This is a genomic window from Cronobacter muytjensii ATCC 51329 (genome assembly GCF_001277195.1).
Lineage (GTDB): Bacteria > Pseudomonadota > Gammaproteobacteria > Enterobacterales > Enterobacteriaceae > Cronobacter > Cronobacter muytjensii.
This window is the reverse complement of the sequence record NZ_CP012268.1, coordinates 1599787-1656650: the sequence shown is the minus strand read 5'-3', so window position 1 is coordinate 1656650 and position 56864 is coordinate 1599787. Positions and strand designations below refer to the sequence as shown.

Here is a 56864-nt window from a genome sequence, read left to right as displayed (position 1 = left end):
GAAGTGAAATCGGTGACCGGCTTCGCGCTCATTGACGCCTGGCTCTCCGATTCGCCCTGGCGTCATGAGATGATTTTAAGCGCGCTACGCCATATGGTGCTGCCGGTGCTGACGCTCGCGGTCGCGCCGACCACCGAGGTGATTCGCCTGGTGCGCGTCAGCACGGTGGAGATTCTGGAGCGCAACTACATCAAAGCGGCGGCCACGCGCGGGCTGTCACGCCTGACAATCCTGCGCCGCCATGTGCTGCACAATGCCCTGCCGCCGGTTATCCCGCGCCTCGGTCTGCAATTCTCCACCATGCTGACGCTTGCGATGATCACCGAAATGGTGTTCAGCTGGCCTGGGCTTGGCCGCTGGCTGATTAACGCGATTCGCCAACAGGATTACGCCGCCATTTCGGCGGGTGTGATGGTGATAGGCTCGCTGGTTATTCTGGTGAATGTGCTGTCCGATATTGTGGGCGCGCTGGCGAACCCGTTGAAACATAAGGAATGGTATGCCTTACGATAGCGTCTATCGCGAGAAACGCCCGCCGGGCGCGCTGCGCACCGTCTGGCGCAAGTTTTACGGCGACACCGTCGCGATGGTGGGCCTGTACGGCTGCGCGGGTCTGGTGCTGCTGTGCGTGTTTGGCCGGGTATTCGCGCCCTATGGCATCGACCAGCAATTTCTCGGTTATCAGCTGCTGCCGCCGTCCTGGTCGCGCTATGGTGAGGTCTCGTTCTTCCTCGGCACCGACGATTTAGGGCGCGACCTGCTAAGCCGCCTGCTGAGCGGCGCGGCGCCCACCATCGGCGGCGCGTTTGTGGTGACGCTCGCGGCCACCGTCTGCGGGCTGCTGCTGGGCGTCCTGGCGGGCGCGACTCACGGGCTGCGCTCGGCGGTGCTTAACCATGTGCTGGACACGCTGCTCTCAATTCCCTCCCTGTTGCTGGCGATTATCGTGGTGGCCTTCGCCGGGCCGCAGCTGAGCCACGCGATGCTGGCCGTCTGGCTGGCGCTGGTGCCGCGTATGGTGCGGTCGGTCTACAGCATGGTGCATGACGAGCTGGAAAAAGAGTACGTTATCGCCGCGCGTCTTGATGGCGCCACCACGTTTAATATTCTGCTGTTCGCGGTGCTGCCGAACACCGCGTCGCTGCTGGTGGGCGAAATCACCCGCGCGCTGTCGATTGCGATTCTGGATATCGCGGCGCTCGGTTTTCTGGATCTCGGCGCGCAACTGCCCTCCCCCGAATGGGGCGCGATGCTGGGCGACGCGCTGGAGCTGATTTATGTCGCGCCCTGGACGGTGATGCTGCCGGGGGCTGCGATTATGATAAGCGTATTGCTGGTGAATCTGCTGGGCGACGGTATTCGTCGCGCCATTGACGCGGGGGTGGAGTGATGCCGCTGCTTGATATCCGCAATCTGACGATTGAGTTTAAGACCAGCGAAGGCTGGGTCAAAGCCGTTGATCGCGTGAGCCTGAGCCTGCCGGAGGGCGAAATTCGCGGCCTGGTAGGCGAATCGGGTTCCGGTAAAAGCCTTATCGCTAAAGCGATATGCGGCGTAACCAAAGACAACTGGCGGATCACCGCCGACCGTATGCGTTTTGACGATATCGACCTGCTGCGTCTCTCGCCCCGCGAGCGCCGCCGGCTGGTGGGCCATAACGTGTCGATGATTTTTCAGGAGCCGCAATCCTGTCTCGATCCGTCTGAAAAAATAGGCCGCCAGCTGATGCAGAATATCCCCGGCTGGACTTATAAAGGCCGGTGGTGGCAGCGTTTTGGCTGGCGCAAGCGCCGGGCCATTGAACTGCTGCACCGCGTCGGCATTAAAGACCATAAAGACGCCATGCGCAGTTTCCCTTACGAGCTGACCGAAGGCGAGTGCCAGAAGGTCATGATCGCCATCGCGCTCGCCAATCAGCCGCGTCTGTTGATCGCCGATGAGCCGACCAACGCGATGGAGCCGACCACCCAGGCGCAGATTTTCCGCCTGCTCTCCCGGCTCAATCAGAATAATAACACGACGATTTTGCTGATTAGCCACGACCTGCAGATGCTGAGCCAGTGGGCCGACCGCATCGATGTGCTCTACTGCGGGCAAACGGTGGAGACCGCGCCGAGCGATGAGCTTATCTCCACGCCGCATCATCCCTATACTCAGGCGCTGATCCGCGCTATCCCGGACTTCGGCAGCGCGATGCCGCATAAAAGCCGCCTCAATACGCTGCCGGGCGCTATTCCGCTGCTGGAACATCTACCGATCGGCTGCCGCCTTGGGCCGCGCTGCCCGTATGCCCAGCGTAAATGTATCGAAACCCCGCGTCTCGACGGGCCGAAAAATCATCTTTTCGCCTGCCATTTCCCGCTAAACATGGAGAGAGAGTGAAATGGTGGAAACGCTGTTGCAGGTTCGCAACCTGAGCAAAACCTATCGCTACCGTACCGGCTGGTTTCGCCGCCAGACCGTCGAGGCGGTGAAGCCGCTGAGCTTCACGCTGCGCGAGCGCCAGACGCTGGCGATTATCGGCGAGAACGGCTCCGGCAAATCGACGCTCGCCAAAATGCTGGCGGGCATGGTGGAGCCGACCACCGGCGAGCTGGTGATTGACGACCATCCGCTGACCTTTGGCGACTACTCATTTCGCAGCCAGCGGATCCGCATGATTTTTCAGGATCCGTCGACGTCGCTGAACCCGCGTCAGCGCATTTCGCAGATTCTGGACTTTCCGCTGCGTCTGAACACCGATCTGGAGCCGGAAGCCCGCGCGAAGCGCATTAAAGAGACGCTGCGCATGGTCGGCCTGCTGCCTGACCACGTCAGCTATTATCCGCATATGCTGGCGCCAGGGCAGAAACAGCGCCTGGGCCTTGCGCGGGCGCTGATCCTGCGCCCGAAAGTCATCGTCGCCGACGAGGCGCTGGCGTCGCTCGATATGTCGATGCGTTCGCAGTTAATCAACCTGATGCTGGAATTACAGGAAAAACAGGGTATCTCTTATATTTATGTCACCCAGCATATCGGCATGATGAAACACATCAGCGATCAGGTGATGGTGATGCATCAGGGCGAGGTGGTGGAGCGCGGCAGCACCGCCGACGTGCTCGCCTCCCCGCTGCACGATTTAACTAAACGGCTTATCGCCAGCCATTTCGGCGAAGCGTTAACCGCCGACGCCTGGCGAAAAGACCGTTAATCCGCCATCTGTAGTGGTCGGATTAACTCATCCGGCGAGACATGTTAGAATCGCCGCGTTTTAACGACGGCTGGCGCTTTCGGCCTGCCGCCATAACAATGACGATAAGGATTAAAAGCTATGGGTTTTCTTACCGGTAAGCGCATTCTGGTGACTGGCGTTGCCAGCAAACTTTCCATCGCGTACGGTATCGCACAGGCTATGCACCGTGAAGGGGCTGAACTGGCGTTCACCTACCAGAACGACAAGCTGAAAGGCCGCGTGGAAGAGTTTGCCGCTCAACTGGACTCCAGCATCGTGCTGCCGTGTGACGTTGCGGAAGATGAAAGCATCGACGCGCTGTTCACCGAGCTTGCCAAAGTCTGGCCGAAATTCGACGGTTTCGTGCACTCCATCGGTTTCGCCCCGGCTGACCAGCTGGATGGCGACTACGTTAACGCCGTGACCCGTGAAGGCTTCAAAATCGCGCATGACATCAGCGCCTACAGCTTTGTAGCGATGGCGAAAGCCTGCCGCTCCATGCTGAACCCGAACGCGGCCCTGCTGACGCTCTCCTACCTGGGCGCCGAGCGCGCTATCCCGAACTACAACGTGATGGGTCTGGCGAAAGCATCTCTGGAAGCGAACGTGCGTTATATGGCTAACGCGATGGGTCCGGAAGGCGTGCGCGTTAACGCCATCTCCGCAGGCCCGATCCGCACCCTGGCGGCGTCCGGCATTAAAGATTTCCGTAAGATGCTGGCGCACTGCGAAGCGGTCACCCCGATCCGCCGCACCGTCACCATCGAAGACGTGGGTAACTCCGCCGCGTTCCTGTGCTCCGACCTTTCCGGCGGCATCACGGGTGAAGTGGTCCACGTTGACGGCGGCTTTAGCATCGCCGCGATGAACGAGCTGGAACTGAAATAATCTTCCGCTTTCGCGCTAAAGGGCAGGTTTTCAACCTGCCCTTTTTATTTATGCCTTTCTGATATTTGTTATCACCGAACAATCTTTTATCGCCGTTAAGTGTTACGCCAGGATAGTCGTGCGTGACCTGACCCGGCGTCTTGGCAGTTCGAGTCGTTCCGGGCGCTCATTTTCAGACAAGGAACGACCATGGAACAACGCCGCCTTACCGGCAAAAGCCACTGGTATCATGAAACCCAGTCCAGCCTCTGTCCGGCAGATCCGCTGCCGTTAGTTCCCGAAGCCGCAAAGGTAGAGGACCGTTTTCTGCTCGACCTGCCGCTGGACGACGAACAACGCGCGGCCCACGCGCCGTGGTGCGACGCCGCCCGCGCGCTAATCCCGTCGCTGCTGCCTGCAAAGCGCGATGTCACTCGCCTGCATACGCTTAGCGTGTATGACCGCCTCAGCACCGCGCTCACGGTGGCGCAGGTTTATGGCGTACAGCGACTGTGCAATCACTATGCCGCCCGCCTGGCGCCGGAGCCGGGGCCTGACTCTTCGCGCGAAAGTAATCGTCGCCTGACTCTGCTCACCCAGACCGCCCGCCAGCTGGCGAGCTTACCGACGCTTATCGACAGCGCTGCTCGCGCGCAGCTGGAAGAGGCGGGCCTGTCGGTGCACGACATCGTCACCTTCACCCAGATTATCGGCTTTGTGGGCTTTCAGGCCCGCGCGGTGGCGCTGTTGCAGGCGCAGCCCGGCCAGCCCGCGCGCTGGCTGCCGGGTATCGACATGCAACAGGACGCCCCTGCGGCGCGCTTTAGCGCGCCTGAACCGCGCTGGCTGCCGGATCTCCCGGCGCTTGAAATGGGCTGGGCGAGCGCCGATCAACAGGCGGCGTATAACGCAGCGCTCGACGAGCCGCTACTGCAACCGATGCTGTCGCTGCTGGCGCACGACGCCGCAGCGCTTCATGGACTCGCCTCGCTGCTGGACGCGCTGCGCGCTCAGGCAGTCGACCAGGACGCCGCGCTGGTCGCCATGCTCAGCGCACGCATTAACGGCAGCAGCAGCTGTTTTGCCGAGGCCGCCCGCCGCTGGCGCGGCGAGCCGAACCTTCCGGACGCGGTGCGCAACGGCGAACGGGCACTGCTCGCCTGGAGCCATAATCACCCGCGCGAACGCGCCATTATTCAGGCGATGCAGACGTTAATCCGCGCGCCGGCACGTTTCAGCCACACGCAATTGCAGCCGCTCGTGGAGGCAGGCGTCGACGAAAGCGCGGCATTGCGTCTGCTCGCCTTTGGCAGCGCCTGCGGCTGGGTGAACCGGCTGCGCCTCGGTCTTGGCGTGACGGTGTAGCGCCGCCCCGGCCTAAAGAGCGCTTGCCGGGAGGCGCGCAATCGCGTAAAACTGTCAGCCGCTCTTTTGGCCACGAAAATTCGACACTATGTTTCAGGATAACCCGCTGCTTGCGCAGCTTAAACAGCAACTGCATTCCCAGACGCCGCGCGCTGAAGGGGTAGTAAAAGCCACGGAAAAAGGTTTTGGTTTCCTTGAGGTTGACGCGCAGAAAAGCTACTTCATTCCGCCTCCGCAAATGAAGAAAGTGATGCACGGCGATCGCGTTATTGCCGTTATCCATACGGAGAAGGAAAAAGAATCCGCTGAGCCCGAAGAGCTTATCGAACCCTTCCTGACCCGCTTTGTGGGCCGGGTGCAAAAGAAAGACGATCGTCTGTCTATCGTTCCCGATCATCCCCTGCTGAAAGATGCCATTCCTTGCCGCGCCGAACGCGGCGTCAGCCACGATTTCCAGAGCGGCGACTGGGCGGTGGCTGAAATGCGTCGTCACCCGCTGAAAGGCGATCGCGGCTTTTACGCCGAGCTGACCCAGTTCATTACCTTCGGCGACGACCATTTCGTCCCGTGGTGGGTGACGCTGGCTCGCCACAATCTGGAGCGCGAAGCGCCGGACGGTGTGGCGACGGAGATGCTGGATGAAAACCTGACGCGTGAAGATCTGACCGCGCTCGATTTCGTCACCATTGACAGCGCCAGCACTGAAGATATGGACGATGCGCTGTATGTGGAAACGCTGGATGGCGATCGCCTGCAACTGACCGTCGCGATTGCCGACCCAACCGCGTGGATAGCCGAAGGCAGCAAGCTCGATAACATCGCCAAAGTGCGCGCGTTCACCAACTACCTGCCGGGCTTTAACATCCCGATGCTGCCGCGCGAACTTTCAGACGATCTCTGTTCGCTGCGCGAAGGCGTGGCGCGTCCGGCGCTGGTCTGCCGCATGATTATCGACGCGCAGGGCGCTATCAGCGACGAGATTCAGTTCTTCGCCGCGACCATCGAATCCAAAGCCAAGCTGGCGTATGACGACGTTTCCAACTGGCTGGAAGAAAAAGGCGACTGGCAGCCGGCGAGCGAAGCGATTGCCGCGCAGATCCGTCTGTTACAGCAGGTTTGCCAGCGCCGCAGCGCCTGGCGTGTGGAGCACGCGCTGGTCTTTAAAGACCGTCCGGATTACCGCTTCGTGCTGGGTGAAAAAGGTGAAGTGCTGGATATCGTCGCCGAGCCGCGCCGCATCGCCAACCGCATCGTGGAAGAATCCATGATCGCGGCGAACATCTGCGCCGCGCGTGTTCTGCGCGATAAGCTGGGCTTCGGCGTGTATAACGTCCATGCGGGCTTCGACCCGGCCAGCACAGAACAGCTGGCGACGCTGCTGCAAAGCCACGGCATGCATGTGGACGCGAACGACGTTCTTACCCTGCCAGGCTTCTGCAAACTGCGTCGCGAGCTGGACGCGCAGCCGTCCGGCTTCCTCGACAGCCGCATCCGCCGTTTCCAGTCGTTTGCCGAAATCAGCACCGAACCGGGCCCGCACTTTGGTCTGGGACTGGAGGCATACGCCACCTGGACCTCGCCTATCCGTAAGTATGGCGATATGGTCAACCATCGTCTGCTGAAGGCGATTATCAAAGGCGAAAGCGCGCAGCGTCCGCAGGAAGAGTCGACCGTGCAGATGGCGGAACGTCGTCGTCTGAACCGCATGGCGGAGCGCGATGTGGGCGACTGGCTGTATGCCCGTTTCCTGAAAGACAAAGCCGGTACCGATACCCGCTTCGCAGCGGAGATCATTGACGTCAGTCGCGGCGGTATGCGCGTGCGTCTGGTGGATAACGGCGCAGTCGCGTTTATTCCGGCCCCCTTCCTGCACGCGGTGCGCGATGAACTGGCGTGCAGCCAGGAAAACGGCACCGTGCAGATCAAAGGCGAAACCGTCTATAAAGTCACCGACGTTATCGACGTAACCATCGCTGAAGTGCGTATGGAAACCCGCAGCGTGATTGCACGCCCGGTTGCCTGACCCTCCACTCCCCGGCCCCGCCGGGGAGTTTTTCACCCCTCCCGCCTCGTCTGTTTCACTGTGTGAGCGCGCACATTTTTCCTGTCTCACTTGGGCATTTTTTCAAAAAACGATCACACTAACAGAGTGCGTCGTAATTTAACGCTTTGAGATTTAAGCGAAATGGCCATGTCGGCGGCGGATTATCCGCTTTCGCTGACAATATATTCCCGTAAAAACAACCGTTTTGCCTGTGATTGCCGGCTGAGTCCGGCTGTGCCGTTGCGCCGGGGCGTTTGCATCGCGCCTGGAGTGGGTTCGGGAGAGAGCATGAAAGACGACCTGGAGAATAATCTGCTGTACCGCTATTCCGGCGCCGCCAGCCCTTTCTGGCGCCTGCCGCTGGACAGCAACGCGCTACAGCTTGCCGCCAGCGAAGCGGCGGCCACCAGCCACGTGGTGCCGCTGACGCCGGAACAGGCTGCGCAGATCCGTACCATGGGGGTTATCACCTCAAGCGTTACCCTGTCGCTGTCGCTCTTTGGCGAACTGGTGCCGGTGCACCTGGTAGGCCGTAAGGTCTCCCGCAAGGAATGGGCTGGCACCGCCTCGGCCTGGAACGACACCACGTCCGTAGCGCGCGATCTGGTACAGGGGCTGTCGTTTGCCGAACAGGTGGTTTCCGAAGCCAATTCAGTGATTGTGATACTCGATCGCCACGGCAATATTCAGCGTTTTAATCGCCTGAGCGAAGAGTATACCGGCCTGAAAGAGCAGGAGGTCATCGGGCAGAACGTCTTTAAACTGTTTATGACGCCTGCGGAGGCGGCGGCGTCGCGCCGGAATATCACCGGTTTTTTTCGTAACGGCAGCTCTTACGAAGTCGAGCGCTGGGTCAAAACCCGTAAAGGCCAGCGCCTGTTTCTGTTTCGCAATAAATTTGTACACAGCGGCAGCGGACGCAATGAAATTTTCCTGATCTGCTCCGGCACCGATATCACCGAAGAGCGCCGGGCCCAGGAGCGGCTGCGCACGCTCGCCAACACCGACGCCATCACCGGGCTGCCCAACCGCAACGCTATCCATGAGATGATAAGTAACGCCATCGCCAGCCGTGGCGAAAGCCAGGTCGGTGTGGTCTATCTCGATCTCGATAATTTCAAAAAAGTGAACGACGCCTACGGGCATATGTTCGGCGATCAGCTACTCCAGGCGGTGTCGCTCGCGATTTTAAGCTGCCTTGAAAAAGATCAGGTGCTGGCGCGTCTGGGCGGCGATGAGTTTATCGTTCTGGCGACCGACACTTCACAGGCCGCGCTGGAGGCGATGTCCTCGCGGATAATCACCCGGCTGAAACATCCCTTTCGCATCGGTCTTATCGAAGTTTATACCGGCTGTTCGCTCGGCATCGCGCTGGCACCGCAGCACGGCGACGACCGCGAAAGCGTCATCCGCAACGCCGACACGGCGATGTACACCGCCAAAGAGAACGGGCGCGGGAAGTTCTGCGTATTTTGCCCTGAGATGAACCAGCGCGTCTTTGAATACCTCTGGCTTGATACCAATCTGCGCAAAGCGCTGGAGAAAAACCAGCTGGTTATTCACTACCAGCCGAAAATCACCGCCCAGGGCGAGGTACAGAGCCTGGAGGCGCTGGTGCGCTGGCAGTCGCCGGAGCGCGGTCTTATCCCCCCGCTGGATTTTATCTCTTATGCTGAAGAATCAGGGCTTATTGTACCGCTCGGGCGCTGGGTCATGCTGGATGTGGTGCGCCAGGTGGCGCAGTGGCGCGATGCGGGCATTGACCTGAGGGTCGCGGTGAATGTGTCGGCCCGCCAGCTGGCCGACCAGACGCTGATAAGCGATTTGCGTCAGGCGCTTGCCGACCTCAACTTCACGCAAAGCCCCATTGATGTGGAAATTACCGAAAGCTGCCTGATTGAAAATGCCGACCTGGCGCTGTCGGTGATTAACGAATTCAGCGCGCTGGGCGCCGAGGTGCATCTGGATGATTTCGGCACCGGTTATTCGTCGCTCTCACAGCTCGCGCGGTTTCCGCTTGACGCGATTAAGCTCGACCAGAGCTTTGTGCGCGATATTCATAAGCAAAAGGTGTCGCAGTCGCTGGTGCGCGCCATTGTCGCCGTAGCGCAGGCGCTTGATTTGCAGGTGATCGCCGAAGGCGTGGAGAGCAAAGAGGAAGACGCGTTTCTGACCCAAAACGGCGTCGACCAGCGACAGGGGTTTCTGTTCGCCAAACCGATGACCGCCGCCGCGCTGGAACGCTGGTATCAGCATTACCGCGCCGGGAAACAGACGCCGTAACCGGCGTCTGAGGGTAATGCCGTTAGCCTGCTTTACGCATGGCCGCGGCGGTATGGCGGTTTTGCAGCTGGATCAGGCGTTCCATATAACCCACGTCCTTGGGCTCCAGGCTGAACGCGGCGTCCACCCAGTCCTCGGTAATTTCCATCAGCTCATTACGCGAGAGCCGCAGCACGCGCTGGCGGGCGCGGAGCATCGCCCTCACGCCGTTGAGCCGCGGTTGCAGGGTATCGATAAACGTACGCGTCGCCACAAACCCCTGGCCGGGCTCAAACAGCAGGTCCACCAGCCCCTGCGGGTGATACCATTCCGCGGTGTGCGATTCGCCCTGATAAATCAGCTCCTCAGCAAGCCGCATCCCGGCGCGGCGCGTCACCAGCGAATATCCCCCCATGCCGGGGAAGAGATTAAAGGCGATTTCCGGGAACCCCATCCGCGCGTCGCGCTGGGCCAGCACAAAATGGTGCGCCAGCGCCGCCTCGAAGCCGCCGCCGAGCGCACTGCCCTCTACCATCGCAAGGCTGATAGCGCCACAGTCAAAACCGCGGGAGGCGGCGTGCACGCAATCCACGCAGGCGCGCGCATAGGCGCGGAGCGCTTCGCGTTTGCCGTTGCGAATGCAGTCGACAAAAAACTGCAAATCGCCGCCGGTGTTGTACATTCCGGGAACCAGCGAGCCGGTTACCCAGAAATTCACCTTCAGTCCGGCGTCCTGCACCAGATAGCTGAGGTTCATTATCTCTTCGATAAGGACATGGTTAAAACAGGGACGCGGCTGGGCCCGCAGCATCATCCAGATAATGCGGCGTTCTTCCTCATAAAACCCGGAAAGCTGAGTAAAACGCGCGGCATCGGTAAAGAGTTTGCAGGTCGATTGGTTGAAAACTGTCATAGTCTTTCCTCATGTAAGTTAACGCGTTATGCGCAGGATCAGACTAATTCACAGCGGCTTTTAGCACGGGACGACCGCCTGTTTTATAACCAATATTTATCTGTTAAAGCGAAATGATTGATTACTTAGGGGGAATAAGGCGGCGGGCAGCTTCTCTTTAGCGCTGCTTTTCTGCATCATGAGCCCTGTACCGACCGTAAAAAGGAAGCATTATGCCAACAGTAAATCCGCAGCAGCTGGCTGACCGTATCGATACCGTTCTGGATATTCTGGTGGCGGGCGATTACCACTCCGCCATCCATAATCTGGAAATTCTGAAGGCTGAACTGCTGGCGCAAAGCCAGCAGGGAGATGAGCCGGGGGATCAAAAAGAAAAGGCGCCCTGGGAGATCTGAGGCCTGGCGCGTCGGTTACAGGCTGAGCGTCCCGAAAGCCTGTTGCCACTCGCGCCCGAAGCCGTCCACCGCCGCCGCGACGGCAGGCGTGTTCAACAGCTGCCCGGCGACATCCAGCGGCAGCGTTATCGACTTGCACCCGGCGAGCAGACAGCCAAGCGCCTGCTGCGGCGTGCGAAAGCTTGCCGCGAGGACTTTTGACTGCGGGGCATGCAGCGTTAACAGTTGCTGCAGCGCGCGTACCGTGGCCACGCCGTCGCCGCCCTGCGCATCGAGACGATTTACGTAAGGCGCGACATATTCCGCCCCGGCAAGCGCCGCCATCAGCCCCTGCGCTGCGCCGTAAACGGCTGTGCCGAGCAGCGGAATGCCGGACGGTTTAAGGATTTTCATCGCGGCGAGTCCCTCTTCCGTGACCGGAATTTTCACCACGATGCCCGGCACACGCTGCGCCAGCATTTCCGCTTCACGTACCATGTCGGGCGCATTTACCGCGACAACCTGCGCGAACAGTTTACCTTCGCCATTCATCGCCTCCTGCAAAGCGGGCAGCAGATCCCAGAGTTTCACGCCAGCGCGCGCCACGATGGACGGATTGGTGGTGACGCCCTGCAGCGGCAGAATGCGGGCCAGGCGTTTTACGGCCGCGACGTCCGCGGTGTCGAGATACAGTTCCATAACGACTCCTGAATTGAGCAAGTTAACAGTGCCGCCATTTTAAATCAGCCGGTGCAGATAAAGCTGATCGCCATCAATAAAACTTTCATTCGAAAGTAACATTATTTTCGTAAGAAAGTTAAAGGGCGCGACCATTATGATCTTCAATCTGCAACGCTACTCCACCCATGATGGCCCCGGCATTCGTACCGTGGTCTTTTTGAAAGGCTGCTCGCTCGGGTGTCGCTGGTGTCAGAACCCTGAAAGCCGACGCCGGGAGCGCGACGTGCTGTTTGATGAGCGCCTGTGCCTGAGCGGCTGCGATCTCTGCAAACAGGCATGCCCGCAGGCTGTTCGCCGTGAGGCCGACGCGCTGATTATTGACCGCGCGGCGCTCAATGACGCGGCGCTGGATGCGCTGACCGACTGCTGCCCTACCCAGGCGCTGAGCGTCTGCGGCGAAACGCGCAGCCTTGAGGCCATCATGGAACAGGTGCTGCGCGACCGGGCTTTTTATGCGCGCAGCGGCGGCGGCATCACGCTCTCCGGCGGCGAGCCGTTTATGCAGCCCGCAATGACGCAGGCGCTATTAGAGCGCAGTCGCGAGGCGGGCATTCACACCGCCGTCGAATCCTGTCTGCATGTGCCGTGGAAATATATCGCTCCGTCGCTGCCGTATCTCGATCTGCTGCTGGCCGATTTAAAACATGTCGACCCGCAACGCTTTCACGACTGGACGGACGGCAGCGCCGAACGGGTACTGGATAATTTTCGCCGGCTCGCCGCGGCGGGCGTAGAAATGATTATCCGCGTGCCGCTGATCCCTGGTTTTAACGCCGATAAGGCGTCCATTCGCGCCATTACCGATTTCGCCGCCGATGAGGCTGGCGTTCACCATATCCATTTTCTGCCCTACCACACCCTGGGCATCAATAAGTACCGCCTGCTGGACTGGCCCTATCTGGCACCCGCGACGCCGCTCGACGAACCGGCGCTGCTGGCGTTTGCTGAAGATTACGCCCGCCAGAAAGGACTCACCGCCTGGATAAGAGGATAACCATCATGACTGAACTCAATCTCGATTTTCTTCCCGAGCGCATCAAAGCCCATAAAGCGGCGCTGGTGCAAATCGTCCGCCCGCCGGTCTGTACTGAGCGCGCGCAGCACTACACCCATATCTACCAGACGCATCAGGATAAACCGCTGCCGGTACGTCGCGCCCTGGCGCTGGCGCACCATCTGGCGAACCGCACTATCTGGATCAAGCATGACGAGCTGATTATCGGTAACCAGGCAAGCCAGGTGCGCGCCGCGCCGTTTTTCCCGGAATATACCGTCAGCTGGATTGAGAAGGAGATTGACGATCTGGCCGACCGCCCCGGCGCCGGGTTCTCGGTGAGTGCCGAGGATAAAGCGGTAATGCATGAAATCTGCCCGTGGTGGCGCGGCCAGACCGTGCAGGACCGCTGCTATGGCATGTTTACCGATGAGCAAAAAGCGCTGCTGGCGTCCGGCATCATCAAAGCGGAAGGCAATATGACCTCCGGTGATGCCCATCTGGCGGTGAATTTCCCGCTGCTGCTGGAAAAAGGCCTCGATGGTCTGCGTGCTAAAGTCGCGGAACGGCGCGCGCGCCTGGCGTTAACCGATCAGGGCGATCTGCATAAAGATCAGTTTTTAAAAGCCATCGACATCACGTTCAGTGCGCTGAGCGAGCATATCCTGCGCTACGCCGCGCTGGCGGCCCGTATGGCGCAGGCGGAGAGCCGTCCGGCACGGCGCGATGAACTGCTGGCTATCGCCGCTAACTGCGAGCATATCGCGCACCAGCCGCCCGCCTCCTTCTGGCAGGCGCTGCAGCTCTGCTATTTCGTGCAATTAGTATTGCAGATTGAGTCCAACGGACACTCTGTTTCCTTTGGGCGTCTCGATCAATATCTTTACCCCTGGTATCGCCGCGATGTGGAGCTTGAGCAGACGCTTGAACGTGAACGCGCCATCGAACTGCTGCAGAGCTGCTGGCTGAAGCTGCTGGAGGTCAACAAAATTCGCTCCGGCTCGCATTCGAAAGCCTCAGCGGGCAGCCCGCTCTACCAGAACGTGACCATTGGCGGCCAGCGCCTGCAAAACGGCGAACCAGTGGATGCCGTCAACCCGCTCTCCTGGGCCGTGCTGGAGTCGTGCGGCCGCCTGCGCTCCACGCAACCGAACCTGAGCGTGCGCTACCACGCCGGGATGAGCAATGATTTCCTCGACGCCTGCGTGCAGGTGATCCGCTGCGGTTTCGGGATGCCGGCGTTTAATAACGATGAGATTGTCATCGACGAGTTTATAAAGCTTGGCGTCAGCCGCGAAGACGCGTATGACTATGCGGCGATTGGCTGCATCGAAACGGCGGTCGGCGGCAAATGGGGCTATCGCTGCACCGGCATGAGCTTTATTAACTTCGCCCGCGTGATGCTGGCGGCGCTGGAAGGCGGTCGCGACGCCACCACCGGCAAAACCTTTCTGGCGCAGGAAAATGCGCTCTCCGCCGGCAACTTCAGCGGCTTTGATGACGTGATGGCCGCCTGGGATAACCAGATCCGTTACTACACCCGCAAATCAATTGAAATCGAGTGCGTGGTGGATACGGTGCTGGAGGAGAACGCGCACGACATTCTCTGTTCGGCGCTGGTCGATGATTGCATCGAGCGCGGCAAGAGTATTAAACAGGGCGGCGCGAAATATGACTGGGTTTCCGGCTTGCAGGTGGGGATCGCGAATCTCGGCAATAGCCTCGCGGCGGTGCGAAAAATGGTGTTCGAGCAGGGCGTGGTGACACAGCAGCAACTGGCGCAGGGGCTGAACGACGATTTCGCCGGGCTCACTGGCGAACAACTGCGCCAGCGACTGATTAACAGCGCGCCGAAATATGGCAATGACGATGACGATGTCGATTTGCTGCTGGCGCGCGCGTATCAGACCTATATCGACGAGCTGAAACAGTACCATAACACGCGCTTCGGACGCGGCCCGATTGGCGGTACCTATTACGCCGGCACGTCGTCTATCTCCGCCAACGTGCCGTTCGGCGCAGCGACCATGGCGACGCCGGACGGGCGCAAGGCCAGAACGCCGCTGGCGGAAGGCGCGAGCCCGGCATCCGGCACGGACCGTCTGGGGCCAACAGCCGTGATTAACTCGGTCGGGAAACTGCCCGTGGCGAAAATTCTTGGCGGCGTGCTGTTGAATCAGAAGCTTAACCCGTCCACACTGGATAACTTACGCGATCGCCAGAAACTGATGCAGATGCTGCGCACTTTCTTTGAGGTGCATAAAGGATGGCATGTTCAGTACAACATCGTGTCGCGTGAAACCCTGCTGGATGCCAAAGCGCACCCGGATAACTACCGGGATCTGGTCGTGCGCGTGGCCGGTTACTCCGCGTTCTTTACGGCCTTATCCCCTGACGCACAGGATGATATTATCGCCCGTACCGAACATACGCTTTAAATGAAACCGCGGTGGCGTTACGCCACCGCGCATAACGATGCAGATATGAACTCCCGACAACAAATCATTTTACAGATGGTGATTGACCACGGTCGCATGAGCGTGGCGGATCTCGCGAAAACGACCGGCGTTTCTGAAGTCACCATTCGTCAGGATCTGAACCTTCTCGAAAAGCAGAGCTATCTGCGCCGCACCCATGGATTCGCCGTACCGCTCGACAGCGATGACGTTGAAACCCGCATGATGAACAATTTCGCGCTCAAGCGTCGTCTCGCCGATTTCGCCTGTTCGCTTGTGAATGACGGCGAAACGGTCTTTATCGAAAACGGCAGCACCAACGCCCTGCTGGCGCGCGCGCTGGCGGAGCAAAAGAGGATAACGCTGATTACCGTGAGCAGCTTTATTGCGCATCTGCTGAAAGAAACCTCGTGTGAAATTATCCTCCTCGGCGGCATCTATCAGAAGAAAAGCGAAACCATGGTCGGCCCGCTGACGCGCCAGTACATTCAGCAGGTGCATTTCAGCAAAGCGTTTATCGGCATTGACGGCTGGTCGCCCGACACAGGCTTTACCGGGCGCGATATGATGCGCGCGGATGTGGTCAACGCGGTGCTGGAGAAAGGCAGCGAGGCGATTATTCTTACCGACAGCAGTAAGTTCGGCGCGGTGCATCCATACACGCTTGGCCCGACGTCGCGCTTCAGCCGCGTTATTACCGATGACGGTCTTAAAGAGACCGCGCGCGACGCGCTTAGCGCGGCCGGCCTGGCGCTGGATATTCTTTCGCCCTTTCCTGCCTGAATTTTACCGCCTGAATCTTTTGTGTTTAAAAACCGACCGGCGCGCCGTTTCAGGTGCGCCTTCGCTTGAGACTATTCTCAGCATCAATTAAGACTTTTTACCTGTCTGAATTCGCTTAAGAAATTAAAATTACCTTAGCGATATTACTGGATGTTGATTGTCACCTGCGTGATTCTTATTCCGTATCGCTGTACCGTTTCATGGTCAGGAACTTTAAGCTGCGATTTAGCCACTATACTTAAAGTGAGAAGCCTTTCCGTGAATCAATTATTCAGGAGAAAGTATTATGTCATTAAATTACAAAAAAGTGGCCGCGGCAGTGCTGGCCGTTACTCTGGCAACCTCTCTGAGCGCATGCTCTCACTGGTCCAAACGTGACCGCAACACCGCTATCGGCGCGGGTGCAGGTGCAATCGGCGGCTCCGTGCTGACCGACGGCAGCGCGCTTGGCACCCTCGGCGGCGCAGCAGTCGGCGGTATTATCGGTCACCAGGTTGATTAATCTGCGGCCCGCAAAAGCGTAACGCTTTGACGTATTACTCGCACCATCGAATAATTACAGGTCTGGCTATACCGCAGTAAACATAACAAAATAGCCACGGCGTCTTTGCCGTGGCTAACTATTAGCCGCCCGCCAGTTTAACTTTCATTCCTTTCGCCTCAAGCAGGCTTTTAATTAATTCCCGTTTGTCGCCCTGGATTTCGATTACGCCATCTTTGACTGAGCCGCCACAGCCGCATTTTTTCTTCAGTTCGGCAGCGAGCGTATTGAGCGCAGCGTCGTCAGCGTCAATGCCCGTGATAAGGCACACGCCCTTCCCTTTGCGTCCGCTGGTCTGGCGCTGGATACGCACCACACCGTCCCCTTTTGGGCGCGCAGGCGCGGCTTTCGGCTCCTCGATGCGCCCCGTTTCGGTGGAGTATACCAGGCGGCTATTATTATCGTTCATTATCCCTCCTGCTTCAGAGACGCCAGAATATCGCGCAGCGCCTGCGACGGGTTAGCCGCGCGAGTGATGGGACGTCCGATAACCATATAGTCGACGCCCGCCTGCTGCGCTTCGGCAGGGGTCATGATGCGACGCTGATCGCCCGCGTCGCTGCCCGCCGGGCGAATACCGGGCGTCACCAGCTTAAAATCCTGGCCAAACGCGGCTTTAAAACGCACCGCCTCATGTGCGGAACAGACCACGCCGTCGAGACCGCACTGCTGCGTAAGGCGGGCCAGTCGCTCCGCCTGCTCTGCCGGACTAAGCGTAATGCCAAGCCCCTGCAAATCGTCGGCTTCCATGCTGGTTAAGACGGTGACGGCAATCAGCAGCGGCGCGTCCTGACCGAACGAGGCCAGCGCCTCTTTCGCCGCCGTCATCATGCGCGCGCCGCCGCCCGCGTGGACGTTCACCATCCAGACGCCGAGCTCCGCCGCCGCCGCAACGGCACGCGCGGTGGTGTTTGGGATATCGTGAAATTTCAGATCAAGAAAGACATCAAAGCCGCGCGCAATAAGATCGCGTACCAGCTGCGGCCCGAACAGCGTAAACATCTCTTTGCCAACTTTCAGGCGGCAGTCACGCGGATCGATGCCATCCACAAAGGCCAGCGCACTGTCGCGGTTGTCATAATCGAGCGCAACAACCACGGGGGAATGGGTAACAGAATGAGAGGAGGATGCAATTAACGTCATGACCAGACCTTCTGACAGGCGCACCGGCGCGGCGCGGAGTTGATAAACGGCAAGCATTCTACCCGCCGACTGCCCAAATTTACAGGCAAGATCGCCCTGACTGACTTAGCAGCATAGTATCAGTGCACTGCCGTCAGCGCAGACGCCCTGAGATCATTTAGCATGTTGTAACTAAAAAGTCATTAAACCTCGCTGCCGCGAACGAGGCGCGGCAGGGGTGACAGAAGAAAAGGATTACTGGCCGTCGAGACCGCGGATAGGCTTAATTGTAGACCAGGCACGGCACGACGGGCAGTGCCAGTAGAGGGTGAAGGCTGTGAAGCCGCACTTCTGGCAGCGATAGCGCGGCTTAGTGCGCACCTGCTCGCCCACCATGTCGCGCAGCACCATCAGGCTCTCTTTCGCGCGCCCTTCTTCCGCCTCGTGGAGATGGTAATCCATCAACCTGTGGAATACGCGCATCGTCGGGTGGCGTTGCAGTTGCCGCGTGATATAAACCTGCGCGTTGTCTGCGCCTTCGCGCTGCTCCAGCACCTGCGCCAGCATCAGTTCGGCTTCCGCGCCGGTGTTTTCCTCCACGCAACGTTTGAGGAATTCCGCCCACTCGTCCGGTTTATCCAACTGCTGATAGCAAACCTGAAGCATTTCCAGCGTTTCGCTCACCAGCTCGCGGTCCTGTCCGATGACCTTTTCAAGCATCTCCACCGCGCGGGCGTAATCGCCGCGGGCCATAAAAATACGCCCCATCATAATCGAGACGCGGGCGCTGTTGCGGTCCGCCGCCGCGCCCTTTTTCAGCAGCGACATGGCGCGATCCATGTCTTCGTTGCTCATTGCCTGCAGCGCCAGCTCGCAGTAAAAGTGCGCTATTTCGACGCGCTGCTGCTCTTTACCGAGTTTCACCAGCCGTTCGGCGACATCAATGGCTTTCTGCCAGTCACTGGTAGCCTGATAGATTTGCAGTAGTTGCTGGAGCGCGCCGATGCGAAAATCGGTTTCGTCTACAAGCTGATTGAACATGTCTTCGGCGCGATCGTAGAGACCGGCGGCCATGTAGTCGCGGCCAAGCTGCTGCACCGCCAGCAGGCGCTGGTCGTAGGTCAGCGAGGCGCTTTCCATCAGAGACTGGTGAATACGGATGGCCCGGTCCACCTCGCCGCGCGAGCGGAAAAGGTTCCCCAGCGTCAGATGGGCTTCAACGGTGCCGGTATCTTCCTTGAGCATCTCAAGGAACAGATCCACCGCTTTGTCCTGCTGATTGGAGAGCAGAAAGTTCACACCCGCGACGTAATCGCGCGAGAGGCGGTTCGCTTCCTGCTCTTTATCCTGTTGCGCACTTCTGCGGCCCATATACCAGCCATACGCAGCGGCGACAGGCAACAGCAGAAACAACAACTCCAGCATAGAGGGTTAATCCTTAACAGCAGGCGCGGCGGCGCTGGCAGAGACCGGCTCTGCAGGCGTCAGCTGCTGCTCAAGGCGTTTTACTTTACGTTCGGCGCGCGCCAGTTGCAGACGAACGCGTAGCCAGAACAGCCCGCAGATTATCCAGCCGATAATAAAGCCTGCGCCGAACAGCGTCGCCAGCAGCGTAGAGATACGATAGTCGCCCTGCGCCAGCAGGAAATTAAATGTGACCTGTTGATCGTTTTGCGCGCCCAGCGTGACAGAAACGACGAAAATGGCTAATACCAGTAAAAAAATAATCAGATATTTCACATGACATCCCGTATGTGTTTTGTGCGACCTATGTCCCGGCCTCGGCTTACCGCGCTATACGTTATCATTTCCACCCTTTGCGTGAAATGATAAAGCGCCAGGACATCCTTTATATGTAGGGGCGTAACGGCGAAACTCAAGGCGCCGTCACTTTTCTGTATCGCGCCGCGCGATTTCCACCTTCTCTTCCACTGGCGGCGTCAGCGGGCCGCAGAGGCGCTGCGCAAGCCAGGCGGCAATAGTGACCAGTATCCAGGAGAGCAACGTCGCGACGACCAGATCGCGCGGCCAGTGCATACCCAGCAGCATCCGGCTGCCCATGACGCCGATAGCCCATACCGTAAGGACAGCCAGCGTCCAGGTACGCCGACGAGGCCAGAGTAACCCGAAGCCAAGCATCGCCCAGCTCGCGGCAAACATCGTATGGCCGGAAGGAAACGCGAAACCGGTCTCTTTCTGCCAGTGCTTACGAAGCCAGCCCGGAATATCGGTTTCGTTCTGAAGCTGCGCTTTGACCAGCTCGCCCCGCGCCTTGCGCTTTAAATTGTAGAACTCGTCGACCGGGATGTTACGGTTTTTTTCAAGCCAGATGACGAAAGGCCGCGGCTCCTGAACCTTTTCTTTAATCAGCGACTTAGACCACTGCCCCGCCATAATGACGATACCCAAGATAGCAAACAGCATCAGCGCCGGACGCAGACGAAAGCGCAGGCACCACAAAAACCAGCCGCACAGCAAAACGTGGGTAATAATGCCCCAGGGCTGGGTAACCGTTTCTGTCACCCAAAACAGCATTTTAAGCCATAGCGAGCCGCCGCCTGGCTCCCACTGCCAGCCTGAAACCCAGACGGCCAGCGGCATAATGAGTAGCAGGGCGGCGCCGACCGCGGTACGTTTTGCAATTGCCAGCATGTTCTCTCCTTTTTCCTGAAGTCCTTCAAGAATAACCGAAAATCGTGCAAGGCAGGATAGTTAGCTATCGATATGATTGTTCAACAGCGCACGCCAGGGTGAGGCGAATCCTGGCGGAATGTGGCAAAATAGACAGTAACAACAGAAAGCCAACAGACTGGCAGGCGCCTGCGGGCGTCAGAATATCCGGAGAATCACATGCAGCTTAAACGTGTGGCAGAAGCCAAACTGCCAACCCCCTGGGGCGATTTCCTGATGGTGGGTTTTGAAGAACTGGCAACCGGACAGGATCACGCGGCCCTGGTTTTCGGCGATATTTCCGGCGCCGAGCCGGTGCTCGCCCGCGTGCATTCAGAGTGTCTGACCGGCGATGCGCTGTTCAGCCTGCGCTGCGACTGCGGTTTTCAGCTTGAAGCGGCGCTGTCGCATATCGCCGAAGCCGGACGCGGCGTGTTGCTCTATCATCGCCAGGAGGGCCGTAACATCGGTCTGCTAAATAAAATTCGCGCCTATGCATTGCAGGATCAGGGCTACGACACGGTCGAAGCGAACCATCAGCTCGGTTTTGCCGCCGACGAGCGCGATTTCACGCTGTGCGCAGATATGTTTAAGCTGCTGGGCGTCGATGAAGTGCGCCTGCTGACCAATAACCCGCGTAAAGTCGAGATCCTCACCGAGGCGGGCATTAATATCGTGGAGCGCGTACCGCTGATTGTCGGGCGCAACCCGAAGAACGCGCACTATCTCGATACCAAAGCCGCCAAGATGGGACATCTGCTCTCCGGTCAGTAACCGGCGCAATAAAAAAGGCCTGCGATTGCAGGCCTTTTTGTTTTGGCTCGCCGTGTTAGCGCAGCATGTTACGAATAACGTAATGTAAAATGCCGTCGTTGCGGTAATAGGTCATCTCATTACCCGTATCAATACGACAGCGACATTCCAGCACCTCGCGGCTACCGTCGGCGCGGGTCAGCGTGACCGGCACGGTAGCGCCCGGCGTGAGCGACTGCAGATCGCCAATATCCAGCGTCTCATCGCCTGTCAGCCCCAGCGTTTTGCGCGTCACATCCTGTGGGAATTCCAGCGGCAGAATGCCCATCCCAATCAGGTTGGAACGGTGAATACGCTCAAACGACTCGGCGATCACCACACGTACGCCAAGCAGACGTGGGCCTTTAGCCGCCCAGTCGCGGCTTGAGCCGGAGCCATATTCTTTACCGGCGATCACCGCAAGCGGCGTGCCCTGCTGCTGATAACGCATGGCGGCGTCATAAATTGACATCACCTCGTTACCGGGGATAAGCCGCGTCATCCCGCCTTCCACGCCTGGCACCATTTCATTGCGAATACGGATATTGGCAAACGTGCCGCGCATCATGACTTCGTGGTTGCCGCGCCGCGAGCCGTAGGAGTTGAAATCCGCACGCTCTACGCCGTGGCTTTGCAAATAGCGTCCCGCAGGGCTGTCCGCCTTGATGCTGCCCGCAGGCGAGATATGGTCAGTGGTCACGGAGTCGCCCAGCATCGCGAGAATGCGCGCGCCGTGGATGTCCTGTACTGGCGCCGGTTCGGCGAGCATTTCATCAAAAAACGGTGAGAGACGAATATAGGTTGAGTCGTTCTGCCAGTCATAGGTGTCTGACGCCTCGACCTGAATAGAACGCCACTCTTCCGTACCTTCAAACACTTCCGCGTACTCTTTGCGGAACATATCCGTGGAAACTTCCTGCACGGCCTGCGCGATCTCCTGACCTGTCGGCCAGATGTCTTTCAGGTAAACCGGGTCGCCTTTACGGTCGTGACCAATCGGATCAGTCGCAAGGTTAATGTTCATATTCCCCGCCAGCGCATACGCCACCACCAGCGGTGGCGATGCCAGCCAGTTGGTTTTAACCAGCGGATGAATGCGGCCTTCAAAGTTACGGTTGCCCGAAAGCACCGCGCCGACGGTCAAATCGCCTTTCTTGATTGCCTGCTCAATGGGCTCCGGCAGCGGCCCGGAGTTACCGATACAGGTGGTACAGCCGTAGCCGACCAGGTTAAAGCCAAGCTCATCAAGCCACGGAGTGAGCTTCGCATGCGCCAGATAATCGGAGACCACTTTCGAGCCCGGCGCCAGCGACGCCTTCACCCACGGCTGGCGTTTAAGACCGAGTTTAACTGCCTTTTTTGCCAGCAAACCCGCAGCCATCAACACGCTGGGGTTTGAGGTATTGGTACACGAAGTGATAGCGGCAATAACCACCGCACCGTCCGGCAGCTCATACTGATGCCCGTTCAGCGTATAGCCAATTAAGTGCAGATCTTTTTTCGGCGAGTTCACTTCAAGCTCGGTGCTCGCGGCAAAGGCCGCAGGCACATCGCCAAGGCTCACGCGATCCTGCGGGCGTTTCGGGCCTGCGATGCTGGCTTCAACGGTGCCCATGTCGAGCTCCAGCGTACTGGTGAACACCGGCTCATCGCCAGGGTTACGCCACATACCCTGAGCTTTGGCATAGGCCTCCACCAGCGCCACCTGCTCTTCGCTGCGCCCGCTCAGGCGCAGATAGCCAAGCGTAACGTCGTCAATCGGGAAAAAGCCGCAGGTTGCGCCATATTCCGGCGCCATGTTAGCGATTGTCGCGCGGTCGGCCAGCGGCAGCGAATCGAGGCCGTCACCGAAAAATTCCACGAATTTGCCGACCACGCCATGCTTACGCAGCATCTGGGTGACGGTCAGTACCAGGTCGGTGGCGGTGATGCCTTCGCTCAGTTTACCGGTCAGGCGAAAACCCACGACATCCGGAATAAGCATTGAGACTGGCTGGCCGAGCATCGCGGCTTCGGCCTCGATACCGCCGACGCCCCAGCCAAGCACACCCAGGCCGTTGATCATCGTCGTGTGGGAATCCGTGCCGACGAGCGTGTCCGGGTACGCGACCATCGCGCCATCCTGTAATTCGCTCCAGACGGCTTTACCGAGATATTCAAGGTTGACCTGATGACAGATACCGGTTCCCGGCGGCACGACGCTGAAGCGGCTGAACGCCTGTTGGCCCCAGCGCAGGAACGCGTAACGTTCGTGGTTGCGCTCCATTTCAAGACGTACGTTCTCTTCGAACGCGTTATCGTCGCCGAAATGGTCAACCGTCACCGAGTGGTCGATAACCAGATCGACCGGCGAAAGCGGATTTACTTTCGAGACGTCACCGCCAAGACGCTTCACCGCCTCGCGCATGGCAGCGAGATCCACCACCGCCGGCACGCCGGTAAAGTCCTGCATTAAAACACGCGCCGGGCGGTACGCGATCTCGCGATCGGCATGCGCATGTTCAAGCCAGCCCGCGAGCGCCTGAATATCTTCCAGCGTCACGGTCTCGCCGTCCTGCCAGCGCAGCAGGTTCTCCAGTAAAACTTTCAGTGATTTAGGTAACCGCGCGATATCGCCCAGCTCCCGGGCGGCTTTCGGCAGGCTGTAATAGTGATAGGTTTTATCCTGCGCCTGTAAAGTGTCCTTGCTGGCTTCGCGTAGGGTCGACGACATAGCTCCTCCTTCAGTCCTGAGATAGCGATGCCCCGATTGTTATCAGGGTCTGTATTAAAGATAACACAAACATGTCGTAACGATTTGATAACAACCCGAATCGCTAAAAGTGAGGAAGTACGGCGGGAGAAAAACAAAGCGCCCGGCGAGAGCCGGGCGCAGAGGAATCAGTGAGCAAGCATCCAGACAAGCTGACACCAGAACAAGGAGGAAACTGTAAATGCGCCAATCCATGACCAGTATTTGAGCGTGAGCTGATTATTCATACCTGTTATACCAATAATTAATACCGTTGATCGCTCTGGCGCTTGCCAGCGTTGTAAAGATTGCTGTGTGTAATTTTTCTCGCTGCGTTAACAACGAGAACAGATAAATTTAAGATAAATTAAATTCTTGTTTTTTATTATCAACGCCAATTAGCGTTTATTGTTTTTGTGATCTTCTTCCGCAAATAAAGCGATAAAATCTTGTTGCTCTTTTGTTAGCTTCCAACCCGCAGGACGAGTCGTGAAACCCCCTTTCGGGTCGTTTTGGTGCCTGTCATCTGGTTGACATATTGGCGAACGAGTGAAAGCCTGCTGTTGTAAAGCCATGCTTAACCCCAAAACGTCCATACCAGAAGCGCAATCCCAATCCAGAACAGGGTTGAGATGCCGAACACCGCCAGCCACGCTTTACGCTTAAGATCAGGATCTCTTTGCGATTCGTCGCTTTCAGATGGCATTGCTAACCTCGTACAATCGACATTGCTTATCATATAGGCACCAAACAATTGGTAGAAGTAATCATCAGTTGAGATAAATCCTAAATAAAATCTAGCCAAAAATCCAGCACCTTTACGATCATTTTTGGAGAAAATATTCAATCTTTTGACGTGAAATAAATTATTGAAGTTGTGAATTTGCGTACCGGGAGATTATTTCCTACTTTTGTCGTGACGAGACGACACCTTACCCGCACGCTTAATAAGGAAAAGCGCGATAATAGTTTCACTTAGTGCGAATGATTATGTTTTTAATTTGAATAAAAGCAGGAAAACAGGCGTACCTTTGCACCAGTGGAAAGGTACGCTCGGGATTATTTGGCGGGTAATTTGATATCTTTAAACATTGCTTCAATATCTTCATTCGAGCGCAAGGCCACGGCAGCATCGACCACATCACGTGTCAGATGCGGCGCGAAACGCTGAATAAAATCATACATGTAGCTGCGCAAAAACGTACTGCGGCGAAAACCGATTTTCGTGGTGCTGTGGCTGAAAATATCGTGAGCGTCGAGGCGCACCAGGTCCGGATCAGAGACCGGATCCACCGCCATGCTGGCAATCACTCCCACCCCTAAGCCTAGCCGCACATAGGTTTTAATCACATCTGCATCGGTAGCCGTGAATACAATGCGTGGCGTCAGCCCCGCGCGGTTAAAAGCGGTGTCGAGTTCAGAACGGCCCGTAAAGCCAAAGGTGTAAGTCACCAGCGGATATTGCGCCAGCTCCTCAATATTCACGCTCTCTTTAGACGCAAGCGGATGATCGGGCGTCACGACGATAGAGCGGTTCCAGTGATAGCACGGCAGCATCACCAGATCGTCATAGAGATGCAGCGCTTCAGTGGCGATAGCAAAATCGGCGTTGCCTTTGGAGACGGCCTCAGCAATCTGCGTTGGCGAGCCCTGATGCATATGCAGCGAGACGCGCGGGTAACGCTCAATAAACCCTTTAATTACGCCTGGGAGCGCGTAACGCGCCTGCGTGTGCGTTGTAGCAACGTAGAGCGAGCCTTTATCCGGCCAGGTATGTTCCCCTGCCACGGATTTAATGGCGTCCACTTTAGAAAGCACCTCGCGGGCGATACGTATAATCTCCTGACCTGCCGGCGTCACCTGCGTCAGATGTTTGCCGCTACGGGCGAAAATCTGAATCCCCAGCTCATCTTCCAGCATACGCACCTGCTTACTGATGCCAGGCTGGGACGTATAAAGCCCTTCCGCTGTGGAAGAAACATTCAGGTTATGGTTCACCACCTCAACGATATAGCGCAACTGCTGTAGTTTCATGACCGACCATCCAGAATCAGAGACGCCTGGGACTCAGGCTTAAGACGATTTGATAATAAGAAAGGAAGATACTATAACCACGCAGTCATTTATAGCTTCTGTGTATAGATCATCAAAAAAAATAATAAGGTTGTTATAAAAAGAAAAAGGCCAGCTTGCGCTGGCCCTGATGTCAGATGGCGTCAGGCTTATTTTTTGCCTTCTGTCCATTTCCCGTCAACGTAAAACGCAGACCAGCCGGTCGCTTTGCCGTCTTTTTCGGACGCCACATACTGCTGTTTCGTTTTACGGCTGAAACGCACGACAGCCGGGTTCCCTTCCGGATCCTGCGCAGGCGCATCGGCCAGGTAACGCAGTTTTTCCGGCAGGCGATCGGAAAAGCGCTGCAGCTCTTCCACCAGCGGCGCGCGAGTTTCACGCGATTTCGGGAAAGTATTGGCGGCAAGGAACACGCCAGCCGCGCCATCGCGCAGCACAAAATACGCGTCTGACTTCTCGCACGGCAGCTCCGGCAGCGGTACCGGATCTTCCTTCGGCGGCGCTACTTCGCCGTTACGCAGGATCTTACGGGTATTCTTACACTCCTCGTTGGTGCACGCCATGTACTTACCGAAACGCCCCATTTTCAGGTGCATTTCAGAGCCGCACTTCTCGCACTCCACGACCGGTCCGTCATACCCTTTGATACGAAACTCGCCCTCTTCGACTTCATAGCCGTCACAGGTCGGGTTGTTGCCGCAGACATGCAGTTTGCGCTTCGGATCGATAAGGTAGCTGTCCATCGCCGTGCCGCATTTCTGGCAGCGACGTTTGGCGCGCAGCGCGTTGGTTTCCGCGTCGTCGCCCTCCAGCACGTTCAGCACTTCGTTTTCCGGCACCAGGTTAATGGTGGTTTTGCAGCGCTCTTTCGGTGAAAGCGCATAGCCGGAACAGCCAAGGAACACGCCGGTGCTTGCGGTGCGGATACCCATCGGACGACCACAGGTCGGGCAATCGATACTGGTCAGCACCATCTGGTTCGGGCGCATACCGCCTTCTTCAGGATCTTTTTCCGCCGTATCGAGCTGCTTGGTGAAATCTTCGAAGAAGGTGTCCAGCACCGCGCGCCATTCGGCTTCGTGGTTAGCCACCTGATCGAGCGAGTCTTCCATCTGCGCGGTGAAATCGAAATTCATCAGCTCCGGGAAATTCTCTTCCAGTCGGTCGGTGACGATTTCGCCCATTTTTTCCGCATAGAAACGGCGGTTTTCCACACGCACATAACCACGGTCCTGAATCGTCGAGATGATGGACGCATAGGTGGAAGGACGGCCGATACCGCGTTTTTCGAGCTCCTTAACCAGAGACGCTTCGCTGAAACGCGCTGGCGGCTTGGTAAAGTGCTGTGCAGGCGTCAGTTCCAGCAGCGACAGTTTATCGCCCTGATTCACGGCTGGCAGCGTGCGGTCTTCATCGCCCTTACGCAGCGCCGGCATGACTTTCGTCCAGCCGTCAAAGCGCAGAATACGGCCGCGCGCTTTAAGGCGGAAATCGCCCGCCGCGACGGTCAGCGTTGTGGAATCGTACTGCGCTGGCGTCATCTGACAGGCGACAAACTGGCGCCAGATCAGCTGATAGAGCTTCTGCGCGTCGTTTTCCATATCCTTCAACGACTCCGCCAGTACGGAAACGTCCGAAGGACGAATCGCCTCGTGCGCTTCCTGGGAATTCTCTTTGCTGGCGTACTGGTTCGGGTTTTCCGGCAGGTATTTCTTACCGAACTGCTCGCCGATGTAACCGCGCACCATGCTTACCGCGTCCTGACTCAGGTTGGTGGAGTCCGTACGCATATAAGTGATGTAACCCGCTTCATACAGTCGCTGGGCCATCATCATGGTTTTCTTCACGCCAAAGCCAAGGCGGGTGCTTGCCGCCTGCTGGAGCGTGGAGGTAATAAAAGGCGCGCCCGGTTTACTGCTGGTCGGCTTATCTTCACGCTCGACAATCTGATAGCTGGCCGCCTTGAGCAGCGCCACCGCCGCTTCGGTATCCTGACGGTTTACCGGGCGGAACGGTTTATCTTTATGGTGCGTGACCTGAACGCTGAGCTGATCGCTTTTCGGCGTGCTCAGCAGCGCATCCACTTCCCAGAACTCTTCCGGCACAAACGCTTTGATCTCACGCTCGCGCTCCACAACCAGACGCACCGCAACGGACTGTACGCGGCCAGCGGACAGCCCACGGGCGATTTTCTTCCACAGCAGCGGAGAGACCATATACCCCACAACGCGGTCCATAAAACGACGCGCCTGCTGGGCGTTAACGCGATCGATATTCAGCTCGCCCGGCTTTTCAAACGCCTGACGAATCGCATTTTTGGTGATTTCGTTAAACACAACGCGGCTGTAGCGCGTTTCGTCGCCGCCGATAACCTCCCGCAGGTGCCAGGCGATGGCTTCCCCTTCGCGGTCAAGGTCGGTTGCGAGATAGATGTGGTCAGCTTTTTCAGCCAGCGATTTCAGTTCGGAAACCACTTTTTCTTTACCGGGCAGCACTTCATATTGCGCTTCCCAGTTGTGCCACGGGTCAACGCCCATGCGGTTGACTAACGCGCCACGTTCATCTTTTTTGACTTTTTTGGTCGTTTTAGTCGCGGCAGATTCAGCGCTTTTTTTAGGGGCGGAGCCACTGGTCGGCAGATCCCGGATGTGACCGACGCTGGATTTCACCACGTAGTCTTTACCGAGATATTTGTTGATCGTTTTGGCTTTTGCCGGGGACTCAACGATGACGAGAGCTTTACCCATATTCACCTTTACCTGATTTGATTCTTCCAGAATACGTCGCACGTTGATTCACCGTCTCTGGTGACAAGCCTCGTATATTGTGGCCGCCCCAAAGGTTATCAACCCCTTAATCCCTCACCCGGTGCGGTATACGCCATGACAGGTGGTTGAGTCGTCAGGTTTTATCGTGCAAATGCGCTACAGCACGACGGAAGTTCGGTCGAATGTCAAGCAATTCTGTTGCCAGATTTGCGAAAGCGTCACACTCTACCTGATAAAATTCGTTACGCAACTTTATTAGCATGCAAAAGTGATTAACGCCACCACCGGGCCTTATGGAAAACCCCTTTGAACAGCATGGAAAATTTGCTCATCATGCCCGGCGAGTCGTACACTACCCGCCTGTTTGTAAGGAGATGATTATGCAAGAGATGACTCAACCGATAGACCGCGCTTCTCTGCTGGCGCAGGCCAATAAAATGATCCGTGAACATGAAGACTATATTGTCGGCATGGAGGCCACTGACGTTGAGCAAAAAAATGGTGTGCTCATCTTTCGCGGCGAATATTTTATGGATGAGCAAGGGTTGCCGACCGCCAAAACCACGGCTGTCTTTAATATGTTTAAATATCTGGCCCACCAGCTTTCCGAAAAATATCACCTGCAGCCCTGAGCGCGGCGACCGCATCAATAACGCATCCGCCATCCGGCCAGAAAAAAGCGAGGTTATAAACCTCGCTTTTTATTTGGCTCAGAGCAGCGGTTTTTGACCGCGCTGCCACCAGCGTAGCAGCAGACGATCGACGCTTTGCGCCGCGCTGCCGGTGAAGCGGTCCATCAGGCGTTTACGCTGCATGTAGCGCAGGCTCACTACTTCCCGCTCCTGCATACGGGCGATAATAAGATCGTCACTGGTGCTTATCTCATCCACCAGGCCTTTTTCCTGCGCCTGCACGCCGTACCAGTGTTCGCCAGTCGCGACGGCGTCAATATCCAGTGACGGGCGCATACTGTGAACAAACCCCTTAAAAAGCTGGTGCGTCTCGTTGAGATCTTCGCGGAATTTCTCGCGCCCCTCTTCGGTGTTTTCACCAAGCAGCGTCAGGGTACGTTTGTACTGCCCTGCGGTATGCAGTTCGATATCAATATCGTTGCGTTTCAACAGCCGGTTAAAGTTTGGGATCTGCGCTACCACGCCAATAGAGCCGATAATAGCGAACGGCGCCGCTACAATCTTATTCGCCACGCAGGCCATCATATACCCGCCGCTGGCGGCGACTTTATCCACCGCGACCGTAAGCGGGATCTGGCGCTCACGCAGGCGTTGCAGCTGAGAGGCGGCGAGCCCGTAACCATGCACCACGCCGCCGGGGCTTTCAAGGCGCAGCAGCACTTCATCTTCAGGTTTCGCCACAGCCAGCACCGCCGTCACCTCTTCACGCAGCGCGCTCACTTCATGAGCGTCGATGCTGCCTTTAAAATCGAGCACGTAAAGCGTCGGTTTACCCGCTGGCACCGCTTCACCGCGTTTCGCGCGCGCTTTGGCGGCCTTCGCCTCCTGCTTGTTTTTCTTTTTCTGGTTCTTATGCCACTGCTTGTGCTGATGAGGGTCAAGCAGCGCAGCGCCGACCTCCTCCTTCATCTCTTTATACTCTTCGCCAAGGCGCGTTACGCGCAGCTCACCGCGTTGCGCTTTTTTGCGCTGCGTCAGGTTGGCGATAAGCGCGATAACAATGGCAATCGCCACCACCACCGTGACGATTTTTGCTAAAAACAGCCCATACTCTGCAAATAAATTCACTTCTCCACCTTTATATTCAGGCATGACTCGGCCGTTAGTGTAACTGAGCCCCGCTCCGGCGTCTTGTAACAAAGCGAAACTGTGCGAGACGTCTCGATGAAGATTTCTTTAACGATGAAACAGTTGCAAATAAGGGGCGTACGGCATAACCGTCCGGCCGCCTGATTGAAATACGTGAAGGATTAAGGCATAAAGCGTTTTTACCTGATACGAAGCGAAACCAGGCAGCACGCCGTTTCGCCCCCAGCAAGGAGTGACCCGTGCACTATCAACCTCAACGCGATCTGCTGCAAAACCGAATCATTCTGGTCACCGGCGCCAGCGACGGTATTGGCCGCGAGGCAGCGCTGACCTACGCGCGCTACGGCGCGCATGTCCTGCTGCTTGGCCGCAGCGAAGAGAAACTTCGCGATGTCGTTCGTGAAATCGACAATGAGGGGCTGGCACCGGCGCACTGGTTTACCCTTGATTACGCCACCGCGACGCCCGAGGAGTGCCAGCGCCTCGCGCAGGCTATTGGCGAACACGTGCCTCGCCTCGACGGCGTGCTGCATAATGCGGGCGTGCTTGGTGACATTGTTCCGATGGATAAGCAAAACCCGGCGGTCTGGAGCGAGGTCATGCAGGTGAATGTTAACGTCACCTTCTTTTTAACTCAGGCGCTGCTGCCGCTGCTGCTCAAATCAGAAGCGGGTTCGCTGGTCTTTACCACTTCAAGCGTCGGCCGTCAGGGGCGCGCGAACTGGGGCGCCTACGCCGTCTCGAAATTCGCGACCGAGGGCATGATGCAGGTGCTGGCGGAAGAGTATCAAAGTCGCCATTTGCGGGTGAACTGCATCAACCCAGGCGGTACCCGTACCAAAATGCGCGCCAGCGCCTTCCCGACGGAAGATCCGCAAAAACTGAAAACGCCTGCCGATCTGATGCCGCTCTACCTGTGGCTGATGGGCGACGACAGCCGCCGCAAAACCGGCATCAGCTTTGACGCCCAGCCGGGCCGCAAACCGGGGATAGCGGAATGAGCGATGAACGTTACCAGCAGCGCCAGCAGCGTGTGAAAGAGAAAGTCGAGGCGCGCGTCGCCGCAGCACAGGAAGAGCGCGGCATCGTTATCGTCTTTACCGGCAACGGCAAGGGCAAAACGACAGCGGCGTTCGGCACCGCCACGCGCGCGGTAGGGCACGGGAAAAAAGCGGCGGTGGTGCAGTTTATTAAGGGCGACTGGCCGAACGGCGAGCGCAATTTACTGGAGCCGCACGGCGTGGAATTTCAGGTGATGGCGACCGGTTTTACCTGGGACACACAGAACCGCGAGAGCGACACCGCGGCCTGTCAGGCCGTCTGGCAGCATGGCAAGCGGATGCTGGCCGACGCCTCGCTCGATCTCGTTATCCTCGATGAGCTCACCTATATGGTCGCTTACGACTATCTGGCGCTGGAAGAGGTGCTGACGGCGCTGCGCGAACGCCCGGCGCATCAGACCGTCATTATTACCGGGCGCGGCTGTCATCGCGATATCCTGGAATACGCCGATACGGTAAGCGAGCTGCGCCCCGTAAAGCACGCGTTTGACGCAGGCATTAAGGCTCAGATGGGAATTGATTATTAACAGCGCCTCATCAACGCCGCCATAAAAAAACGCCCTCATCAGAGGGCGTTTTTGTTAGTTTCCGCGACCACCGCCGGAGCGACGGTTGCCGCCGCCAGGACGACCGCCGCCGGTCGGGCGTGCCGCGCCGCCAGCGCGAGCGTTACCGCCCGCACGCGCATTACCGCCGGAACGCGGCGCGTTGCCACTACGGGTATTTTCCGTCGGGCGAGCGCTGCCTGTCGCGCGCGCAGCACCGCCAGCGCGCGGCGCGTTGCCGCTACGGGTGTTTTCCGCCGGACGTGCATTGCCTGTCGGACGCGCTGCGCCCGCCTGCCCCTGACGAGCAGGCGCGCCCTGACGCGCGCCGCTGCCTGCCGTCTGGCTGTGACGCTTCACGGCGCGACGGATCTGGTTCGCCTTCATACGGCGACGGTCTTTTTCGACCGCCACTTTGCTCGCGGTTTCCGGCGGGAGCCCAACCAGTTCACGCAGGTAGTTCGTCTGCGCCAGATCAAGCTCCGTCCAGCCGCCGCGCGGCAGGCCTTTCGGCAGCGGGATATCGCCGTAACGTACGCGAATAAGACGGCTCACCTGCACGCCGACCGCTTCCCAGAGACGACGCACTTCGCGGTTGCGTCCTTCGGTCAGCGTCACGTTATACCACTGGTTAATGCCTTCGCCGCCGCTAAAGCGAATGGTTTTGAACGCCGCCGGGCCATCTTCAAGCTGAACGCCGCGCGCCAGCTCGCGAACTTTCGCGTCATCGACCTGACCGAAGACGCGCACCGCGTACTCGCGCTCCACTTCCTGGCTCGGGTGCATCAGGCGATTCGCCAGCTCACCGTCGGTGGTAAACAGCAGCAGGCCGCAGGTATTGACGTCAAGACGCCCTACCGCAATCCAGCGCGCGCCGCGCAGTTTCGGCAGACGATCAAAAACGGTCGGACGGCCTTCCGGATCGCTGCGCGTACACAGCTCGCCTTCCGGTTTGTAATAGGCCAGCACGCGGCAGATCTGCTCAACGGATTCTTTCACCGAGATCAGATGGCCATCGATACGGATTTTCAGCGCAGGCGTGACGTCAACGCGATCGCCTAAGGTGGCGATTTTGCCATCGACACTGACGCGACCGGCTTCGATCATGGCTTCGATTTCACGGCGGGAGCCATGACCGGCTCGCGCCAGCACTTTCTGTAACTTTTCGCTCATGGAGCTTCCTTCAGGTGTCGCCTTCCCAGGCGTCGAACAGGATAATCGGGCCGGGGCGCGCCAGCGTCTGGCCGCACCCCATGTTATACCGCCCAATTTTAGGTCGCGTAGTATAGCGGTTAGCACTCTTACAGGAAAGGCTTAACGTCCCCTACGCCTTCACGCAGCACGACCGGCGCGTCATCAGTCAGATCGACCACCGTGGTGGGCTGCTGACCGAGATAACCGCCGTGAATAATCAGGTCGACCTGCTTTTCAAGACGGTCTTTGATTTCATCCGGATCGGACTCGGTAAAATCGCTGCCCGGCAGCATCAGCGAGGTCGACAGCATCGGTTCGTCCAGCGCCTCCAGCAGCGCCAGCGCTATCGGGTTGGACGGCACGCGCAACCCGATGGTTTTACGTTTCTCCTGCAGCAGGCGGCGCGGCACCTCTTTTGTGCCTTTGAGGATAAACGTGTAGTTGCCCGGCGTGTTGTTTTTGATAAGACGAAACGCCACGTTGTCGACATACGAATAGGTAGAAAGCTCCGAAAGGTCGCGGCACATCAGGGTAAAGTTGTGGCCGTCCGGCAGGTCGCGGATCCGGCAGATGCGCTCCATCGCGCCTTTATCTTCAAGCTTGCAGCCGAGCGCATAGCCGGAATCGGTCGGATAAACAATCACGCCGCCCTTACGCACAATCTCCACCGCCTGTTTGATAAGACGCGGCTGCGGGTTATCGGGATGGATATAGAAAAACTGACTCATACTGCCCCCTCTTTACTCAATTCCGGCGACCAGCGGTGCCAGACGGGCATTAACCCCTCCGGTAGCCACAGCCTGCGTCCCAGTTCGATCCACGGGCACGGCTGATGGAAATCTGACCCCTGCGACGCCAGCAGACCAAACTGCACCGCGTAGCTCGCCAGCTGGTTGCGCTCGTTGGGCGCCTGCTGGCACTGGGCCACTTCCATCGCGTCGCCGCCCGCTTGCGCAAAAGCGCTCAACAGGCGCTTTAGCCATTTCGCGCTGAGCTGATAACGCCCCGGATGCGCGACGACCGCTTGTCCGCCAGAATGATGAATGACATCAATAGCTTGTTCTATTGTACACCACTGAGGCGGAACATAGCCGGTTTTCCCGCGCGCCAGATAGTGCTTAAAGACGTCTGCCATATTATTGGCGCGCCCGTCTTCAATGAGAAAGCGCGCGAAATGCCCGCGCGTAACGACGCCGCCGTCCGCCAGACGACGTGCGCCCTCCAGCGCCCCCGGGATACGCGCCTTCTCCAGACGCTCGGCTATCCTCTCCGCGCGCTGCGTACGCCGCCGGGCCTGCTCTTCCAGAAACGCGATCATCGCCGGATGCGCGATGTCGATACCCAGACCGACGATATGAATTTCATGGTTTTCCCAGAGCGTAGAGATTTCCACGCCGTCGATAAGCCGCAGCGCCAGCCCGGCGCGGGCGATTTCCTGATGCGCGGCGGGCAGCCCGGCGGTGGTGTCGTGATCGGTAATAGCCAGCGTATGGATGCCCATCTCAACGGCGCGATGCACCAGTTGCTCCGGCGTCAACAGGCCGTCTGACGCGGTGGTATGGCTGTGCAGGTCGTAAATATTCGCTAATTCAGGTTCGCTCAAAACGGCTCCAGTGGCTAAGGTCTTTTATATCGTCCTGTTCATCATAACGGTTTGCGCAAATTATCAAAAATCAGTGTTGACAATCTCGCCATGAACCAGTTAACTAGTACGCAAGTTCACACAAAGAAGGTATCTGCAAATGACTCATCATTTCTCTCTGCATGGCTGGTGGCGTACCTCCTGATCACGGGCGGTGTATTCACGTATGCGTAAGCAATCAGATACCAGGCCCGCTCACCGCGGGCTTTTTTTTGAACACAAAACAGAGATGCAGACCATGCAAACAGACAAACCGGCACTCGAACTGCTCACCTGCGACGGCCTTTATCGCGAAAACCCGACCGCCGTCTTCCACCAGCTGTGCGGCGCGCGTCCTGCGACGCTGCTGCTGGAATCCGCTGATATCGACAGCAAGGACGATTTGAAAAGCCTGCTTCTGGTCGACAGCGCCTTGCGCATTACCGCCAACGGTGACACTGTCACGATGGAAGCGCTGAGCGCCAATGGCGCGTCGCTGCTCGCCTTACTGGACAAGGCGCTGCCGGAGACGATTACCGTTGAATCGCGCCCGCAGGGCCGCACGCTGCGCTTCCCGCCGGTAAGCGCGCTGCTGGATGAAGACGCGCGCCTCTGTTCGCTGTCGGTGTTCGACGCGTTCCGCCTGTTGCAGGCGCTGGTCACCCTGCCGGACGCCGAGCGCGAGGCGATGTTCTTCGGCGGGCTGTTCGCCTATGACCTGGTCGCCGGTTTTGAGGATTTGCCGCCGCTCACGCAGACCAACAGCTGCCCGGATTACTGTTTTTACCTCGCCGAAACCCTGCTGATTATCGACCACCAGACGCGCACCACGCGCATTCAGGCGAGCCTCTTTACGCCAGATGCCGCGGAAAAAGCGCGTCTCAGCCAGCGCCTTGCGCAAATTCAGCTGCAACTGCAGGAGCCGCCCGCGCCGCTGCCGGTTGAAACGGTGCCGCAGATGCGCTGCGAATGCAGCCAGAGCGATGAAGAGTACGGCGCGGTAGTGCGTGAGATGCAAAAGGCGATTCGCGCCGGGGAGATTTTCCAGGTGGTGCCGTCGCGCCGCTTCAGCCTGCCCTGCCCCTCGCCGCTCGCGGCCTACGACACGCTGAAAAAGAGCAACCCGAGCCCCTATATGTTTTTCATGCAGGACAGCGAGTTCGCGCTGTTCGGCGCCTCGCCGGAAAGCTCGCTGAAATATGACGGCGTCTCGCGCCAGATTGAGATTTACCCCATTGCCGGCACCCGCCCGCGTGGACGCCGTGCGGACGGCTCGCTGGACCGTGACCTCGACAGCCGCATCGAACTTGAAATGCGCACCGACCATAAAGAACTCTCCGAACACCTGATGCTGGTGGATCTGGCGCGCAACGATCTGGCGCGCATCTGTACGCCGGGCAGTCGTTACGTGGCGGATTTAACCAAAGTGGACCGCTACTCGTTTGTGATGCATCTGGTCTCCCGCGTAGTGGGCGAACTGCGCCGCGATCTCGACGTGCTGCACGCCTACCGCGCCTGCATGAATATGGGCACGCTGAGCGGCGCGCCGAAAGTGCGCGCGATGCAGCTTATCGCGGGCGCGGAAGGTCAGCGTCGCGGCAGCTACGGCGGCGCGGTGGGCTATTTCACCGGCCACGGCGATCTCGACACCTGCATCGTTATTCGCTCCGCCTGGGTGGAGAACGGTATTGCCACGGTGCAGGCGGGCGCGGGGGTGGTGCTTGACTCTGTCCCGCAATCTGAAGCTGACGAAACCCGTAACAAAGCCCGCGCGGTACTGCGCGCCATCGCCGCTGCCCATCACGCACAGGAGACTTTCTGATGGCCGACATTCTGCTGCTCGATAATATCGACTCTTTTACTTACAACCTGGCGGACCAGCTGCGCGCAAACGGCCATAACGTGGTTATCTACCGCAACCATATTCCGGCGCAGACGCTGATTGAGCGTCTCGCCACCATGCACAACCCGGTGCTGATGCTCTCCCCCGGCCCTGGCGCGCCGTCAGAGGCGGGTTGCATGCCGGAGCTGTTAACCCGCCTGCGCGGCAAACTGCCGATTATCGGCATCTGCCTCGGCCATCAGGCTATCGTCGAAGCCTACGGCGGTTATGTCGGCCAGGCGGGAGAAATCCTGCACGGCAAGGCGTCGAGCATTGAACACGACGGCCAGGCGATGTTCAGCGGGCTGATGAATCCGCTCCCGGTGGCGCGCTATCACTCGCTAGTGGGCAGCGATATTCCCGCAGGGCTGACGGTCAATGCGCAGTTCAACGGCATGGTGATGGCGGTGCGTCACGATGCCGACCGCGTCTGCGGCTTTCAGTTTCACCCGGAGTCGATTCTCACCACCCAGGGCGCCCGCCTGCTGGAGCAGACGCTCGCCTGGGCGCTGACCCGCGCCGAGCAGCAAAACAGCGTTCAGCCGATTCTGGAAAAACTCTATCAGGCCGAGGTGTTGAGCCGTGAAGAGAGCCATCAGCTGTTCAGCGCCGTGGTCCGCGGCGAGCTGAAACCCGAACAGCTGGCCGCCGCGCTGGTAAGCATGAAAGTGCGCGGCGAGCATCCGGTGGAAATCGCCGGCGCCGCCAGCGCGCTGCTGGAAAACGCCGCGCCGTTCCCGCGCCCGGATTACGCGTTTGCCGATATCGTCGGCACCGGCGGCGACGGCAGTAACAGCATTAATATCTCTACCGCCAGCGCGTTTGTGGCGGCCGCGGTGGGCCTGAAAGTAGCAAAACACGGCAACCGCAGCGTCTCCAGCCGTTCCGGCTCGTCGGATCTGCTGGCCGCGTTCGGCATTAATCTGGAGATGAAAGCCGAGGCCTCGCGCCAGGCGCTGGATGAGCTGGGCGTCTGCTTTCTGTTCGCGCCGAAATACCACACCGGCTTTCGTCACGCTATGCCAGTGCGCCAGCAGCTCAAAACCCGCACGCTGTTTAACGTGCTCGGGCCGCTGATTAACCCGGCGCATCCGCCGCTGGCGCTGATTGGCGTCTACAGCCCGGAGCTGGTGCTGCCCATCGCCGAAACCCTGCGTGTGCTGGGCTATCAGCGCGCGGCGGTGGTGCACAGCGGCGGGATGGATGAAGTGTCGCTGCACGCGCCGACGCAGGTCGCGGAGCTGCGCGATGGCGAGATCCACAGCTATCAGCTTACCGCTGCCGATTTTGGCCTTGAGCCTTATGAGCAGGCAGAGCTTGCGGGCGGCACGCCGGAAGTAAACCGTGACATTCTCAGCCGCCTGTTACAAGGTAAAGGCGAGCGCGCGCACGAAGCCGCCGTGGCCGCCAACGTCGCCATGCTGATGCGTCTGCACGGCGAAGAGGATTTACAGGCCAACGCACGTAAAGTGCTTGAGGTACTGCGCAGCGGCGCCCCTTACGACCGCGTTACCGCACTGGCAGCAAGAGGATAAGAGATGGAAACCGTTTTAGCGAAAATCGTCGCTGATAAAGCGCTCTGGGTGGAAGCCCGCAAGGCACAACAGCCGCTGGCGAGCTTTCAGAATGATGTCGTACCGAGCACGCGCCGTTTTTATGACGCGCTGCAGGGCGCCCGCACCGCTTTTATCCTGGAGTGTAAAAAAGCCTCTCCGTCAAAAGGCGTGATCCGTGAAGACTTCGACCCGGCGCGCATCGCGGCCGTCTACAAGCATCACGCCTCAGCGATTTCCGTCCTGACCGACGAGAAATATTTTCAGGGCAGCTTTGACTTCCTGCCCCTGGTCAGCGCGATCGCCCCGCAGCCGGTGTTGTGCAAAGATTTTATTATCGACCCGTACCAGATTTATCTGGCGCGCTTTTATCAGGCGGACGCCTGCCTGCTGATGCTCTCGGTGCTGGACGACGACCAGTATCGCCAGCTTGCGGCTGTGGCACACAGCCTGAGCATGGGCGTTCTGACTGAAGTGAGTAATGAAGAGGAGCTGGAGCGCGCCATTCGCCTTGAGGCGAAAGTGGTCGGCATTAACAACCGCGACCTGCGCGACCTCTCTATCGACTTAAACCGCACCCGCGAACTGGCGCCGCGTTTGGGTCATGGCGTGACGGTGATCAGCGAGTCCGGTATTCATACTTACGGCCAGGTCCGCGAGCTGAGCCGTTTCGCCAATGGTTTCCTGATAGGCTCGGCGCTGATGGAGCATGACGATTTGGAAACCGCGGTGCGCCAGGTGCTGCTGGGCGAAAACAAAGTTTGCGGGCTGACCCGTGCACAGGACGCGCAGAGCGCCTGGGAGGCGGGCGCGGTGTTCGGCGGGCTGATTTTTGTGGCCTCCTCGCCACGCGCCATTACCGATGACCAGGCTCGCGCGGTGATTGACGCAGCCCCGCTGCGCTATGTCGGCGTATTCCGCGACGCGCCGCTGGATGACGTGGTAACAAAAGCGCAGCAGCTCGCGCTTAGCGCCGTACAGCTTCACGGCGATGAAGATCAAACCTATATCAGCGCCCTGCGCGCCAGCCTGCCGGAAACAACGGCTATCTGGAAAGCGCAAAGCGTCAGCCACGCGCTCCCGGCCCGCAATCTGCAATACGTCGACCGTTACGTGCTGGACAACGGTCAGGGCGGCAGCGGTGCGCGTTTCGACTGGTCGCTGCTCGAAGGGCAACCGCTTGATAATGTAATGCTGGCGGGCGGACTTGGCGCGGATAATTGCGTGCAGGCCGCACAGCTCGGCTGCGCGGGACTCGATTTCAACTCCGGGGTGGAGAGCGCGCCGGGCATCAAAGACAGCGACAAGCTGGCGGCGGTATTCAGAACCCTGCGGGCTTACTAAAGGAAGATGACGATGAGCACACTGTTAAACCCCTATTTTGGCGAATTCGGCGGCATGTATGTGCCGCAGATCCTGATGCCTGCGCTGCGCCAGCTGGAAGAGGCGTTTGTCAGCGCCCAGAGCGATGCGGAATTCCAGGCGCAGTTTACCGACTTGCTGAAAAACTACGCCGGTCGCCCGACAGCGCTGACCAAATGTCAGAACCTTACCGAAGGCACCCGCACCACGCTGTATCTCAAGCGTGAAGACCTGCTGCACGGCGGCGCGCATAAAACCAACCAGGTACTTGGCCAGGCGTTACTGGCCAAACGCATGGGTAAAACCGAAATTATCGCCGAAACCGGCGCGGGTCAGCATGGCGTGGCGTCAGCGCTGGCAAGCGCCCTGCTCGGCCTGAAGTGCCGCATTTATATGGGCGCGAAAGATGTGGAGCGCCAGTCGCCGAACGTGTTTCGCATGAAGCTGATGGGCGCCGAAGTGATCCCGGTCTACAGCGGCTCCGCGACGCTGAAAGACGCGTGCAACGAGGCGCTGCGCGACTGGTCTGGCAGCTATGACCGCGCGCATTATATGCTCGGCACCGCCGCAGGCCCGCATCCGTTCCCGACCATCGTGCGCGAATTCCAGCGCATGATCGGCGAAGAGACGCGCGCGCAGATCATGGAAAAAGAAGGCCGCCTGCCGGATGCCGTGATCGCCTGCGTCGGCGGCGGCTCCAACGCCATCGGCATGTTCGCTGACTTTATTAACGACACTAACGTGGGCCTGATTGGCGTCGAGCCTGCCGGTCACGGTATCGAAACCGGCGAGCACGGCGCGCCGCTCAAGCACGGGCGCGTGGGGATCTATTTCGGCATGAAGGCGCCGATGATGCAGACCGACGATGGCCAGATTGAAGAGTCTTACTCGATCTCCGCCGGTCTCGATTTCCCGTCCGTCGGCCCGCAGCATGCGTACCTCAACAGCACCGGACGCGCGGAATATGTGTCGATTACCGATGATGAGGCGCTGGAAGCGTTCAAGACGCTGTGCCGTCAGGAAGGAATTATCCCGGCGCTGGAGTCGTCGCACGCCCTCGCCCACGCGCTGAAAATGATGCGCGCTGACCCGGAAAAAGAGCAGTTGCTGGTCGTCAACCTCTCCGGGCGCGGCGATAAAGATATCTTCACCGTTCACGATATTTTCAAAGCACGAGGGGAAATGTAATGGAGCGTTATCAGCAGCTGTTTGACCGCCTGACAGCCCGTAAGGAAGGCGCGTTTGTTCCCTTTGTGACCCTGGGCGACCCGTCGCCGGAGCAGTCGCTGCAGATTATCGACGCGCTGGTGGAAGGCGGCGCCGACGCGCTGGAGCTCGGTATTCCGTTCTCCGATCCGCTGGCAGACGGCCCCACCATACAGAGCGCGACGCTGCGCGCGTTCGCCTCAGGCACCACGCCCGATCAGTGTTTCGAGATGCTGGCGGCGGTGCGCCAGAAATACCCGGATCTGCCCATAGGGCTTCTGATGTACGCTAATCTGGTATTCAGTCGCGGCATTGATGAGTTCTACGCCCGCTGTGCGGCGGTGGGTGTCGATTCCGTGCTGGTGGCCGACGTGCCGGTAGAAGAATCGGCGCCGTTTCGCCAGGCCGCGATGCGCCACAACGTCGCGCCAATTTTTATCTGCCCGCCAAACGCGGATGACGATCTGCTGCGCCAGATTGCCTCTTATGGACGTGGCTACACCTATTTGCTGTCGCGCGCGGGCGTGACAGGCGCCGAAAATCGCGCCGCGCTGCCGCTGAATCATCTGATTGCGAAACTCACCGAGTACCACGCCGCGCCGCCATTACAGGGCTTCGGGATCTCCGAGCCTGCGCAGGTGAAAGCCGCTATCGAGGCCGGAGCCGCAGGCGCTATCTCCGGCTCGGCGATCGTGAAGATCATTGAGAATAACCTCAACGATCGTGCCGCCATGCTGGACGCGCTGAAAACATTTGTTCGCGATCTGAAAGCCGGTAGTTTGCCCGCATAACCCCTTGCGTTAAAAAAAGCGCGAGCGATCGCGCTTTTTAATTTCCCCCAATATCAGGGACATCCCGCTTTTCATTCACAAATTTTCATGCGAGTCCAGCGACACGATCGGTTTTTGAGCAAAATCTTAAGGCACGCGTCGCATTCCTGACCAAAACTTATTCTCATGACAACGAAGCCCGGCAGCAAACGCAGCACGTTTGCCCGCCCGCCGCGAAGGAGACGGCAGGTTTCGGTGACCAGAGCGTTGTTGGAGCCACCCACTACGGCACAGAAGCCGCCCCGGCAGGATGACCGGCGGAAAGCGTGGCAACTGACTTCAGACCATAAACCGCGTGAAAACGTAACGCGCAATCGCAGCCGGAACCGTCTGGCTGGATTACGGGAAAGGGTGGAGGTGAAGATGATTAACCAGCATATGATGAATAAAGCTCGCCGTGCAGCACGTGAAGCGTTAACCAAACGAAACGCCCGCAAATGGGATGAAGCTAACCGCATTATGCGTCAGGCTGCCGCCAGCGCATTCCACTGAGAGGCCGCAGAGGCTGATAATATTGACAGCGGCGACGCACGCCAGGCCGGTTTATCCATTCAGCCGGCGGGAATAAAAAAACCAACCCCTTGAGGTTGGTTTTTTTATTGGCGAAAGCGCATCTCGAAGGCGCGCGGTATCAGAAGCGATAGCCCGCCGAGAACATGAACACCCACGGGTCGAGGCGGGTATCGATATTCTGTTGCTGACCGCCCGCTTTGAATTTGACGGTGGTGTCGATGTCCATGTACCAGACAGACATGTTAATCAGCCAGTCTTTGTTCACCATGTAATCCAGCCCCACCTGACCGGCGGCTCCCCAGGAGTCGTCAACGCTCAGATCGCTCAGACCGCTTTTTTTACCGGTATCGTTAAAATCTTCATCAAAGAACGTGGTGTAGTTGATGCCTGCACCGATATAAGGGCGCAGCTTGCTTTGCGAATCGCCGAAATACCACTGCGCCATGAGGGTTGGCGGCAATTGATGCACGGTCGCAAGATCGCCGGTCGGGCCCAGGCCGACTTTATGACGAAATGGCGTCGCCGCCAGCAGCTCCACGCCGATATTGTCGGTCGCCATATACGTGAACGTCAGGCCGAGCTGAGTGTTGTTATTTACCTTAAAGCCGCCCATGCCCAGCACGTTGTCAGACCCCTCTGACGGACGCACGGTCGCCGTACCGGCGCGCATAAAGAAATCCCCCGCTTCATGCGCTGAAGCCATACCCGAAAAACAACCCGCTACCGCCATCGCCACGATAAGTTTTTTCATTCCCGTTTCCCTTCTGAGGTTTTATTTGCGGGGTGAATATACTCACTACGGGTTAAGAAGTGATCCAACACAGATCACATTCGGCCAGCTAATTTAACATTCATTGATCTGAATTAATTTCCGCTCATCTTACGGCTTCGATGAATTTGATTTCAGGTCAATTTTCGCCGTTCTGAACGTCAAAAATATTCCCCATCCTCCCTCTTGAAAGTCGTCACGGGGGTGGATAATTTAACGTCTTCACAATATTGAAACGATGCGTTGTTTAGTTGCAGGTGAATGATGAGCGATCTCAACCCGTGCATGACGTGCGGAGCCTGTTGTGCTTATTTTCGTGTCTCTTTCTACTGGGCCGAGGCGGATGACGCCGGCGGTCTTGTCCCGGCTTCCCTTACCGAGCCGCTCACCCCCTTTTTGCGCTGCATGAGCGGCACCAACCAGAAACAGAGCCGCTGCGTGGCGCTGGAAGGCACGCCCGGCGAGGCGGTACGCTGCACAATTTATGAAAACCGGCCGTCGCCGTGTCGGGAATTTGCGATGTCCGGCGAAGGCGGCGTGGTGAACGAGGCGTGTAATCGCGCCCGCGCCCGCTATGGCCTGCCCCCGCTTCCTGACAATTCCTTACCTGTAGCGCCCCTTTACAGCGCTGCCACTGCGCCATCATCCAGGGTACAATTGCCGGCGGAATAACATCTGCCAACCCAAGGAGAGTGCATGTCTATCACGGCAAAATCCGTTTACCGTGACACGGGTAATTTTTTCCGCAATCAGCTGGTGACCATCCTGCTGATTGCGCTGCTTTGCGCCTTTATTTCTATGATCCTCGGTCGCGCCTTCACGCCGGACGCGGATCAACTGGCAATGCTGAGCGAGGGTGATGCGCTGAGCAACAGTGCCAGCCTGTTTGAGCTGGTGCAAAATATGACGCCGGAACAGCAGCAGGTGCTGCTGAAAGCCTCCGCTGCCTCGACGTTTTCCGGCATGTTCGGCAATACACTGTTGGTGGGCGGCGTTCTGCTGCTGATCCAGGCGGTCTCCGCCGGACAGAGCGTCAGCGCGCTGCGCGCGATTGGCGCCGCCGCACCGCTGCTGCCTCGCTTATTCATCCTGATCTTCCTGACCACCTTTCTGGTGCAGATGGGTATTATGCTGGTGGTGGTGCCGGGCGTGATCCTTGCGATTTTACTGTCGCTGGCGCCAGTGATGATGGCGCAGGATAAAGCGGGCATTTTCGGTTCGATGCGCAGCAGTATGCGGCTTGCGTGGCGCAATATGCGCCTGGTGGCGCCTGCTGTGCTGCTGTGGTTGCTGGCCCGTACCGCCCTGCTGCTGTTTACGCCTGCCTTTGCCGCGCTGACGCCGCAAATCGGCGCGGTGGTTGCCGGCACTTTCAGCAACCTGCTGACGGCGCTGCTGCTCATTTATTTATTCCGGTTATATATGCTTATCCGGGAATGACCCTTTTGCCCACGGGCGGTGGTCGCACGTGGGCCTTCTGATGGAACCGATGTATGAAGCAGTTACTCGATTTTTTGCCGCTGATTGTTTTTTTTGTCGTCTATAAATTGCATGACATTTTCTGGGCGACCGCGGCGCTGATCGTCGCCACTGCGCTGGCGGTTATCTACAGCTGGTATAAATACCGCAAGGTCGAAAAAATGACGCTGGTGACCTTCGTGCTGGTCGCGGTATTCGGCGGGCTGACTATCTATTTCCACAATGCGGAGTTTATTAAGTGGAAAGTGACCATTATTTACGCCCTGTTTGCGGGTGCGTTGCTGATTGGGCAGTGGGTGATGAAAAAGCCGCTGATCCAGAGCATGTTGGGTAAAGAGATAACCCTGCCCGCGCAGGCGTGGTCGCGCCTCAATCTCGCCTGGGCGATGTTTTTCATCTTCTGCGGCCTGTTGAATATCTATGTCGCCTTCTGGCTGCCGGAGGCGGTTTGGATGAATTTTAAAGTATTTGGCATTCCGGGCCTGACGCTGGTATTTACCCTGCTGAGCGGCGTTTACATCTACCGTCACATGCCGCAGGAAGAAAAATAACGCTTCCCGGTACGCCAAATATGCAACGCCCCCGCGGTCATTCCCCGGGGGCTTTTTTATGCGCGTTTTTCCAGACTGGCTATCTTCCCGTTTTCACTATGCGCTTCTTTATTACGCGCACACATTTAGAGCAAATGTGGAGAAATCATGGAGATTCCCCTCAACCTGTTGTAATGATAATTGTTATCATTATCATGCCGTTTTGCGATAACATTTCTACACAAAATGGAATAATTGATAATGTTTGAAAAAAAGCATGACATTCGCAAGCCACTGGCGCTGGCGGTGGCCTCACTTCTCGGGAGCGGAGCCTGGGCCGCGCAGGCGGCGGATGTGGACGACGGCGATGTAATGGTCGTTCAGGCCACCGCAGAGCAGGCGCTGAAGCAGCAGCCCGGCGTTTCTGTTATTACCGCGGATGACATCGAAAAAGACCCGCCGGTCAACGACCTTTCAGACATTATTCGCAAAATGCCCGGCGTTAACCTGACCGGCAACAGCGCCAGCGGCAGCCGCGGCAATAACCGCCAGATTGACATTCGCGGCATGGGCCCGGAAAACACATTAATTCTGGTCGATGGTGTCCCGGTTACCTCACGTAACGCCGTGCGCTACAGCTGGCGTGGTGAGCGCGATACACGAGGCGACACCAACTGGGTGCCTGCCGAGATGGTGGAGCGCATCGAAGTGCTGCGCGGCCCTGCGGCGGCGCGTTACGGCAGCGGCGCGGCAGGCGGCGTGGTAAATATCATCACCAAACGCCCGACCAACGACTGGCACGGCTCGCTCTCACTTTTCACCAACCAGCCTGAAAATGACAAAGAAGGCGCTACCCGACGCGCCAACTTCAGCCTGAGCGGCCCACTGGCAGGCGACGCGCTGACCATGCGCCTTTACGGCAATCTGAACAAAACCGATGCCGACGATTACGACATCAACACTGCGCAGAATGGCTCTTACGCCGCCGGGCGCGAAGGGGTGCGCAATAAAGATATCAACAGCGTGGTTTCCTGGAAGATAACGCCGGAGCAGATCCTGGATTTTGAATACGGCTACAGCCGCCAGGGCAACATCTACGCGGGCGACACCCAGAACAGTAACAGCAATGTCAGCCCTGACGGTCTCGTCCCTTCGCTCTACGGCCACGAAACCAACCGGATGTATCGCCAGAGCTACGGCATTACCCATAACGGCATCTGGGACTGGGGCCAGTCGAAAACCGGCTTCTATTACGAAAAAACCAACAATACGCGTCTTCAGGAAGGGACGACGGGCCGCGTCGAAGGCATGATCACCGATGAGAAATACAGCACCAGCCGGCTCGAAAACTATCGCGCCAGCAGCGAAATCAACGTGCCGCTGAGTCTGCTGGTGGATCAGACCATGACGCTGGGTGCGGAATGGGATCGTGAAGAGCTCAACGACCCGGCATCCATGCAGGCGACCAACGTCAATAACACCACAATTGGCGACGTTTCCGGCGACGCGTCCTCGCGCAGCAGTAAAAACAGCGCGACCCTCGGTGCCGTCTATTTTGAAGACAATATCGATGTCCTGCCCGGTACCGTCGTCATCCCCGGGCTGCGTTACGACCATCATAACCAGTTCGGCGGCAACTGGAGCCCAAGCCTCAACCTCTCCCAGGAGCTGGGCGATAATGTGAAGCTGAAGGCTGGTATCGCCCGCGCGTTTAAAGCACCGAACCTCTATCAGTCGAGCAAAGGCTACCTGCTCTCCACGCGCGGCAACGGCTGTCCGATTGGCGTGAGCGGCAGCTGCTATCTGCTCGGCAATGAAGATCTGAAGCCGGAAATCAGCATCAACAAAGAGATCGGTCTGGAATTCACCAAAGAGGGTTTTGACGCAGGGATCACCTGGTTCCGTAACGACTACCAGAACAAGATAGTCTCAGGCGACAAGGTGATTGGCTACGCATCCAATGGCAACAATATCCTTCGCTGGGAAAACGGCGGTAAAGCCGTAGTGGAAGGCCTCGAAGGCAATCTGACTATTCCGGTGCTGAAAGACGCGCTGAACTGGCGCACCAACGCCACTTATATGATCAAATCGGAAACCAAAAAGAACGGCAATCCGCTGTCGGTTATCCCGAAATATACCGTCAACACTATGCTCGACTGGCAGGTGAACGACAAAATTTCCACTAATCTCAACTGGACGTTCTATGGCCGTCAGAAGCCGCGTCAGGCGGCAGAAATTCGCCTTGAGGATGGCGGCAACCTTTCCCACAAGGAAGTTGGCGCGTACTCCATTGTCGGCGTGGGCGTGAACTATGCGCTGACCAAAAATCTGCGTCTGAACGGCGGCGTCAGCAACCTGTTCGATAAAACGCTGTATCGTGAAAACGAAGGCGCTTCCACATACAACGAACCGGGCCGCGCCTACTACGCGGGCGTCACGATGACCTTCTGAAAGGTAACGGGGAGGCACGCCTCCCCTTTTCGCTGTCACAAGATAGCACCTGTTCCTGCCTGCTTTTCCCGCCTTCACCCTGTCGCTGCCAGTGGTATGATACGTTCGCACCGCGCCCTTCGGCTTTGCCCGCGTGCGGAACGATAACCTGAAAACAACAACTGAGAAGCCCCATGACGACAGAGCAAGCCACCCCGCAAGGTGAACTGGTTTTACGTACCCTGGCCATGCCCGCTGATACCAACGCCAACGGCGATATCTTTGGCGGCTGGTTGATGGCGCAGATGGATATTGGCGGCGCAATCCTTGCCAAAGAGATTGCGCATGGACGTGTGGTAACGGTGCGCGTGGACGGCATGACGTTCCTGCGCCCGGTGGCGGTCGGCGATGTGGTCTGCTGTTATGCGCGCTGCGTGAAGCGTGGCAACACCTCGGTGACAGTCAATATTGAAGTCTGGGTAAAGAAAGTCTCTTCCGAACCGCTCGGCCAGCGCTACCGCGCCACCGAAGCGCTATTTATTTATGTCGCGGTAGATGACGACGGCAAACCGCGCCCGCTGCCGCCCGTGGCGTAACGCCATAAAAATCCCCTACCTGGAAGGGGCATTGATATCGGCTCTGTGGGGCGTACTAAAAGCCCTAATAGAAAATCCCGGCCTGTTCTGAAAGATTTAAATCCAAAGACAATAAGGCAAAGCCAAAACCTGTTGCTGACTACCTCCACAGGAGGTGGTGTTCAGATGGGTATAAAAAAAGCCAGAGACGATGCTCTGGCTTTTCTGACTGGCGGGACGTTATTGCATGGTGGCTCCGCCGTTGATGCGGAACACAATATTCACAATCAGGCCGGTGCCCGGTTTTCCGGCTTCATAACGCCATTTACGCATCGCCTGTTTCACCTCGCGCTCGAACATATTGGCGGGTTTGGCGGAGAGGATCTGCACGTTTTCCACGCTGCCGTCCGCCGCGACGTCAAATTTTACCCGCACCTGACCTTCCATACGCAGCGCATAAGCGCGCGCAGGGTATTGCGGCTGATTGCGGCTTAGCGCGCGAGGGCCTGCCGGCGCAACATTCGCTGGCGCTGCGGGCGCCGGACGCGACGCGGTCGTGGTGGCGCGCGTCGGAGTGTTGTTTTCAAACGGTGACGCCGGACGCGGCTCAGCTGGTTTAACTTCCCGCTTCGGCCGCTCCTCTACCTTTTTCACCGGTTTGGGCTTTGGTTTCGGCTTAGGTTTTGGCTTCGGTTTTTCAATAACCACCGGCGCCTCTTTTGGCGGCTCCGGCACCGGCTCGGGTTCCGGTTCAGGCTCGGCGACAGGCTCTGGCGGCGGCTGCACCACTTCCGGCTGCGGCGGTTCAAGCGCTTCAGGCGCGACCATCGTCACCGAAATCGGCTGAGAAGGCGCCGGCATTTCAACAACCTGATTTACCGAAGTATAAAGCACAGCCGCCGCCACAATGGCGCCATGGATCGCGACGGAAAGCAGTGTCGGCCACGGAAAACGGCGAGGCATATCGAGGGTCATTGAAGTCATAGTCGTTTCACTGAATGAATGAGGGCTTAATTTTAAATGCAAATAGCAATCATATTCAACAACTCAGCCTGATTCGGCCTGATTTGTTCAGCGAAGTGGCGAAATTTACCGCTTAAATGTTAAGGATTTAACAGGCCTTTTATGTTTACGTTGCACACTCTGCGGCTTTCACCTACCGTTATTCACCTTGCCGTTTCATAAAAGGAGTGCGACGTGCTTTATGTAATTTATGCGGAAGATGTGGCTGATTCTCTGGAAAAGCGTCAGTCGGTGCGCCCTGCGCATCTGGCTCGTTTGCAACTGTTGCATGATGAGGGCCGTCTGCTGACTGCAGGGCCAATGCCTGCGGTAGACAGCAACGATCCGGGTGCGGCGGGTTTTACCGGCTCAACGGTGATTGCCGAATTCGCCTCGCTGGATGCCGCTCAGGCCTGGGCTGAAGCCGACCCCTATATCGCGGCGGGCGTCTATAAGACCGTGGCGGTGAAGCCGTATAAGAAAGTATTCTGACCGCCGCCATCAGGCTGCGTGAATCTTAAGGGCATTAACTGACGTTATGCCCTTTTTTTGCACGGTCATGTTACTTAACGAGTGTTATTTGCCGCCCGGCACCAGGCGCAGCATCGTCACGGAAGCGTTATTTCTTGCGGCATGACACTTATGCGACGTCACAAACTGACGGGCCGCTTCGCAGGCGGAGACGCTCTCCGGCAAGCGCTGGCTGGCGGTCACGGCCTCTTTGGCAAAGCCGAAAATACCGCTGGTTAAATTTCTGTCTTCGAAAGTTCTGGGACGTGCGCCGCAGGCTCCTTTGCGTAACAAAAATTTATGGATTTCTGTCAGAAATTCCTCTTGCTTGGTCATAAACGCTCCATCAGTTACGGATGAAAGTTGCAGTTGCAGGAATACAAGTTCTCGATGACATTAATCTAACCTGGCCGGACCAGAAACAATCGCCGGAAATAACATTAAAAATGCTTCATTTTACATTAGAGCAATTATCACCGGCGGGAATACAGCATATATTTCAAAGTGTGAATTTACGTTAAGTTATGGAAACAATTTTAATGCATTGATTTTTAAGGATTATAAACAACTCATTCAGCATAATCTCACTTATGAAATATTTAAAAATGAACGGCTTTCGTTGTCGATTTTTTATACCAGAATATTCCTAATTTTATTTAAACTCATTAGCGCGGCGCGGGAAGTCGCTTGCCGGAATTTATCTCAAATTAGACGAAATCAAACGGGTGAGAAAAAGGATATAACAGCGGAATTAGCGCGGCGGTAAATGGCGAAAGGGAGTGTGTCAGAGAGGTATTCGGGGGCACCGCAGGCGGTGCCCTTTCACTACGTTTAGCGATCGTGGATGGCAAACAGCAACGAATTGCGCTGACGATTCACAAGACATTTTCTGATAGCGTGAATTCGCATATTGCGTCGGGATTGTGCTTCCAGCCAGCGAGCTTTACGCCGTTGAGACTGTCGCTGCATGCGCCAGCGCCCAACTTCCGTTCTACTACGCCTCATTTCTGATACTCTTGACTGAAACAGAACCGTCATTATAGCCCCTTCCCGCCCGCAGGCCAGCGCTTTTCTGGCAGGTTCTTATTGGTGTGCGACGGCGTTATGCGTAAACTCTTAACGATACGCTTTTTAAAGGATTTTTAATCTATGACAACCTTCTACACGGTCGTGAGTTGGCTGGTCATTCTGGGATACTGGTTGCTTATCGCAGGCGTGACGTTGCGCATTCTGATGAAACGCCGCGCCGTTCCCTCCGCTATGGCCTGGCTGCTGGTCATTTATATTCTCCCGCTGGTTGGAATAGTCGCGTATCTGTCTGTCGGCGAACTGCATCTTGGCAAACGCCGTGCCGAGCGCGCGCGCGCCATGTGGCCCTCCACGGCGAAATGGCTCAACGATTTAAAAGCCTGTAAGCATATCTTCGCCGAGGAAAACAGCGCCGTGGCGAGCGCCCTTTTTCAGCTATGCGAGCGCCGCCAGGGTATCGCGGGCGTCAAAGGTAATCAGTTACAACTGCTGACCACCTCCGATGACGTGATGCAGGCGCTGATCCGCGATATTCAGCTCGCCCGGCACAATATCGAGATGGTCTTTTATATCTGGCAGCCTGGCGGCATGGCGGATCAGGTGGCGGAATCGCTGATGGCGGCGGCCCGCCGCGGGGTGCACTGTCGACTGATGCTCGACTCCGCAGGCAGCGTCGCGTTTTTCCGCAGCCCCTGGGCGGGTATGATGCGCAATGCGGGTATCGAAGTGGTGGAAGCGCTGAAGGTCAACCTGATGCGTGTATTCCTGCGCCGCATGGACCTGCGTCAGCATCGCAAAATGATCATGATCGACAACTATATTGCCTATACCGGCAGTATGAACATGGTCGACCCGCGCTATTTCAAACAGGATGCGGGCGTCGGCCAGTGGGTGGATCTGATGGCGCGCATGGAAGGCCCGGTCGCCACCGCGATGGGTATCGTTTACTCCTGCGACTGGGAAATTGAAACCGGCAAACGGCTGCTGCCCCCCGCGCCGGATGCCAATATCATGCCGTTTGAACAGGCGAGCGGACACACTATTCATACCATCGCCTCCGGCCCCGGATTTCCGGAAGATCTCATTCACCAGGCGCTGTTAACATCAGTCTATGCAGCGCGTGAATATCTGATTATGACTACGCCCTACTTCGTACCGAGCGACGATCTGCTACATGCCATTTGTACGGCGGCGCAGCGCGGTGTGGATGTAAGCATTATTCTGCCGCGTAAAAACGACTCACTGCTGGTGGGGTGGGCCTCCCGCGCGTTCTTCAGCGAGCTGCTGGCGGCGGGTGTGAAGATTTATCAGTTCGAGGGCGGCCTGCTGCACACTAAAAGCGTACTGGTTGACGGCGAGCTGAGCCTGGTCGGCACTGTTAACCTGGATATGCGCAGCCTCTGGCTTAACTTTGAAATTACGCTGGTTATCGATGACGCGGGATTCGGCGCCGATCTGGCCGAGGTACAGGATGATTACATCTCCCGCTCGCGCCTGCTGGATGCGCGCCTGTGGGTGAAACGTCCGTTCTGGCAACGCGTGGTAGAGCGACTGTTTTACTTCTTCAGCCCGTTGCTGTAAAACGTGCCCAACATCATTTACTGGGGTAGTCACGATGGAAATGGATCTGAATAACCGCCTGACGGAAGACGAAACGCTCGACCAGGCCTATGACATTTTTCTGGAGCTGGCGCCGGATAATCTCGATCCGGCAGATATCATTCTGTTTAATTTACAGTTTGAAGAGCGCGGCGGCGCGGAGCTGTTCGACCCGTCTGAAGAGTGGCTTCAGCATGTCGATTACGATCTGAACCCGGACTTTTTCTCCGAAGTCGTCATCGGCCTTGCCGAACAGGACGGCGAAGAAATTACCGACGTTTTCGCCCGCGTGCTGCTGTGCCGCGAAAAAGATCACAAGCTGTGCCACATCCTGTGGCGTGAATAATTGCCAGCGGCGCGGCATCCGCCGCGCTATTTCTCCCCTGCCATTTTCGTCCCACACGCCTGACAATAGTTCGCCTGCGCGTCATGTGACGCTCCGCATGCCGGACAGCGCCGCGCCGCTTTTCGCTCCGCCAGCGCGCTGGTCATCTGCGCGGTAATAATCCCCGTCGGAATCGCAATTACCGAATAGCCGATAAGAATTAACAGCGACGCCACGGCTCGCCCTCCTGCGGTATGCGGGGTGATATCGCCGTAGCCAACCGTTGTTACCGTCACCACGGCCCAGTAGACCGACGTGCCGAGCGTAGTAAAACCGCTGGCGGCACCTTCGATGCCGTACATCAGAGAGCCTGCGATGACCATCACAATGGAGATAAACGCATAGAACACGATAAGCTGGTGACGGGCGTTGACTATGGCCTGCCAGAGTATGCTTGCGGATGACATCATGCGCAGCAGCTTGAGAATACGCAGCACGCGTACGGCGCGTAGTGCCCGCCAGATGAAGAGATAGTTCATGCCAAGCTCCGGCCAGAGCCACAGCACATAGAGCGGCAGCACCGTCGCCAGGTCGATAATGCCCCAGAAGCTCAGTGCGTAGCGCGCCGGATTGGGCCAGACGGCAAGGCGCAGCAGATATTCCAGCGTAAAAACGCATGTGATGCCCACCTCCAGCGAGACGAAGAGGTGCCATTCGTCATAGGTGAGATGGTACTGGGTGCCGATGCCTGACTCGATAAAAACGACGATGACGCTGAACAGCGCGAACAGGCCGCAGAGCGCTTCAAAGCGTCGGCCGCTGCGCTGGCGTTGATCGAAGAGGAGATGGTATGCGCGTTGACGAAACTCTGTTATCCCTGACACGTTGTCCTCGCAGAAAAAAGGGCTGGCACCTGCCAGCCCTTGCGATTATAACGGGTCCACCTTCAGGCAGGAAACCGCATGGCGGAAACTGCCCTCCAGCACCGGTCGCGTCTGGGCGCATTCCGGGCCGGCCATTGGGCAACGGGTGCGGAACACGCAGCCAGACGGCGGATTAATGGGCGATGGCAGCTCGCCTTCCAGCAGTTGAATGGTCTTGTTCTTTTCCAGATCCGGATCCGGGATCGGCACCGCCGACATCAGCGCGCGGGTGTAAGGATGTAGCGGATGATGATAAACCTCATCATAGGTGCCAAGCTCGACCGCGTGACCGAGATACATCACCAGCACGCGATCGGAAATGTGCTTCACCACCGCCAGATCGTGGGCGATAAAAATCAGCGACAGGCCCATTTCGCGCTGCAATTTCTGCAACAGGTTCACAACCTGCGCCTGAATCGACACATCAAGCGCGGAGACCGGTTCATCGCAGATGATGAGCTTCGGCTCCAGGATAAGCGCACGGGCGATACCGATACGCTGGCACTGGCCGCCGGAAAACTCATGCGGATAGCGGTTAACCAGGTTTGGCAGCAGGCCCACTTTCATCATCATCGCTTTGACGCGGTCACGCACTTCCTGACGCGACATTTTCGGATGATAGGTACGCAGCGGCTCAGCGATGATATCGCCGATGGTCATACGGGGGTTCAGCGAGGCCAGCGGATCCTGGAAAATCATCTGGATATCGCTGCGCACATCGCGCCACTCTTCCGGCTTCATACCCATCAGATCTTTGCCAAGCCACGCGACGCGGCCGCTGGTGGCTTTTACCAGGCCAATAATGGCGCGCGCGAAGGTAGATTTGCCGCAGCCGGACTCACCCACCACGCCCAGCGTTTCGCCTTCGTACAGGCGCAGCGTTACGCCATCGACCGCTTTTAATGTTTTGGACGGCTGCCAGAACCACTGTTTGCCGTCTTTGATGTCAAAATGCACCTTCAGGTCGGCCACTTCGAGCAGGACTTTTCTCTCTTCAGCTACGGTGCTCATTTCAGCTCCTCCACCGGTTTAAAGCAGGCGCGCAGGCGGCCTGGAGCGAACTCCTCAAGCGGCGGCGCGGTGCTGCAGATCTCCATCGCATGCGGGCAGCGTGGCTGGAACGGACAGCCTTTCGGCAGGCGCAGCAGGTTCGGCGGGTTGCCTGGAATAGTGAGCAGCGATTCCCCTTCCGCGTCGAGACGCGGTACGGCGTTCAGCAGACCGATGGAATACGGGTGCGCCGGATCGTAAAAGACATCGCGCGCTTTGCCATATTCCATGGTGCGGCCCGCGTACATCACCAGTACTTTGTCGCAGATGCCCGCCACCACCCCGAGGTCGTGGGTGATCATAATGATGGCGGTGTTGAATTCACGCTTCAGCTCGTTCAGGAGCGTCATGATCTGCGCCTGGACGGTGACGTCGAGCGCGGTCGTCGGTTCGTCAGCAATCAGAAGTTTGGGACGGCACAGCAGCGCCATCGCAATCATCACGCGCTGACGCATACCGCCCGAAAACTCGTGCGGATACATACGCATGCGCTTGCGTGCTTCCGGCATTTTCACCGCATCCAGCATGCGGACCGACTCTTCAAACGCTTCGCCTTTGCCCATGCCTTTATGCAGCATCAGCACTTCCATTAGCTGTTCGCCGACACGCATATACGGGTTCAGCGACGTCATCGGATCCTGGAAAATCATCGAAATCTGCTCGGCGCGCAGGCGGTTTAGCTCGCGCTCCGGCAGGTTGAGGATTTCACGGCCGTTGAATTTTGCCGAGCCGCCGATGCGGCCGTTGGCGGCGAGCAGGCCCATCAGCGCGAACGCGGTCTGGGATTTGCCGGAGCCGGATTCGCCGACGATACCGAGCGTTTCACCGGCGCGCAGGCTGAAGTTCAGGTCGTTGACCGCAGTCACGTCGCCGTCAGGCGTCCCGAAGGTGACGCGCAGATCTTTAACATCCAGCAGCGTCGCTTGTGACGCGGCGGCAGTCTGCGGCGCAGAGAGTTCAATGGTGCTCATGGCGGCACTCCTTAACGATCTTTCGGGTCGAGGGCATCACGCAGACCATCGCCGATAAAGTTAAAACAAAACAGGGTGACCACCAGGAAACCCGCCGGGAAGAGCAGCAGCCAGGGCGACACTTCCATCGAGTTGGCGCCATCACTCAGCAACGCGCCCCAGGAGCTGAGCGGCTCCTGCGTACCGAGGCCGAGGAAGCTTAAAAAGGATTCAAAGAGGATCATGCTCGGCACCAGCAGCGAGGCGTAAACCACCACGACGCCCAGCACGTTCGGCACAATATGACGCACGACGATATTGGCCGTCGACACGCCGCCGACCTGGGCTGCTTCGATGAACTCTTTACGTTTCAGGCTCAGCGTCTGGCCGCGCACGATACGCGCCATGTCGAGCCAGGAGACCATCCCGATAGCAACAAAAATCAGCAGGATGTTCTGACCGAAAAAGGTCACCAGCAGAATGACGAAGAACATGAACGGGAAGGAGTTGAGGATCTCCAGCAGACGCATCATCACCGAATCCACTTTGCCGCCGAGATAGCCGGAAAGCGAACCGTAGAGCGTGCCGACGATCACCGCCACCAGCGCCGCCGCGACGCCAACCATCAGCGAAATACGCCCGCCGATAGCGACGCGCACCAGCAGGTCGCGCCCGGAGGAGTCGGTGCCGAACCAGTGACCGGATTCGGTATCTGGCGCGCTCGACATCATGCCCCAGTCGGTATCGAAATAGCTGAACTGCGACAGCATCGGCGCCAGGGTTACAAAGAGCGCGATAATGGCCAGCACAATCAGGCTCGCCACCGCCGCGCGGTTATGCATAAAGCGACGGCGGGCATCCTGCCACAGGCTACGCCCTTCTACTTCCAGTTTTTCACTGAAGTTTTCCAGCGCCTCGCTGTTTTTCTTACTCAACATCATGGCGTACTCCAGTGTCAGTAACGAATTTTCGGATCGATAACGGCATACAGCACATCGACGATCGCGTTAAACAGAATGGTCAGCGCGCCGACCAGAATCGTCAGGCTCAGTACCAGCGAGTAATCGCGGTTGAGCGCGCCGTTCACGAACAGCTGGCCGATACCCGGCAGGCCATAAATGGTTTCAATAACCATTGAACCGGTGATGATCCCGACAAACGCCGGTCCCATGTAGGAGAGCACCGGCAGCAGCGCGGGTTTCAGCGCGTGGCGCAAGATAATGCGACGCATCGGCAGCCCTTTGGCGCGAGCGGTACGGATAAAGTTGGAATGCAGCACTTCAATCATCGAGCCGCGAGTGATACGCGCGATGCTGGCGATATAAGCCAGAGAGAGCGCGACCATCGGCAGGATCATGAATTTCAGCGCCCCGCCGTTCCAGCCACCGCCAGGCAGCCAGTGCAGGGTTATTGCAAAGATCATCACCAGCAGAGGCGC

56 protein-coding genes, 1 pseudogene and 1 other annotated feature (2 of these 58 only partly in view) are annotated in these 56864 nt (G+C 57.8%); of the genes and pseudogenes, 31 read left to right on the top strand and 26 right to left on the bottom strand.

What is annotated here, in order from left to right; translation table 11 throughout:
- From sapB to pdeR, 8 genes are all read left to right on the top strand, one after another.
- Positions 1 to 513: the 3' portion of a putrescine export ABC transporter permease SapB gene (gene sapB, locus AFK63_RS07690; protein ID WP_038862641.1), read on the top strand. Its footprint begins 453 nt before the window's first position; the window shows 513 of its 966 coding nt (coding positions 454-966); the start codon falls outside the window, past its left edge; its stop codon occupies positions 511 to 513.
- Positions 500 to 1390: a putrescine export ABC transporter permease SapC gene (sapC, locus tag AFK63_RS07685; protein ID WP_038862640.1), complete on the top strand. Its 891-nt coding sequence runs from the start codon at positions 500 to 502 to the stop codon at positions 1388 to 1390. Before sapB ends, sapC begins: the two co-directional genes overlap by 14 nt.
- Entirely contained in the window at positions 1390 to 2382 is a 993-nt protein-coding gene (gene sapD, locus AFK63_RS07680; RefSeq protein WP_038862639.1) for a putrescine export ABC transporter ATP-binding protein SapD, read from the top strand. The genes sapC and sapD overlap by 1 nt, the downstream gene beginning before the upstream one ends.
- A gap of 1 nt (position 2383) precedes the next feature.
- Positions 2384 to 3190: a putrescine export ABC transporter ATP-binding protein SapF gene (gene sapF, locus AFK63_RS07675; protein ID WP_038862637.1), complete on the top strand. Its 807-nt coding sequence runs from the start codon at positions 2384 to 2386 to the stop codon at positions 3188 to 3190.
- Between the two features lie 120 nt (positions 3191 to 3310).
- Positions 3311 to 4099 (top strand): enoyl-ACP reductase FabI, encoded by a 789-nt coding sequence (gene fabI / locus AFK63_RS07670; RefSeq protein ID WP_004385358.1) that lies wholly within the window; start codon positions 3311 to 3313, stop codon positions 4097 to 4099.
- A gap of 189 nt (positions 4100 to 4288) precedes the next feature.
- The gene (locus AFK63_RS07665; protein WP_038862636.1) at positions 4289 to 5443 is read left to right on the top strand and encodes a carboxymuconolactone decarboxylase family protein; all 1155 of its coding nucleotides are present in this window, start codon (positions 4289 to 4291) and stop codon (positions 5441 to 5443) included.
- Positions 5444 to 5531: 88 nt separating this feature from the next.
- The gene (locus tag AFK63_RS07660; protein WP_038862635.1) at positions 5532 to 7466 is read left to right on the top strand and encodes an exoribonuclease II; all 1935 of its coding nucleotides are present in this window, start codon (positions 5532 to 5534) and stop codon (positions 7464 to 7466) included.
- Between the two features lie 309 nt (positions 7467 to 7775).
- Positions 7776 to 9770 carry a cyclic di-GMP phosphodiesterase gene (gene pdeR, locus AFK63_RS07655; protein ID WP_038862634.1) on the top strand — a complete coding sequence of 665 codons (1995 nt, stop codon included), beginning with the start codon at positions 7776 to 7778 and terminating at the stop codon, positions 9768 to 9770.
- Positions 9771 to 9792: 22 nt separating this feature from the next.
- Here pdeR and AFK63_RS07650 read toward each other — a convergent pair whose 3' ends face one another.
- Complete coding sequence (locus tag AFK63_RS07650; RefSeq protein WP_038862632.1) at positions 9793 to 10662, bottom strand: crotonase/enoyl-CoA hydratase family protein; 870 nt, start codon at positions 10660 to 10662, stop codon at positions 9793 to 9795.
- A gap of 212 nt (positions 10663 to 10874) precedes the next feature.
- Between AFK63_RS07650 and AFK63_RS07645 the strand changes: the two genes are divergently transcribed.
- Positions 10875 to 11057, top strand: coding sequence for a YciZ family protein (locus AFK63_RS07645; protein ID WP_038862631.1), 183 nt, complete (start codon positions 10875 to 10877; stop codon positions 11055 to 11057).
- A 15-nt stretch (positions 11058 to 11072) separates the two neighbouring features.
- Here the strand turns inward: AFK63_RS07645 and fsa are convergent, their stop codons facing one another.
- A complete protein-coding gene (fsa, locus tag AFK63_RS07640; protein ID WP_038862630.1) occupies positions 11073 to 11735 on the bottom strand; it encodes a fructose-6-phosphate aldolase in 663 nt (220 codons plus the stop codon).
- Positions 11736 to 11871: 136 nt separating this feature from the next.
- Here fsa and AFK63_RS07635 point away from each other — a divergent pair, with 136 nt between their 5' ends.
- The 4 genes from AFK63_RS07635 (at position 11872) to osmB (ending at position 16512) form a co-directional block, all read left to right on the top strand.
- Positions 11872 to 12771: a glycyl-radical enzyme activating protein gene (locus tag AFK63_RS07635; protein WP_038862629.1), complete on the top strand. Its 900-nt coding sequence runs from the start codon at positions 11872 to 11874 to the stop codon at positions 12769 to 12771.
- A 5-nt stretch (positions 12772 to 12776) separates the two neighbouring features.
- Positions 12777 to 15209 carry a formate C-acetyltransferase/glycerol dehydratase family glycyl radical enzyme gene (locus tag AFK63_RS07630; protein ID WP_038862628.1) on the top strand — a complete coding sequence of 811 codons (2433 nt, stop codon included), beginning with the start codon at positions 12777 to 12779 and terminating at the stop codon, positions 15207 to 15209.
- Positions 15210 to 15254: 45 nt separating this feature from the next.
- Positions 15255 to 16010: a DNA-binding transcriptional regulator YciT gene (gene yciT / locus AFK63_RS07625; protein ID WP_038862798.1), complete on the top strand. Its 756-nt coding sequence runs from the start codon at positions 15255 to 15257 to the stop codon at positions 16008 to 16010.
- Between the two features lie 286 nt (positions 16011 to 16296).
- Positions 16297 to 16512: an osmotically-inducible lipoprotein OsmB gene (gene osmB / locus AFK63_RS07620; RefSeq protein ID WP_038862627.1), complete on the top strand. Its 216-nt coding sequence runs from the start codon at positions 16297 to 16299 to the stop codon at positions 16510 to 16512.
- A gap of 121 nt (positions 16513 to 16633) precedes the next feature.
- Here the strand turns inward: osmB and yciH are convergent, their stop codons facing one another.
- From yciH to pgpB, 5 genes are all read right to left on the bottom strand, one after another.
- Entirely contained in the window at positions 16634 to 16960 is a 327-nt protein-coding gene (gene yciH / locus AFK63_RS07615; RefSeq protein WP_038862625.1) for a stress response translation initiation inhibitor YciH, read from the bottom strand.
- Complete coding sequence (gene pyrF, locus AFK63_RS07610) at positions 16960 to 17694, bottom strand: orotidine-5'-phosphate decarboxylase (protein WP_144420894.1); 735 nt, start codon at positions 17692 to 17694, stop codon at positions 16960 to 16962. The genes yciH and pyrF overlap by 1 nt, the downstream gene beginning before the upstream one ends.
- Before the next feature lie 234 nt (positions 17695 to 17928).
- Positions 17929 to 19098 (bottom strand): lipopolysaccharide assembly protein LapB, encoded by a 1170-nt coding sequence (gene lapB, locus AFK63_RS07605; RefSeq protein ID WP_038862620.1) that lies wholly within the window; start codon positions 19096 to 19098, stop codon positions 17929 to 17931.
- Positions 19099 to 19104: 6 nt separating this feature from the next.
- Entirely contained in the window at positions 19105 to 19413 is a 309-nt protein-coding gene (locus AFK63_RS07600) for a LapA family protein (protein WP_038862618.1), read from the bottom strand.
- A 147-nt stretch (positions 19414 to 19560) separates the two neighbouring features.
- Complete coding sequence (gene pgpB / locus AFK63_RS07595) at positions 19561 to 20325, bottom strand: phosphatidylglycerophosphatase B (RefSeq protein ID WP_038862616.1); 765 nt, start codon at positions 20323 to 20325, stop codon at positions 19561 to 19563.
- 198 nt (positions 20326 to 20523) lie between these two features.
- Between pgpB and ribA the strand changes: the two genes are divergently transcribed.
- Positions 20524 to 21117 (top strand): GTP cyclohydrolase II, encoded by a 594-nt coding sequence (gene ribA / locus AFK63_RS07590; RefSeq protein WP_038862614.1) that lies wholly within the window; start codon positions 20524 to 20526, stop codon positions 21115 to 21117.
- A 55-nt stretch (positions 21118 to 21172) separates the two neighbouring features.
- On the opposite strand, the gene acnA is transcribed toward ribA, so the two are convergent.
- The 6 genes from acnA to topA form a co-directional block, all read right to left on the bottom strand.
- On the bottom strand, positions 21173 to 23848 hold the full coding sequence (acnA, locus tag AFK63_RS07585; protein ID WP_038862612.1) for an aconitate hydratase AcnA: 2676 nt from the start codon (positions 23846 to 23848) through the stop codon (positions 21173 to 21175).
- Positions 23849 to 24015: 167 nt separating this feature from the next.
- The gene (gene ymiC / locus AFK63_RS21615; RefSeq protein ID WP_225318182.1) at positions 24016 to 24114 is read right to left on the bottom strand and encodes a small membrane protein YmiC; all 99 of its coding nucleotides are present in this window, start codon (positions 24112 to 24114) and stop codon (positions 24016 to 24018) included.
- A gap of 150 nt (positions 24115 to 24264) precedes the next feature.
- Complete coding sequence (locus AFK63_RS21405; RefSeq protein ID WP_155884331.1) at positions 24265 to 24441, bottom strand: hypothetical protein; 177 nt, start codon at positions 24439 to 24441, stop codon at positions 24265 to 24267.
- A gap of 2 nt (positions 24442 to 24443) precedes the next feature.
- A complete protein-coding gene (locus AFK63_RS20305) occupies positions 24444 to 24572 on the bottom strand; it encodes a YmiA family putative membrane protein (protein WP_007723879.1) in 129 nt (42 codons plus the stop codon).
- 353 nt (positions 24573 to 24925) lie between these two features.
- Positions 24926 to 25900 (bottom strand): HTH-type transcriptional regulator CysB, encoded by a 975-nt coding sequence (cysB, locus tag AFK63_RS07580; protein ID WP_004387670.1) that lies wholly within the window; start codon positions 25898 to 25900, stop codon positions 24926 to 24928.
- Between the two features lie 188 nt (positions 25901 to 26088).
- A complete protein-coding gene (topA, locus tag AFK63_RS07575) occupies positions 26089 to 28686 on the bottom strand; it encodes a type I DNA topoisomerase (protein ID WP_038862609.1) in 2598 nt (865 codons plus the stop codon).
- Positions 28687 to 29087: 401 nt separating this feature from the next.
- Between topA and AFK63_RS07570 the strand changes: the two genes are divergently transcribed.
- Positions 29088 to 29339 (top strand): YciN family protein, encoded by a 252-nt coding sequence (locus tag AFK63_RS07570; protein ID WP_038862608.1) that lies wholly within the window; start codon positions 29088 to 29090, stop codon positions 29337 to 29339.
- Between the two features lie 78 nt (positions 29340 to 29417).
- Here the strand turns inward: AFK63_RS07570 and sohB are convergent, their stop codons facing one another.
- Positions 29418 to 30467, bottom strand: coding sequence for a protease SohB (sohB, locus tag AFK63_RS07565; RefSeq protein WP_038862797.1), 1050 nt, complete (start codon positions 30465 to 30467; stop codon positions 29418 to 29420).
- 260 nt (positions 30468 to 30727) lie between these two features.
- On the opposite strand from sohB, the gene AFK63_RS07560 reads away from it, so the two are divergent.
- Both AFK63_RS07560 and cobO read left to right on the top strand, forming a co-directional pair.
- Positions 30728 to 31489 carry a YciK family oxidoreductase gene (locus AFK63_RS07560; protein ID WP_038862606.1) on the top strand — a complete coding sequence of 254 codons (762 nt, stop codon included), beginning with the start codon at positions 30728 to 30730 and terminating at the stop codon, positions 31487 to 31489.
- The gene (cobO, locus tag AFK63_RS07555; protein ID WP_038862605.1) at positions 31486 to 32076 is read left to right on the top strand and encodes a cob(I)yrinic acid a,c-diamide adenosyltransferase; all 591 of its coding nucleotides are present in this window, start codon (positions 31486 to 31488) and stop codon (positions 32074 to 32076) included. Before AFK63_RS07560 ends, cobO begins: the two co-directional genes overlap by 4 nt.
- Before the next feature lie 315 nt (positions 32077 to 32391).
- On the opposite strand, the pseudogene rluB reads toward cobO, so the two are convergent.
- The 3 genes and pseudogenes from rluB to rnm all read right to left on the bottom strand — a co-directional run.
- A pseudogene (rluB, locus tag AFK63_RS07550) lies at positions 32392 to 33267 on the bottom strand (23S rRNA pseudouridine(2605) synthase RluB); the annotation flags it as partial.
- Between the two features lie 128 nt (positions 33268 to 33395).
- A complete protein-coding gene (locus tag AFK63_RS07545; protein ID WP_007723912.1) occupies positions 33396 to 34016 on the bottom strand; it encodes an L-threonylcarbamoyladenylate synthase in 621 nt (206 codons plus the stop codon).
- A complete protein-coding gene (rnm, locus tag AFK63_RS07540) occupies positions 34013 to 34891 on the bottom strand; it encodes an RNase RNM (RefSeq protein WP_038862602.1) in 879 nt (292 codons plus the stop codon). Before rnm ends, AFK63_RS07545 begins: the two co-directional genes overlap by 4 nt.
- 160 nt (positions 34892 to 35051) lie before the next feature.
- Positions 35052 to 35144: a sequence feature (Trp leader region), on the top strand.
- A 24-nt stretch (positions 35145 to 35168) separates the two neighbouring features.
- On the opposite strand from rnm, the gene AFK63_RS07535 reads away from it, so the two are divergent.
- The 6 genes from AFK63_RS07535 to AFK63_RS21720 all read left to right on the top strand — a co-directional run bounded on the left by AFK63_RS07535 (position 35169) and on the right by AFK63_RS21720 (position 42234).
- Complete coding sequence (locus AFK63_RS07535) at positions 35169 to 36731, top strand: anthranilate synthase component 1 (RefSeq protein WP_038862796.1); 1563 nt, start codon at positions 35169 to 35171, stop codon at positions 36729 to 36731.
- The gene (gene trpD / locus AFK63_RS07530; RefSeq protein ID WP_038862601.1) at positions 36731 to 38326 is read left to right on the top strand and encodes a bifunctional anthranilate synthase glutamate amidotransferase component TrpG/anthranilate phosphoribosyltransferase TrpD; all 1596 of its coding nucleotides are present in this window, start codon (positions 36731 to 36733) and stop codon (positions 38324 to 38326) included. Before AFK63_RS07535 ends, trpD begins: the two co-directional genes overlap by 1 nt.
- Before the next feature lie 3 nt (positions 38327 to 38329).
- Positions 38330 to 39688 (top strand): bifunctional indole-3-glycerol-phosphate synthase TrpC/phosphoribosylanthranilate isomerase TrpF, encoded by a 1359-nt coding sequence (gene trpCF, locus AFK63_RS21195; protein ID WP_038862599.1) that lies wholly within the window; start codon positions 38330 to 38332, stop codon positions 39686 to 39688.
- A gap of 12 nt (positions 39689 to 39700) precedes the next feature.
- A complete protein-coding gene (gene trpB, locus AFK63_RS21190) occupies positions 39701 to 40894 on the top strand; it encodes a tryptophan synthase subunit beta (RefSeq protein WP_038862598.1) in 1194 nt (397 codons plus the stop codon).
- Positions 40894 to 41703, top strand: coding sequence for a tryptophan synthase subunit alpha (gene trpA / locus AFK63_RS07515; RefSeq protein WP_038862594.1), 810 nt, complete (start codon positions 40894 to 40896; stop codon positions 41701 to 41703). Before trpB ends, trpA begins: the two co-directional genes overlap by 1 nt.
- A 402-nt stretch (positions 41704 to 42105) precedes the next feature.
- Positions 42106 to 42234, top strand: a complete 129-nt coding sequence (locus tag AFK63_RS21720; protein ID WP_255485526.1) for a hypothetical protein — start codon at positions 42106 to 42108, stop codon at positions 42232 to 42234.
- 139 nt (positions 42235 to 42373) lie between these two features.
- On the opposite strand, the gene ompW is transcribed toward AFK63_RS21720, so the two are convergent.
- A complete protein-coding gene (gene ompW, locus AFK63_RS07505) occupies positions 42374 to 43006 on the bottom strand; it encodes an outer membrane protein OmpW (protein WP_038862591.1) in 633 nt (210 codons plus the stop codon).
- Between the two features lie 282 nt (positions 43007 to 43288).
- On the opposite strand from ompW, the gene AFK63_RS07500 reads away from it, so the two are divergent.
- The 5 genes from AFK63_RS07500 to yciA all read left to right on the top strand — a co-directional run bounded on the left by AFK63_RS07500 (position 43289) and on the right by yciA (position 48059).
- A complete protein-coding gene (locus tag AFK63_RS07500) occupies positions 43289 to 43696 on the top strand; it encodes a YkgJ family cysteine cluster protein (RefSeq protein ID WP_038862590.1) in 408 nt (135 codons plus the stop codon).
- A gap of 24 nt (positions 43697 to 43720) precedes the next feature.
- Positions 43721 to 44464: a YciC family protein gene (locus tag AFK63_RS07495; protein WP_038862588.1), complete on the top strand. Its 744-nt coding sequence runs from the start codon at positions 43721 to 43723 to the stop codon at positions 44462 to 44464.
- 53 nt (positions 44465 to 44517) lie between these two features.
- Positions 44518 to 45054 carry a septation protein A gene (locus tag AFK63_RS07490; RefSeq protein ID WP_038862586.1) on the top strand — a complete coding sequence of 179 codons (537 nt, stop codon included), beginning with the start codon at positions 44518 to 44520 and terminating at the stop codon, positions 45052 to 45054.
- Positions 45055 to 45294: 240 nt separating this feature from the next.
- Positions 45295 to 47484, top strand: a complete 2190-nt coding sequence (locus AFK63_RS07485) for a TonB-dependent siderophore receptor (RefSeq protein WP_038862585.1) — start codon at positions 45295 to 45297, stop codon at positions 47482 to 47484.
- Positions 47485 to 47657: 173 nt separating this feature from the next.
- Complete coding sequence (yciA, locus tag AFK63_RS07480; protein WP_038862584.1) at positions 47658 to 48059, top strand: acyl-CoA thioester hydrolase YciA; 402 nt, start codon at positions 47658 to 47660, stop codon at positions 48057 to 48059.
- A gap of 219 nt (positions 48060 to 48278) precedes the next feature.
- Here yciA and tonB read toward each other — a convergent pair whose 3' ends face one another.
- On the bottom strand, positions 48279 to 49022 hold the full coding sequence (gene tonB / locus AFK63_RS07475; RefSeq protein WP_201764740.1) for a TonB system transport protein TonB: 744 nt from the start codon (positions 49020 to 49022) through the stop codon (positions 48279 to 48281).
- Positions 49023 to 49235: 213 nt separating this feature from the next.
- On the opposite strand from tonB, the gene AFK63_RS07470 reads away from it, so the two are divergent.
- A complete protein-coding gene (locus AFK63_RS07470) occupies positions 49236 to 49532 on the top strand; it encodes a YciI family protein (protein WP_038862583.1) in 297 nt (98 codons plus the stop codon).
- A gap of 84 nt (positions 49533 to 49616) precedes the next feature.
- Here the strand turns inward: AFK63_RS07470 and AFK63_RS07465 are convergent, their stop codons facing one another.
- Both AFK63_RS07465 and AFK63_RS20295 read right to left on the bottom strand, forming a co-directional pair.
- Positions 49617 to 49886 (bottom strand): hypothetical protein, encoded by a 270-nt coding sequence (locus tag AFK63_RS07465; protein ID WP_038862582.1) that lies wholly within the window; start codon positions 49884 to 49886, stop codon positions 49617 to 49619.
- A 495-nt stretch (positions 49887 to 50381) separates the two neighbouring features.
- Positions 50382 to 50555, bottom strand: coding sequence for a YciY family protein (locus AFK63_RS20295; protein ID WP_100207185.1), 174 nt, complete (start codon positions 50553 to 50555; stop codon positions 50382 to 50384).
- A gap of 144 nt (positions 50556 to 50699) precedes the next feature.
- On the opposite strand from AFK63_RS20295, the gene cls reads away from it, so the two are divergent.
- Together cls and AFK63_RS07455 are read left to right on the top strand one after the other, a co-directional pair.
- The gene (gene cls, locus AFK63_RS07460) at positions 50700 to 52160 is read left to right on the top strand and encodes a cardiolipin synthase (RefSeq protein WP_038862581.1); all 1461 of its coding nucleotides are present in this window, start codon (positions 50700 to 50702) and stop codon (positions 52158 to 52160) included.
- A gap of 34 nt (positions 52161 to 52194) precedes the next feature.
- The gene (locus tag AFK63_RS07455) at positions 52195 to 52524 is read left to right on the top strand and encodes an HI1450 family dsDNA-mimic protein (protein ID WP_108695667.1); all 330 of its coding nucleotides are present in this window, start codon (positions 52195 to 52197) and stop codon (positions 52522 to 52524) included.
- A gap of 26 nt (positions 52525 to 52550) precedes the next feature.
- On the opposite strand, the gene AFK63_RS07450 is transcribed toward AFK63_RS07455, so the two are convergent.
- The 5 genes in view from AFK63_RS07450 to oppB are tightly spaced (at most 45 nt apart) and all read right to left on the bottom strand, a layout consistent with a single transcriptional unit that may run on beyond the window.
- Positions 52551 to 53387, bottom strand: coding sequence for an ion transporter (locus AFK63_RS07450; protein ID WP_038862580.1), 837 nt, complete (start codon positions 53385 to 53387; stop codon positions 52551 to 52553).
- Between the two features lie 45 nt (positions 53388 to 53432).
- On the bottom strand, positions 53433 to 54437 hold the full coding sequence (gene oppF / locus AFK63_RS07445; RefSeq protein ID WP_038862578.1) for a murein tripeptide/oligopeptide ABC transporter ATP binding protein OppF: 1005 nt from the start codon (positions 54435 to 54437) through the stop codon (positions 53433 to 53435).
- Entirely contained in the window at positions 54434 to 55447 is a 1014-nt protein-coding gene (gene oppD, locus AFK63_RS07440; RefSeq protein WP_038862577.1) for an ABC transporter ATP-binding protein, read from the bottom strand. The genes oppF and oppD overlap by 4 nt, the downstream gene beginning before the upstream one ends.
- An 11-nt stretch (positions 55448 to 55458) precedes the next feature.
- Positions 55459 to 56367: an oligopeptide ABC transporter permease OppC gene (oppC, locus tag AFK63_RS07435; RefSeq protein ID WP_038862575.1), complete on the bottom strand. Its 909-nt coding sequence runs from the start codon at positions 56365 to 56367 to the stop codon at positions 55459 to 55461.
- Positions 56368 to 56381: 14 nt separating this feature from the next.
- Positions 56382 to 56864: the 3' portion of an oligopeptide ABC transporter permease OppB gene (oppB, locus tag AFK63_RS07430; RefSeq protein ID WP_038862574.1), read on the bottom strand. 438 nt of this gene lie beyond the right edge of the window; only the last 483 of its 921 coding nucleotides appear in the window; its start codon lies off the right edge, out of view; it ends in the stop codon at positions 56382 to 56384.

Coding starts and splice junctions, on each gene's coding strand:
- sapC (WP_038862640.1), top strand. CDS start 500: ATGCCTTACGATAGCGTCTATCGCGAGAAACGCCCGCCGGGCGCGCTG.
- sapD (WP_038862639.1), top strand. CDS start 1,390: ATGCCGCTGCTTGATATCCGCAATCTGACGATTGAGTTTAAGACCAGC.
- sapF (WP_038862637.1), top strand. CDS start 2,384: ATGGTGGAAACGCTGTTGCAGGTTCGCAACCTGAGCAAAACCTATCGC.
- fabI (WP_004385358.1), top strand. CDS start 3,311: ATGGGTTTTCTTACCGGTAAGCGCATTCTGGTGACTGGCGTTGCCAGC.
- AFK63_RS07665 (WP_038862636.1), top strand. CDS start 4,289: ATGGAACAACGCCGCCTTACCGGCAAAAGCCACTGGTATCATGAAACC.
- AFK63_RS07660 (WP_038862635.1), top strand. CDS start 5,532: ATGTTTCAGGATAACCCGCTGCTTGCGCAGCTTAAACAGCAACTGCAT.
- pdeR (WP_038862634.1), top strand. CDS start 7,776: ATGAAAGACGACCTGGAGAATAATCTGCTGTACCGCTATTCCGGCGCC.
- AFK63_RS07650 (WP_038862632.1), bottom strand. CDS start 10,662: ATGACAGTTTTCAACCAATCGACCTGCAAACTCTTTACCGATGCCGCG.
- AFK63_RS07645 (WP_038862631.1), top strand. CDS start 10,875: ATGCCAACAGTAAATCCGCAGCAGCTGGCTGACCGTATCGATACCGTT.
- fsa (WP_038862630.1), bottom strand. CDS start 11,735: ATGGAACTGTATCTCGACACCGCGGACGTCGCGGCCGTAAAACGCCTG.
- AFK63_RS07635 (WP_038862629.1), top strand. CDS start 11,872: ATGATCTTCAATCTGCAACGCTACTCCACCCATGATGGCCCCGGCATT.
- AFK63_RS07630 (WP_038862628.1), top strand. CDS start 12,777: ATGACTGAACTCAATCTCGATTTTCTTCCCGAGCGCATCAAAGCCCAT.
- yciT (WP_038862798.1), top strand. CDS start 15,255: ATGAACTCCCGACAACAAATCATTTTACAGATGGTGATTGACCACGGT.
- osmB (WP_038862627.1), top strand. CDS start 16,297: ATGTCATTAAATTACAAAAAAGTGGCCGCGGCAGTGCTGGCCGTTACT.
- yciH (WP_038862625.1), bottom strand. CDS start 16,960: ATGAACGATAATAATAGCCGCCTGGTATACTCCACCGAAACGGGGCGC.
- pyrF (WP_144420894.1), bottom strand. CDS start 17,694: ATGACGTTAATTGCATCCTCCTCTCATTCTGTTACCCATTCCCCCGTG.
- lapB (WP_038862620.1), bottom strand. CDS start 19,098: ATGCTGGAGTTGTTGTTTCTGCTGTTGCCTGTCGCCGCTGCGTATGGC.
- pgpB (WP_038862616.1), bottom strand. CDS start 20,325: ATGCTGGCAATTGCAAAACGTACCGCGGTCGGCGCCGCCCTGCTACTC.
- ribA (WP_038862614.1), top strand. CDS start 20,524: ATGCAGCTTAAACGTGTGGCAGAAGCCAAACTGCCAACCCCCTGGGGC.
- acnA (WP_038862612.1), bottom strand. CDS start 23,848: ATGTCGTCGACCCTACGCGAAGCCAGCAAGGACACTTTACAGGCGCAG.
- ymiC (WP_225318182.1), bottom strand. CDS start 24,114: ATGAATAATCAGCTCACGCTCAAATACTGGTCATGGATTGGCGCATTT.
- AFK63_RS21405 (WP_155884331.1), bottom strand. CDS start 24,441: ATGGCTTTACAACAGCAGGCTTTCACTCGTTCGCCAATATGTCAACCA.
- AFK63_RS20305 (WP_007723879.1), bottom strand. CDS start 24,572: ATGCCATCTGAAAGCGACGAATCGCAAAGAGATCCTGATCTTAAGCGT.
- cysB (WP_004387670.1), bottom strand. CDS start 25,900: ATGAAACTACAGCAGTTGCGCTATATCGTTGAGGTGGTGAACCATAAC.
- topA (WP_038862609.1), bottom strand. CDS start 28,686: ATGGGTAAAGCTCTCGTCATCGTTGAGTCCCCGGCAAAAGCCAAAACG.
- AFK63_RS07570 (WP_038862608.1), top strand. CDS start 29,088: ATGCAAGAGATGACTCAACCGATAGACCGCGCTTCTCTGCTGGCGCAG.
- cobO (WP_038862605.1), top strand. CDS start 31,486: ATGAGCGATGAACGTTACCAGCAGCGCCAGCAGCGTGTGAAAGAGAAA.
- AFK63_RS07545 (WP_007723912.1), bottom strand. CDS start 34,016: ATGAGTCAGTTTTTCTATATCCATCCCGATAACCCGCAGCCGCGTCTT.
- AFK63_RS07535 (WP_038862796.1), top strand. CDS start 35,169: ATGCAAACAGACAAACCGGCACTCGAACTGCTCACCTGCGACGGCCTT.
- trpD (WP_038862601.1), top strand. CDS start 36,731: ATGGCCGACATTCTGCTGCTCGATAATATCGACTCTTTTACTTACAAC.
- trpCF (WP_038862599.1), top strand. CDS start 38,330: ATGGAAACCGTTTTAGCGAAAATCGTCGCTGATAAAGCGCTCTGGGTG.
- trpB (WP_038862598.1), top strand. CDS start 39,701: ATGAGCACACTGTTAAACCCCTATTTTGGCGAATTCGGCGGCATGTAT.
- trpA (WP_038862594.1), top strand. CDS start 40,894: ATGGAGCGTTATCAGCAGCTGTTTGACCGCCTGACAGCCCGTAAGGAA.
- AFK63_RS21720 (WP_255485526.1), top strand. CDS start 42,106: ATGATTAACCAGCATATGATGAATAAAGCTCGCCGTGCAGCACGTGAA.
- ompW (WP_038862591.1), bottom strand. CDS start 43,006: ATGAAAAAACTTATCGTGGCGATGGCGGTAGCGGGTTGTTTTTCGGGT.
- AFK63_RS07500 (WP_038862590.1), top strand. CDS start 43,289: ATGAGCGATCTCAACCCGTGCATGACGTGCGGAGCCTGTTGTGCTTAT.
- AFK63_RS07495 (WP_038862588.1), top strand. CDS start 43,721: ATGTCTATCACGGCAAAATCCGTTTACCGTGACACGGGTAATTTTTTC.
- AFK63_RS07490 (WP_038862586.1), top strand. CDS start 44,518: ATGAAGCAGTTACTCGATTTTTTGCCGCTGATTGTTTTTTTTGTCGTC.
- AFK63_RS07485 (WP_038862585.1), top strand. CDS start 45,295: ATGTTTGAAAAAAAGCATGACATTCGCAAGCCACTGGCGCTGGCGGTG.
- yciA (WP_038862584.1), top strand. CDS start 47,658: ATGACGACAGAGCAAGCCACCCCGCAAGGTGAACTGGTTTTACGTACC.
- tonB (WP_201764740.1), bottom strand. CDS start 49,022: ATGACTTCAATGACCCTCGATATGCCTCGCCGTTTTCCGTGGCCGACA.
- AFK63_RS07465 (WP_038862582.1), bottom strand. CDS start 49,886: ATGACCAAGCAAGAGGAATTTCTGACAGAAATCCATAAATTTTTGTTA.
- AFK63_RS20295 (WP_100207185.1), bottom strand. CDS start 50,555: ATGAGGCGTAGTAGAACGGAAGTTGGGCGCTGGCGCATGCAGCGACAG.
- cls (WP_038862581.1), top strand. CDS start 50,700: ATGACAACCTTCTACACGGTCGTGAGTTGGCTGGTCATTCTGGGATAC.
- AFK63_RS07455 (WP_108695667.1), top strand. CDS start 52,195: ATGGAAATGGATCTGAATAACCGCCTGACGGAAGACGAAACGCTCGAC.
- oppF (WP_038862578.1), bottom strand. CDS start 54,437: ATGAGCACCGTAGCTGAAGAGAGAAAAGTCCTGCTCGAAGTGGCCGAC.
- oppD (WP_038862577.1), bottom strand. CDS start 55,447: ATGAGCACCATTGAACTCTCTGCGCCGCAGACTGCCGCCGCGTCACAA.
- oppC (WP_038862575.1), bottom strand. CDS start 56,367: ATGATGTTGAGTAAGAAAAACAGCGAGGCGCTGGAAAACTTCAGTGAA.